The organism is Enterobacter cloacae complex sp. P27C (genome assembly GCF_014895705.1).
Taxonomy (GTDB): Bacteria; Pseudomonadota; Gammaproteobacteria; order Enterobacterales; family Enterobacteriaceae; genus Enterobacter; species Enterobacter bugandensis.
The window spans coordinates 228543-285183 of sequence record NZ_JADBQB010000005.1; the positions used below are offsets into that span (position 1 = coordinate 228543).

Consider the following 56641-nt stretch of genomic DNA (forward strand, 5'->3'; position numbering starts at 1 on the left):
ATGCGTCACTATAAACGCTCCCAGACTGTGGAAGGCGTGACCGATACCCGCGCCATTGAGGAAGTGGGCCTGACCGAAGCGCAGGTTGAGGAGATGTACCGCTATCTCGCCATCGCTAACTACGAAGACCGCTTCGTGATCCCGACCAGCCACCGCGAAATGGCGCGCGACGCCTTCCCGGAGAAAAACGGCTGCGGCTTCACCTTTGGCGACGGCTGCCACGGCTCCGACACCAAATTCAACCTCTTCAACAGCAGCCGCATCGACGCGATTAACATCACCGAGGTGCGCGAACACGGGGAGGGAGAATAATGCAGATCCTTAAAATCATCGCGCTGCTGATTGAGTATCCCGATGAGCTGCTGTGGGAAAACCGCGATGAGGCGCTTTCCCTGGTTGAGCAGGACGCGCCCATGCTGCTGCCGTTTGCGCAGCAGCACCTGAGCGCCCCGCTGCTGGATAAGCAGGCCGAATGGTGCGAAGTGTTTGAACGCGGGCGCGCAACGTCCCTGCTGCTGTTCGAGCACGTTCACGCCGAGTCCCGCGATCGCGGTCAGGCGATGGTCGACCTGATGAGCCAGTATGAGAAAGCCGGGCTGGAGCTGGACTGTCGCGAGCTGCCCGACTATCTGCCGCTCTACCTGGAATACCTCAGCCTCGTCACCGACGACGAGGCGCGTGAAGGATTGCAAAATGTCGCGCCGATCCTGGCGCTGATTGGTGGTCGCCTCAAGCAACGCGGCGTGGCGCATTACCAGCTGTTTGACGCCCTGCTGACGATGGCCGGTACGCGGCTTTCCAGCGACAGCGTGGCGAAGCAGGTGTCCGGTGAAAAACGGGATGATACCCGTCAGGCGCTGGACGCCGTGTGGGAAGAGGAACAGGTGAAGTTTATCGAAGACAACGCCACATCGTGCGACAGTTCGCCGATGCAGCAATATCAACGACGCTTTAGCCAGGACGTCGCGCCGCAGTACGTGGACGTCAGCGCCGGAGGCCCAAAATGACGCACTACCTGAACGTGTTTTTCTATGATATTTACCCGTATATCTGTGCTACCGTTTTTTTCCTCGGCAGCTGGCTGCGCTACGACTACGGGCAATACACCTGGCGGGCCTCATCGAGCCAGATGCTCAGCAAGCGCGGGATGAACTGGGCCTCTAACCTGTTTCATATCGGGATTCTGGGGATCTTCTTCGGCCACCTGTTCGGCATGTTAACCCCGCACTGGATGTACGCCTGGTTTTTACCCGTCGCGGTTAAACAGCAGCTGGCCATGATTGCGGGAGGCATTTGCGGCGTACTGACGCTGATTGGTGGGTCAATGCTGCTGATCCGCCGCCTCTTCAACCAGCGGGTACGCGCCACGTCCACCACGCCGGATATTATCATCATGAGTATCCTGCTGCTTCAGTGCATCCTGGGGCTGTCGACCATTCCTTTCTCCGCGCAATATCCTGACGGAAGCGAGATGATGAAGCTGGTCGGCTGGGCGCAGGGGATCGTAACGTTTAAGGGGGGCTCGTCGGAGATGTTGAGCGGCGTCGCGCCGATCTTCCGCGTGCATCTGGTGCTGGGGATGACGATCTTCCTCATCTTCCCGTTCACCCGTCTGGTACACGTGTGGAGCGCGCCGTTTGAATATTTTACCCGTCGGTATCAGGTGGTGAGATCGCGCCGTTGATTTTGTCAGGTGCGGCTACGCCTTACCCGACCTACGGGCCCGGTATGGCGAAGCCGCCACCGGGCTATTTCCCCGCCTGCGGATGCGTCTCAAACCCTGCCATCACTGCCGTCAGCTCGGCCAGTGTAAAGCCGTGCTTCGGATCATCAACGCCAAGGCCAAACCGCTCCTGCATCAGCTTATACAGCGCCTCCGCATCCGGCAAATGGATCTGCTCCTCCACGTGACCGTTCTGCCAGTGGGTAAAGTTGAAGTTAGTCAGCGTCAGCTTGCCGCCGTCCGGCAGGTGGCGACACATCAGCAGATGATGACGAAAATGGGACTGCGGCCAGTGCGCCGACCAGAAGTTCCCCATCACGTAATCGCTGAAATACTGCGTCGTCAGGTCAAAATGGTACATCGACTGCCAGTGCTCGTGGTGACGGAACTGCAGCACCCAGTCGTTGCCTTCGCTCAGCAGTCGGTACATACCGTGCGGCGTCCCCTGCTCCTCGTTGGCGAGCAGGCGAATCGGCGCCGTCAGCGTCTGTCCACCAAACCCCACGTCGGCAATCCAGCGCTCGCCGTTCAGCTCAACCAGCAGCAGGCGGTGCGTGCGCGGCGGCATCTGCGACGGATTTGCCAGTACGACCCGCCCCAGCACGCTGCGCACGTTAAACCCGACTTCACGCAACACGCGTTCGAAAAGGCCGTTTTGCTCAAAGCAATATCCTCCGCGTCGCGCCGTCACCAGCTTGTCGACCAGACATTGATCGTCAAGATGGATTTCGCGCGGCAGGACGACATCAATATTTTCGAACGGGATCGCACAATTGTGGTGTAAATGCAGCGCGCGCAGGGTGTCTATATCAACCCTTGTCGGTTGCGCCCACCCAATGCGGGCAAAATAGTCAGTCAGAAAGGGGGACATACATCATTTTCCTTTGATTGTGATGTTCTGTTTATAAACTAATTTTACGCACTCACTTTGATTTACGTGCTTTTTCGTCATACTCATCGTTACAGATGAGGAGATCCTATGAGCCACTTTCGCCCTGTTGAATTACGTCATGCCAGCCGCCTGTTGAACCACGGCCCTACCGTGCTTATTACCAGTCGGGATGAAAACCTCGACAGACGCAACGTGATGGCCGCCGCGTGGTCCATGCCCGTTGAGTTTGAACCGCCGCGCATCGCGATTGTGGTGGATAAAAGTACCTGGTCACGCGAGCTTATCGAGCGCAGCGGAAAGTTTGGCATCGTCATCCCCGGCGTGGCGGCAGCTAACTGGACATATGCTGTCGGCAGCGTCAGCGGGCGCGACGAGGACAAATTCAACTGCTACGGGATCCCGGTCGTGAACGGCCCTGAGCTCGGGCTGCCGGTGATTGAAGAAAAATGTCTGGCGTGGATGGAGTGCCGATTACTTCCCGTCACCTCTGCGGCAGAGAAATACGACACGCTGTTTGGAGAAGTGGTTTCAGCGGCAGCCGATGAGCGCGCGTTTGTCGCCGGGCGCTGGCAGTTTGACGGGGATAAGTTGAATACGCTGCATCATCTAGGGGCTGGGACGTTTGTGGCGAGCGGGAAGATGGTGAAGGCGCTGGATTGAGATAACCTTCCTCTATGGGCTGAGGCATGCCCAGTAATTTTAAGCAGAAGCAATAAAGTTGCTTTCATGATGGCTGTAGGCTTTCAGCGACGCCCTGGTCCGGCTGTAAATCGCCGAAGCGTTTCCGTAAGGCCGGGGCGAGGCGCAGGGATGCGCCGAGAGGGCGTGGCCTGCAGGGATGCAGGCTCATGCCCGACCCGATAGCCTGAAGGAATAAGCTGAGGGCACCGCGAAGCGGCGATTTACCGCCGGGAGCCCGGGTTGCCAGGGCGGCGGCGATTGAGCCGCCCTGGCACGTTCACAGGTATTGTCGTTACAGAGTAGCAAGGAACATAAAGTGAACGGAATGACCACGAGTGTAGTATGTTCCCCCTCACCCCAGCCCTCTCCCTCAAGGGAGAGGGGTTGTCCGTGCAGGCATTATTTGTAGGAAACCGACCGTATCACTTCGCACGCCGCGCAATAATCTCATCCGCAACATTCCGCGGTGCCTCCGCAAAATGGTGGAATTCCATCGTGTACGTCGCGCGTCCCTGGGACATCGAACGCAGCGTCGTGGCGTAGCCAAACATCTCGGCCAGCGGCACATCGGCGCGGATAATCTGGCTTCCGTACTGCTCCGCCATTCCCTGCACCATGCCGCGTCGGGAAGAGAGATCGCCCATGATGTTCCCGGCGTACTCTTCCGGGGTTTCCACTTCCACGTGCATGATCGGCTCAAGGATCACCGGATCCGCCCTGCGAGCGCCCTCCTTGAAGCCGAGGATCGCCGCCATGCGGAACGCCATCTCCGAGGAGTCGACGTCGTGATACGAGCCAAACGTCAGCGTCGCCTTAACATCTACGACCGGATAGCCCGCCAGCACGCCGCTGTTCATCGCTTCCCGCAGCCCTTTCTCTACGGACGGGATATACTCGCGCGGTACCACGCCGCCCTTGGTGGCATCTTCAAATACAAAACCACTTCCGGGCTCCAGCGGCTCCAGGCTCAGGACCACATGACCGTACTGCCCTTTCCCGCCGGACTGTCGGACAAATTTCCCTTCAATATCCTTCACCGCCTTGCGCAGGGTTTCCCGGTAGGTTACCTGCGGACGACCAATGTTCGCCTCGACGCCAAACTCACGCTTCATGCGGTCGACGATGATCTCGAGGTGTAGCTCACCCATCCCGGAGATAATGGTCTGACCGGACTCCTCGTCAGTGTGCAGGCGGAAAGACGGGTCTTCCGCCGCCAGACGCTGCAGCGCAATGCCCATTTTCTCCTGATCGCCTTTGGTTTTCGGCTCAATCGCCAGCGAGATCACCGGATCCGGGAACTCCATGCGCTCAAGCGTAATGACGGCGTTCGGATCGGTGAGCGTGTCACCGGTGGTCACGTCCTTCAGCCCCACGCAGGCCGCGATATCGCCCGCGCGCAGTTCATCCACCTCATGGCGATCGTTGGCATGCATCAGCACGATGCGCCCGATGCGCTCTTTCTTCTCTTTCACCGGGTTATAGACCGCGTCGCCTTTGCGCAGCACGCCAGAGTAGACCCGGATAAAGGTCAGCTGCCCGACGTACGGGTCGCTCATCAGCTTGAACGCCAGCGCCGAGAACGGCTCATCATCACTCGGATGACGCTCCGCGTGCTGTCCTTTTTCATCAACGCCGTCAATGGCCGGCACGTCCAGCGGGGACGGCATCAGCTCAATCACCGCATCCAGCATGCGCTGCACACCTTTGTTTTTAAAGGCGCTGCCGCACAGCATCGGCTGGATTTCGCCCGAGATGGTGCGAATGCGCAGCCCCTGGATAATTTCCGCCTCCGTCAGGTCGCCCGTTTCCAGGTATTTGTCCATCAGTGCATCGCTGGCTTCCGCCGCCGCGGAGACCATTTTTTCCCGCCACTCCTGGGCGGTACTGACTAAATCGTCCGGCACGGGGGCATAGGTAAACACCATACCCTGCGTCGCATCGTCCCACAGAATGGTGCGCATCTTGATGAGATCCACCACGCCGATGAAATGATCTTCGGCCCCCACCGGGATGACAATCGGCACCGGATTGGCCTTCAGGCGCTCCTGCATCATACGCACGACGCGGAAGAAATCGGCACCCGGACGGTCCATTTTGTTGACGAAGGCCAGACGCGGTACGTGATATTTATTGGCCTGACGCCAGACGGTTTCCGACTGCGGCTGCACGCCACCCACGGAGTCATACACCATCACCGCGCCGTCGAGCACGCGCATGGAACGCTCCACCTCAATGGTGAAGTCCACGTGCCCCGGGGTGTCGATGATGTTGATCCGGTGCGGCTCAAAGCCTCTGTCCATGCCTGGCCAGAAGCAGCTGACCGCCGCGGACGTAATGGTGATCCCGCGCTCTTGCTCCTGCGCCATCCAGTCGGTGGTTGCCGCGCCATCGTGTACTTCACCCAGCTTGTGGCTCATCCCGGTATAAAACAGGATGCGCTCAGTGGTGGTGGTTTTACCGGCATCGATATGCGCGGAGATACCGATGTTGCGATAACGTTCGAGAGGAATGGGTCGGGGCATGATATTTCCTTAGTCACTATGACGTGTTTGTGACGACCGGGATGGTCGTGCATTGGTTCGTTTGCTATAATAGTCCTATTGTACGAGTATTATCGAACTATTTTTTAAGGGTTGACCTATTGTTGATATAGCTCAATCTGACATCACGCGCAGGAAAACGATGATCCCTAACCACCCTGAAACTGAACAAATACTGCTGGAAAATGTGCTGTTTGCCCTCGGCAACCCGCTCCGGCTATCGATTATTCGCCGACTCGCCGACGGCAGCGAACTCAGCTGTAACGCGCTGCGCCCGGAGGACGTGGTGAAATCCACGATGACCCACCACTGGCGCGTGTTGCGCGACAGTGGGGTCATCTGGCAGCGTCCGCAGGGACGAGAAAATATGATTTCACTGCGTCGGGAGGATCTGGATGCCCGTTTTCCCGGGCTGATGGAAATACTGCTAAAGGCCAAAAGCGCTGCCGGAAACTAGCTCCAGCAGCCTTTTGCGTGGCGTTTTAGTGCTGCATGCCCGACTGCTGCGAGAATTCATCGTCGGTTAAGCCAGCCCGAGGGGGCGCGGAGATTTTTTTACGGGCATATCTGTCCGGCACGCCCTCAGGACGCGTCTTGAAGCGACGGTGCAGCCACATATACTGCTCCGGCGCCATCAGCACCGCGCGCTCGATCGCCCGGTTCATCTGGGTTGCAACAGACTCTTTATCCGCACCCTGCAATGACGCGCTGATATCTTCAAGAATAATCAGCTCGTACCCTGTACCGTCCTCTCTGCGGCGCGGCACAAACGGAATAACGGCAGGCTTAGCGCTTTTGACCAGCATATAGCTGCCCGCCGTCGTGGCGGCATCCGGGACGGCGAAGAATGGCGCAAACACGCTGTTGGCTTTGCCATAGTCATGATCCGGCGCGTACCAGAGAATTTCATTCTGCTTCAGGGCACGGATCATGCCTTTTAAATCATGACGATCCAGCATGGTTTTATTCGAACGCAGACGACCGCGCGTTTGTAGCCAGTCCAGGAGCGCATTATTGTTGGGACGATAAACCCCAATACCGGGGTTAAGCATGCCAAATATCCGCGCGCCCAGCTCAAGCGTCAGAAAATGCATGCCAACCAGCACCACGCCCTTTCCCTGCGCCCTGGCCTGCTCCATATGTTCGTAACCGCGCACGGTAAAGCATTTACGCACCCGCCATTCAGGCCAGAACCACGCCATGCCGGTTTCGATAACCCCCATTCCCACGGATTCAAAATTTCGCTGCAGCAAAGATTCACGCGCTTCTGCTTCCATCTGCGGGAAGCACAGTTCCAGATTACGGCGGGCAATCTCGACACGGCGCGGTAGAAGGCGCATGGCTAACCGGCCCAGAGCGTGTCCGAGTCTGAACAACAGCGGGTAAGGCAGCAGCATGATAAGCCACAGGGCGGCGATGCCTGTCCAGCTTAGCCAGTATCGCGGGTGGAAAAAAGCAGGTGAAAACCGGGGTAATTTTGTCATGAGAAAATTATCCTTTAATTTGACTGTCCTTAATTGATTCTGTTGTCGATCTTTCCTAAGGATTGATGAAATGTCGGTCGTGAACGTTAAGTGTAACGGATCAGATAAAACTTATTTTTATCGTTTTTTGCGAAAAGAAGGCGTAAGCGGCAGGAGAAACCGGGTAGGACGATGACCTCACCCGGCGAAAGATTACAATGAATACCCGGGCTTTTTAATCAACTCGTCCAGCTTCGGTCCGATTTCGGTATCCCAGACCTGCGCCTTCCAGTCTTCCGGGTTTACCTGGTTCAACGCCACCGATACTGAACCGTCTTTGCTGTTGAAATGGCGAATTATCACCTCGGCGATATCTGCCGCCAGCGCGGTTTTTTGCTCGTCGTTAAGATCGCGGGGAAAACATTTGATATCTACGTGTGGCATATGCAGGCTTCCTGTTATGTGTGAGCATTCCACGTTATCAGATAATGTTGTTTGCCTTTAACACCTTGTGCAGTTCCGGCAGCTGACACACGGTATCCGCAATCGCCGTAAGCTTCGGCGTATTTGTCGCAAACCACTCATGGCGAGGCCCCCAGGTGCGAGCCACCGCAATATACACATCCAGCAGCGTCAGCCGTTCACCCAGCGCAAACGGCGCGGCCTTAAGCTGATTTTCAAACCATAGATAGAGGGATTTCCGGTACTCAATGCAGTTTTTCTGCAGCTGTTCCGGCGCATCAGGCACCCAGCGTTCGGGATAATCGGCATAGGTAAAGGTGGGATAGACGTTCGCCACGAACCAGATAAGCAGACGCTGAAACTGCTGACGCTCAGCCTGCCCCACGGGTGGGGCGAGATCGGGACATCTGTCGAGAACCATCAGGGCAATCGCCGCCGTTTCGGTCATGATGGCGCCATTTTCCAGCTCCAGCGTGGGCACCTGGCACAGCGGGTTGAGTTTTTGCAGCAGTTCACGCTGCGAGCCGGGCTGGTCAAACCCGTCAACGTTCACAAATTGATAAGGGATATCAGCCAGGGTCAGCATCACTTCACTGATTGCCGAGCCCCAGCCGGGTACGCCATAGAGTTTCATCATGTTGCCCCCTCAGGAGTGAAAATCCTAAGTGTAGAGCACCATTAGTAGGTTATCCCAGGCGGGTTGACCTCCGATTGCGCCACCGCTTCGCCCTGTTCGCCCCAGCGCGCCAGCACTTTCTGGTACTCTCCGCGCTCAATCGCCCCGTTCAGCGCGGCCTGCAGCGCGTACACCAGCCCATTGCCTTTTTTGGTCGTGGTGGCGACATAAGCTTTTTTCGGACCTAAACCGACCACGCGGGTTTTGCCGGTGAGCGCCGCTTTATAAGCTGAAACCGACTGAGGGCCAAAGAACACGTCCGCCCTGCCGGACTGGATATAGAGATTGCCCGAGGCATCGTCGTGGAGATAGACCGGCAGCGCAGGCGCTCGCCCCGCCTTTTTATTCTCTTCGTTCCAGCCCAGCAGGATGCGCTCCTGATTGGTGCCCGAGCCGACAATCACCTTTTTTCCGGCCAGATCTTCCGCGCTTTTGATTGATTGAATCTCGCTGGTGGACTTCACCGAAAACGCCAACGAATCGACGCGGTAGGTCGCAAAATCAAACTTCTCTTTACGCTGTTCGGTCACCGCAATGTTCACCAGCGCCACGTCGTAGCGCCCGGAAGCGATGCCCAGCGGCCAGTCTTCCCACGCCGTTGGCACCAGCTTTAGCTTCAGCCCCAGGCTGCCCGCCAGCAGGCGTGCGATATCCGGGTCGCTGCCAATCCGCGTGCGGTTATCGCTGGCCAGCAGCGCCAGCGGCGGGGAGTTCAGCATCGAGACGGCGACCGTCAGCGTACCCGGCTCAACGAATTTATAACCGGCGGGGATCTTCGCCACGGCCTGCCGATCCACCGTCACCGGCAGCGGCTGCTCGTTGGCTTTCAGATCGATGCTGGCGTGGCTTGCCGTTGTGAAGACCAGCCCCGCCAGAAGTCCGTATTTCATCTGCGCTCCTTACAGCACTTTTGACAGGAACTGGCGCGTTCGCGCATGCGACGGACGGTTCAATACCGCGTCGCTGCTGCCCTGCTCCACGATTTTCCCGTCGACCATAAACACCACCTGATCCGCCACCTCGCGGGCAAAGCCGATCTCGTGGGTGACCACCACCAGCGTAGTGCCGGACCGGGCCAGTTTTTTGATCACGTCCAGCACCTCTCCCACCAGCTCCGGATCCAGCGCCGAGGTAGGTTCATCAAACAGCATCACGCGGGGGCGTAACGCCAGCGCGCGGGCAATCGCAATGCGCTGCTGCTGCCCGCCGGAGAGATGGCGAGACCAGGCATCGGCTTTATCCCGCAGCCCGACCACATCCAGCAGGCTGTATGCCCTTTCCACCGCCTCTTTTTTGCTGAGCTTCTTATGCGCGATGGGCGCCTCAATCAGGTTTTCCAGCACCGTGAGGTGAGGAAAGAGATTGAAGTTCTGAAACACATAGCCCACGTTGACGCGCTGCTTGAGGATCTCTTTCTCCTTCAGCTCATAGAGCTTGTCGCCCTGACGACGGTAGCCAATGTAGTCCCCGTCGATTTGAATAAAGCCTTCGTCGACGCGCTCCAGATGGTTAATGGTGCGCAGCAGCGTCGATTTGCCCGAGCCTGAGGGCCCGAGAATGACCGTCACGGAACCGGGCGGGATCTCAAGCGAAACGTTGTCGAGCGCCTTATGGCGACCAAAATACTTGCTGACGCCGGTAATCGAGATATGTCCTTCAGGAGAGGCTTGCATGGATAGGCTCCTGTGCTGGCGTGGTGGTGACGGAACGGGTGCGACGGGCGGCGCGGTTCTGATTAACCGCAGAGCGGCGTTCGCTGCGGGCGAGTGCGCGTTCAACACCGTACTGAATAGCGGACAAGACGGTGGTAATCACCAGGTACCACGCGGCACCGACCATCAGCAACGGGATCACCTCCTGCGTGCGGTTGTAGATCATCTGGATGGTATAGAACAGCTCCGGCATTGCCAGGACATAGACCATCGCCGTCCCCTTGGCGAGGCTGATAATTTCATTGAACCCGGACGGCAGAATGGTGCGCAACGCCTGAGGCAGGATTATCCGCACCGTACGTCGCCAGGCCGGCAGGCCGAGCGCGGCGGCGGCCTCATACTGCCCATGATCGACGCCGAGGAATCCACCGCGAATGATCTCGGCGGTATAGGCGCTCTGCACCAGCGTTAGTCCCACCACGGCGGTGGAGAACTGCCCGAGCACGTTAATGGTCTCAAAGCTGCCCCAGCTAATGCTGGTGAACGGCACGCCGAGGGAGAGCGTGTCGTAGAGATAGGAAAAGTTGTAGAGAATGATCAGCACCACGATCAGCGGCAGCGAGCGAAACAGCCAGATATAGCCCCACGCCAGGCTGCTCAGCAGCCATGACGAGGAGAGTCTCGCCAGCGCCAGCATGCCGCCCAATACCACGCTCAGCGCGGTACCGATCAGGGTAAGCAGCAGAGTCTGCCCTACGCCTTCGAGAATAACCGGGTCAAAGAACCAGCGGGCAAACACCGCCCACTCCCAGCGCGGGTTAAAGGCGACGGACTGAATCACGATCGCCAGCACAAACAGCGCCACCGCGGCGCCGACGGTCCGCAGCGGATAACGCGCCGGGACCACCTTAATGGTTTCAACGTTGCTCATCGTCGTTCCTCATGCGGTTTTACTGAACGCTTCGCGTACCAGCGTTTTAGTGAAGCGCAGCCGACCATCAAACGGCGGCTGGCTGTACTCTTCCGGATCCCGGTTCAGATCAAACTGTGGCTGGTAGCCCTGGCTGAGATAGAGCCTGACCGCTTCCGGCTGGCGAAAACCGGTTGTCAGGTAGATCTGGCTGTAACCTGCCAGCACCGCCCTGCGCTCCAGCTCCTGCACTACGCGTCCGGCAAGCCCCTGCTGACGCAGGGTTTTGTCCGTCCAGATGCGCTTGATTTCCGCGGTGCGTTCGTCGAAGGGTTTGTACGCACCGGTGGCGATGATTTTTCCGTCACGCTCCAGAACGATAAACAGCCCCCGCGGCGCTAAATACCACTCGGTGAGTTCCACTTCCGCGTCTTTAGAGAAGTAGTCACCGTAGCGGGCGGCATATTCACCGAACAGCCCCTCGATAATGGGCTGAAGTTCGGCATCTTCCGGTGAAACGTCACGAAATTGTTCACGCATAGCGCCTCCTTAATCACCCAGGCCATCAGGATTCACTTCTGACTGCGGAATACGCTCAACGCCTTCCCCCCAGCGGTTCAGCACTTTGTCGTAATCGCCGTTTTTGATGACGCCGTTCAGCGCGGTCTGCACCGGCTCAACCAGCCCGCTGCCTTTCTTCAGCGTCACCGCAATGTGCGCCGCCTTCGGCCAGCCGCCGTCGACGCTGCCGACCAGTTTAGTTTTCCCGTTCAGCGCCGCCTTCCATGCGCCAATTACGTTCGGGCCAAAGTAGGCATCCGCGCGCCCGGACTGGAGCGCCAGCGTTTGCGCCGCATCGTCTTTGGTATAGATCGGGGTAAACGGTTTCAGCCCCTTCTTCAGGTTTTCAGCATTCCATGCCAGCAGGATGGCCTCCTGATTGGTCCCGGAACTAACGATAATCCGCAGCCCGGCGATGTCCTCAGCCTTCTGAAGCGATTCGATCGGGCTGGTCGATTTCACGTAGAAACCGAGGGAGTCCTTACGGTAGGTGGCGAAATCAAACTTCTCTTTGCGCGCTTTGGTAACGGTAATGTTGCTGATGGCGGCATCATATTTCCCGGACGCCACGCCCAGCGGCCAGTCTTCCCACGACGTTGGCACCACGTTCAATTCAAGCCCGAGGCTGTCGGCCACCAGACGGGCGACGTCAACTTCACTCCCGAGCAGCGTTTTGTTGTCGTCGGAAAATACCGTCAGCGGCGGTTGATTCAGGCCCGCCACCGCCACGGTAAATTTCCCCGGCACGGCGAAGCGATAATCTTTCGGCAGCTGCGCCACTGCATCGCTGTTTTTGGCGGTATTGATCGGCGTTTTATTGGCCTCAATGCTCACGCCGGTGCCGTTAATGTTCACATTCTCTGCCCAGACGGCAGGGGTAAAGGCCAGCGCGAGCGCCAGAATAAGCGATGTTTTCTGCATAGCGGAGTTCTCTTTTATTGTTGTGTGAACTGGTTTTTCGGTTGGTCTAAGCCAAGGCTTTCGCGCAGCGTAGTTCCCGGGTAGTCGGTGCGGAACAGGCCGCGGGCCTGTAAAACGGGCACCACCTGGTCAATAAAGCGCGGAAAGGTATCCGGCGTACCGCCCTGGATGATGAAGCCGTCTGCGGCATAGCCTTCAAACCAGGCCTGCAGACCGTCGGCGACCTCCTCCGGCGTGCCGGAAAAGCGCGGGCGCGGCGATGCGGCCTCAAGCGCCACCTGGCGCAGGGTTAAGTTGCGCTCGCGGGCATTTCGCTTAATTTCATCGGTGGTGCTGCGGAAGCTGTTTTTGCCTAAGTCACCGATATCCGGGAACGGCTCGTCGAGCGGATACTGGCTGAAATCGTGATGTTCAAAATAACGCCCGAGGTAATTGAGGGCATCGGTAACCGACACCAGCGCCGCCGTGGTTTGATACTGGTTTTCCACGTCATCGGCGTCTTTACCCACAATCACGCTGACGCCCTGGAAGATATGTAAATCTGACGCGCGGCGGCCGTTTGTTTCCAGCTGCTGCTTCACGTCGCGGTAAAACGCTTTTGCCTCGTCGAGCGTTTCGTGATGCGTGAAGATGGCGTCGGCATGTTTTGCCGCCAGCTTTTTCCCGTCGTCCGACGCGCCCGCCTGAAAAACAATCGGACGCCCTTGCGGGGTGCGACCAATATTCAGCGGACCGGCGACCTGGAAGAAGTCACCGTGGTGATCGAGGGTATGCAGCCTGGCCGGGTCAAAAAACTGACCACTCTCTTTGTTGCGAATAAACGCGTCGCCTTCCCAGGAGTCCCACAGCCCTTTCACCACGTCGAGATACTCATCCGCAATGCGATAGCGCAGCGCATGCTCGGGGTGTTTTTCGCGCGAGAAGTTCTTTGCCGACCCTTCCAGCGGCGAAGTCACCACGTTCCAGCCCGCACGTCCGTTGCTCAGATGATCGAGGCTGGCGAACTGGCGCGCCGTGGTAAAGGGTTCGCTGTAGGAGGTGGATAACGTTCCCACCAGCCCCAGCCGCGTAGTGATGCTTGCCAGCGCGGATAATACCGTTAACGGCTCAAAGCGGTTTAAAAAATGCGGAATGGATTTCTCATTTATATAAAGACCGTCGGCAACGAATAAAAAATCGAGTTTGCCCTCCTCCGCTTTTAACGCCGTCTCTTTTACAAATTCAAAATTAATGCTGGCATCCGCGACCGCCGCCGGATGACGCCAGGCGGACATATTGCCCGATGCACCATGCAAAATGGTCCCAAGCCGCAGTTGACGATGTGCAGACATATTTACCTCTCCAGAATTAAACGTGTTGCAGGGCTTTTTCCGCCAGCTGTGCAAAATAGCGGGCTGCGGGCTCAATCAGGGCTTCGTCAGGATTAAACGCCGGGTGGTGTAAACCATACGGGCTGTTGCTGCCGATGCTGACAAACGCGCCGGGAACAGACTGCAGGTAGACCGCAAAATCTTCCCCGCCCATATGCAGTTCCGCGTGCCGGGTTTCATAACCGGCCTCACGCGCGACCGAGGTGGCGAAGTCGGCCCAGCGCTCGTCGTTCACCAGCGCGGTGGGCCCGGCATACCAGGTGATGTCGATCTGCGCGCTGAAGGCGCTGGCAAACCCGGCGGCAATTTCGCCCACGCGGGCCTTCACGTTCTGCTGCACCTCCGTGCGGTGGGTGCGAAGCGTGCCCTCCAGCTCGACGCTTTCGGGCAGCACGTTCCAGGTGTTACCCCCTGCGATGCGCGTCACGCTCAGCACCACCGAATCCAGCGTGTTGACGTTGCGGCTGGCGACGCTTTGCAGCGCCGTCACCAGTTGGCTCGCCAGCACAATGGCGTCGTTGCCTTCGTGCGGGCGGGCCGCATGTGCGCCCTTGCCGGTGATGCGGATCACGAAGCGATCGACGTTGGCATAAAACGGTCCGCCGCGGGTGGCGAACTCACCGACCGGCAGGCCCGGCTCGTTGTGCATACCGAAAATGGCGCTGACGTCACGCAGGGCACCGGCACGCACCATGCTCTTCGCACCGCCAAAGTTCTCTTCGGCAGGTTGAAACAGGATACGCACCCTGCCGTTAAGTGAGGCTTCCCGCTCTTTGAGCTTTAACGCGGCGCCGAGGATCACGCTGGTGTGGATATCGTGTCCGCAGGCGTGCATCACGCCTGCATGCTGCGAGCTAAACGGCACGCCGCTGCGCTCTTCAATTGGCAGGGCATCAATGTCTGCCCGCAGCGCAATCAGCTTGCTACCGGTTCCAATTTCCGCCACCAGACCGGTCGGCAGATCGTAAGGCTGTGGGGGAATACCGGCATTCGTCAGCCACTGGCGCAGGCGCGCGGTGGTCTCCACTTCCTGGCCGGACAGCTCCGGGTTCCGGTGCAGCTCACGACGCCAGGCAATCAGTTGTTCGCCGAAGCTCATACGGTGACCTCCCTGTTAAGACGCGCCTCGGCCAGCAGACGCAGAGACGCGACGCGCGTTGCCCCCTCCGCGACCGGCGTGTCGATGATAAATTCGTCAATGCCCCACTGTTCGTGCAGCGCGTTAAGCTGTTCCAGCACCGACTCAGCTGTTCCCGCCAGCAGCGACTGGGCCTGACGGGCAATGCGTACCGGCTCGCTCCCCGCCTGACGGGCAAAGGCGTAGGCCTGCTCCTCACTGGCGACGGTTACGCGCTGGCCGTTTGCCAGCTCAACGCCCCACACTTCGACCTTCTGCGCCAGCCCGTCCGCTTCGGCCTGGGTCGGCGCGACAACCGCCTGCACCGCCACAATCACCTCCCGCGCGCTGTTCTTCCGCCAGATCGATACCACCTCGCGCAGCAGCTCCGGATCGCCGTTCAGGTGTGCGGCAAAGACGAAGTGCCAGTCGAGCGATGCGGCGAGCAGCGCGCTTTCGGGGCTGGCCCCCAGCAGGAAACCTTGTGCAGGGACCGGCGGCAACGGCGTGGCACGAACGGCCTCTTCCGCCGACTGGTTTTCAGGACGGATCCAGCGATCGAGCTGGTCCAGCTGTTCGGCAAAGCTGCCCTTTTCCTGCTGATTCAGGCCCTGCTGAAGCGCGCGGGTTGAGAGCGGCAAACCACCGGGGGCTTTCCCGACGCCCAGATCCACGCGACCCGGCGCCAGCGCGGCCAGAACGTTAAAGTTTTCAGCGACTTTATAGGGGCTATAGTGTTGAAGCATGACGCCGCCAGAGCCCACACGGATGCGCTTTGTTTGCCCGAGGATCCAGGCAATCAGCAGTTCCGGCGAGGGGCTGGCGAGTTGCGGGGTATTGTGGTGTTCGGCAATCCAGAAGCGGTGATAGCCCAGATTTTCTGCCTGTTGCGCCAGCGCTAACGTCCGCGCCAGCGCATCGGCAGCCGTTTCATTTTCAGCGATGGGGCTTTTATCCAGAATGCTGATTCGCCATGACATGTTGCGTTCTCGTTTGACTTAACATGTCGACATTATTAAAGGCGTATTTCACCACTGAGAAACAATTAATTTACATTTGGTTTGCCGGAAATCAGATATATAAAACCCTACTAAGAATAAGATTTTAAGGCGGCAATCAGCGTTTCCGCCTGCCCGCGGCGGGTAATATGGACGAAGCGGATATGCCCATATTGCGGGTTTTGCAGATCGGCTTCATAACGCGTGCGGTTGTTACGCCACGTTTTCATCGTCCAGATGAGAATCGACTCTTTACTGAAGAACGCGCGCCGGAAACTCTCTTTGTTCCCGGTTCCGGGCCAAAGCTCGTGTTTATGCCAGGCCCGTTTGATTGCCCTGTTGACGGCCTGCCAGAGGGTGCGGACAAACCCATAATCCACCCACACGACAACGTCTACATTACGCCATTTAACGGGCCGCGTGCGGTTATAGTTGCCGTCGAGTACCCAGTCTGGCGACGCCTGTAGCACCTGCTCAAGCTTTTCCTGAAACTCATCGTCCGGCGTTCCCTGCCATTCGGGTCGCCAGTAGAGTCTGTCCATCTCGATATAGGGAATAGCCAGTTCGGTCGCAATCTGCTTCGCCAGCGTGCTTTTTCCACTTCCGCTGGTTCCGATGACGTTAATTTTCACCTCAGCCTCCCTGTATTTACGAAAATGAGACCGAATCATAACGTTTTCATTCTGTTAACGAAATGCTTCCTGGTATTACCGCGGCGGTGTTACTCTCCTGTCTGGCAGTCTATTTATTCCCTGAGAAACGTCTGCAGCTGGCCAGTCTGGTGCTGCTGTTTGATCAACCGCGCCTGCAGCAGGCGATTGCCGTTTTTGGCGGTTAGCCGTTCGGGTACTGTTCGTCGGTCACTTTTTCCAGCCACGTTACCGGGCTGCCGTTTACCGCTTCGGCGATGGCGATATGCGTCATCGCCGTTTGCGCACTTGCGCCGTGCCAGTGCTTCACGCCGGGTGGGATCCAGGCGATATCGCCCTGATTCAGGATTTCCGCCTCTTCGCCCCACGCCTGTAACCAGCCGCGCCCCTGCGTCACAAGCAGCGTTTGTCCCAGGGGATGCGTATGCCAGGCCGTGCGCGCCCCCGGCTCAAAGGTCACGGTTGCCCCGCCGACGCTGGCAGGTTCGCTCGCCTGAAAGGGCGCGTCAATGCGAACAGCGCCGGTAAACCAGGCCTCCGGGCCTGTTGCTGAAGGTAATGAACCGCTGCGGATAATTTTCATCTTTTGCTCCTTGTTGACTGTTGCGTTAACAGTAGCGCAAAGCATTCTGGAGCATTAGGGTACATAATGAGATAGAACACATGACTCAAATTCATAAATAGAACCGCAATGCTAAAAGATAATTTCAACGACCTGCTCTCCTTTATGGTAGTGGCCCGCGAGCGCAGCTTTACGCGCGCAGCGGCGCAGCTGGGCGTCTCGCAATCGGCACTGAGTCATGCGATGCGCAAGCTTGAAGCGCGATTAGACGTTCGCCTGTTAACCCGCACAACCCGCAGCGTGGTTCCGACACCCGCGGGTGAGCAGCTCTTTTCGCGCCTCAGCCCGCATCTGCAGGAGATCGAACAGGAACTCACGGCGCTTTGCAGCACCCGCGACAAACCCGCAGGCGCTATCCGCATCGTCGCCGGCGAGCACGCGATGAACGCCGTGCTCTGGCCGGCACTGAAGGCTTTTATGCTGCAGTATCCTGAAATCAACGTCGAAGTGACGGTCGACAACGGCCTGACAGATATCGTCGATGGCCGCTTCGACGCGGGGGTACGCCTGGGTGAACAGGTGGCAAAAGATATGATTGCGGTGCGGATAGCGCCGGACATGCGCATGGCGGTCGTCGGCTCCCCGGATTACCTGGCTCGTTTTGGCGTGCCGCTCGTGCCGGAGCAGCTGGGTGAACACCGCTGTATCAATCTCCGCCTGCCCACCCGAGGGGCAGTGTATGACTGGGAGTTTGAGCGCGACGGGCGCGAGCTTCGGGTGCGGGTTGAAGGACAGCTTACACTGAGTAATCTGTCGCAGCGCATCGACGCGGCGGAGAGTGGCCTCGGATTAGCCTACGTGCCCGAGTCCTCGGTCCTGGACGCCCTTCAGTACGGACGGCTCGTCAGGGTCCTTGAGTCCTGGTGCCCCACGTTTGAAGGATATCACCTCTATTATCCAAGCCGTCGACAGCACACAACCGCGTTCAGGTTGCTTCTCGATGCCCTGCGGCAGTAAAAATTTATACCATCTGGTAATAATTAAGGGAATCTGATGATTAAATAAACAACGTCGCGATTGTTTTGACTAAAAACTCATCACGATTCAGCGTGTTGTGATCCCCCTCTGCTCTGACCACACGATTTCCTTCGACGTGCATCACTTTCGGCACGGTTATATTTTGCGTCGCTTATCAATTGCAGGTAGGATGCCTCGCCATGTTTCGCCTTATCCATACGCAGAATGACTGGGAAGGCGGCATGTGTTTGCGCAGAAGCAATCGTTTGTATTGCGCTCTGCCAGGCAGGACTATCACGATAATGGTTCAGACAGGCAAACAGGTAACTCAATGAAAACAAGCAATAAAAGCGCAGCCGATCATCACGCTGCGAAACGTCGCTGGTTGAACTCCCACGAAGAGGGCTACCACAAAGCGATGGGCAACCGTCAGGTTCAAATGATCGCCATCGGCGGCGCTATCGGAACGGGTCTGTTTTTAGGTGCTGGCGCGCGTCTGCAGATGGCGGGCCCGGCTCTCGCCCTGGTCTATCTGGTGTGCGGGATCTTCTCTTTCTTCATTCTTCGCGCGCTGGGTGAACTGGTACTGCATCGCCCTTCCAGCGGAAGCTTCGTCTCTTACGCCCGAGAATTCCTCGGTGAAAAAGCCGCCTACGTGGCAGGCTGGATGTACTTCGTCAACTGGGCGATGACCGGTATCGTCGATATCACCGCCGTTGCGCTGTATATGCACTACTGGGGCGCGTTCGGTGATGTGCCGCAGTGGGTCTTTGCCCTTGGCGCGCTGGCGATCGTCGGCACCATGAACATGATCGGCGTGAAGTGGTTCGCCGAGATGGAGTTCTGGTTTGCGCTGGTCAAAGTGCTCGCCATTGTGATTTTCCTGGTGGTCGGTACCGTCTTCCTCGGCAGCGGCAAGCCGCTGGACGGCAATGCTACCGGCTTCCACCTGATAACCGATAACGGCGGTTTCTTCCCGCACGGTCTGCTGCCTGCGCTGGTTCTGGTGCAGGGCGTGGTGTTTGCCTTTGCCTCTATTGAGCTGGTCGGTACCGCTGCGGGCGAATGTAAAGACCCACAAACGATGGTGCCAAAAGCCATTAACAGCGTGATCTGGCGTATCGGTCTGTTCTACGTCGGCTCCGTGGTGCTGCTGGTTCTGCTGCTGCCGTGGAACGCCTATCAGGCCGGCCAGAGCCCGTTCGTCACCTTCTTCTCGAAGCTCGGCGTGCCTTACGTGGGCAGCATCATGAACATCGTGGTGCTGACGGCGGCGCTCTCCAGCCTGAACTCCGGACTTTACTCTACCGGGCGTATCCTGCGCTCCATGTCGATGGGCGGTTCAGCGCCGAAGTTCATGTCGAAGATGAGCAAGCAGCACGTGCCTTACGCAGGCATTCTTGCCACGCTGGTGGTGTATGTCTTCGGCGTTTTCCTGAACTATCTGGTGCCGTCTCAGGTCTTTGAGATCGTTCTGAACGTGGCCGCACTCGGCATTATCGCTTCCTGGGCCTTTATCGTGGTCTGCCAGATGCGTCTGCGTAAAGCCATTAAAGAAGGCAAAGCCGCAGATATCAGCTTTAAGCTGCCGGGCGCGCCGGTGACCTCCTGGCTCACCCTGCTCTTCCTGTTCAGCGTGCTGGTGCTGATGGCGTTCGACTACCCGAACGGCACCTATACCATCGCCACCATCCCGCTGCTGGCCGTGCTGCTGATCGCTGGCTGGTTCGGCGTGCGTAAGCGCGTTCACGAAATTCACAGCACCGCGCCGGTTCATCCTGACGATGAAAAACACGACGCGCCGCTGGTGGAAGAGACCTCGCGTTAAGCATCAAACAGGTATTAAAAAGGGAAGGCATATGCCTTCCCTTTTTTTATATTACAGCGCGATACGAATCACATCGTCAGGCTGGGTCGCTTCCTGTTGGCGGGTAGATTTCTGCTTCACCGTCACGTAAAGCGTTTTGCCATCCGCAGAGAGCGCCAGGCTGTTCGGGTAGACCGGCGTATCGAACGTTTTCGTCACTTTGTAGGTCTTCGCGTCAATCACGCTCACCTTGCCGGCCTCACGGTGCGTCACGTAGGCTTCATTGCGAGCCGGATTAAACAGAACGGCCAGGGATTCAGGCGCGGCGATTTTCTCGATCACGCTGCCGTCTTTCAGGCTCACCGCCAGCACTTCCGGCTGTTTTGAATCGGTCAGGAACGCGCGCTGACCGGCGGTGTCCAGGCTCAGGTTCAGATAGAAGTGCTCTTTTCCGTCGTCCTGCACTTTTTTGCGGCTCAGGATTTTGTTGGTGGCGGTATCAATGGTGACCAGCTCACCGTCTGCATTGGTGGTGTACAGGCGTTTCGCCTTTGCATCCAGCGCCAGACCGGTACTGTATGTGCCGGTGTTGGCAATGGTCTCTTTCAGCTTCAGCTTTGCGCCATCCACGACCCAAATCACGCTCTCTTTGCCGACTCCGGTGATGTAAATCGTGTTGCTCGCGTCATCCGCCACCAGCTGGCGCGGCTGCAGCGGCTTGACGGTTTCACTGCGCTGGCGGCTATCAAGCACCAGTCGCCCTTTCACGTCGCCCGTTTTCGCATCAATGGCCGTCACTGCGCCGTTGATCGTATTACCCAGCCACAGGGTTTGCGTCGCGCCGTCGAGGGTGGCGCCAAACGGTTTGAGATCGCTATGAATGGCCTGCGTCACCTCAAGCGTAGCAGGATCGAGGCGATAGATAACGCCACCCTTGTCGAGTTTACGGCTTTGCGACGTCGCAACCCACAGGGCGTTCTCCTGCTGGCTGACCGCCATTTCATAGGCACCTTTACCCACCGCTTTACGCAGCATCTCTTCGGCGGCATGCGCCTGGAAGGTTCCGGCAAACAGTAAAGCGGCAGACAGCAGAGACGTACTCAGGCGTGGCGAGCTCAGATGGCGTAAAGACATAACAATTCCTTTTTTGAAAATTGGGGGTACTGCTGACATCGCTTCCGGCTGGCAACGTCATGGCATTGCCGTTTTGATAATGAGAATAGTAATCATTAATAAGTTAAAAGTGGAGTTTTTCTTTTCCCTATTGCCTTTCATTAACGCAATGTGCGGTTATAGTTTTCAAAACATTTACAAAACCTTTAACATGTATGGACATGTTCCATTTGGTTCGTTTATACATCACAACCGGTTTTACTCATGAAAATCATATCTGCCCGTAAGGCATCTCTCCCGCTGCTGCTGGTTCCCGTTGTTTTTGCGCCTCTAAGCGCGATGAGCGCAGAGGAACAGACCATGATCGTCAGCGCCACGCCGCAAACCGTATCAGAGCTTGATACTCCGGCGGCGGTCAGCGTCGTGAATGGCGAGGATATGCGCCACGCCGCGCCGCGCATTAATCTCTCCGAATCGCTTGGCAGCGTTCCGGGACTACAGATTCAGAACCGTCAGAACTATGCTCAGGATCTCCAGCTTTCGATGCGCGGGTTTGGTGCCCGCTCAACGTTTGGCGTGCGCGGCATTCGCATGTACGTCGACGGTATTCCAGCCACCATGCCGGACGGACAGGGCCAGACCTCCAACATCGATCTCTCCAGCATTGACAGCGTTGAGGTGCTGCGCGGTCCCTTCTCCGCCCTGTATGGCAACGCCTCTGGCGGCGTGATTAACATCAATACGCAAACCGGGCAGCAGCCGCCGACCATCGAGGCAAGCAGCTATTACGGCAGTTACGGGACATGGCGCTACGGCATGAAAGCCACCGGCGCAATGGGCGATGGCACCCATGCCGGGGACGTGGATTACACCGTATCCACCACCCGCTTCACCACTAAAGGCTACCGCGACCACAGCGGCGCGCGGAAGAATCTCGCTAATGCCAAACTGGGCGTACGCATTGACGATGCCAGCAAGTTAACGCTGATTTTTAACAGCGTGGACATGAAAGCAAACGATCCGGGCGGGCTGAGCTATCAGGAGTGGCAGGATAACCCGCGTCAGTCCCCGCGCGGCGATCAGTACAACACGCGCAAGACCATCAAGCAGACTCAGGCGGGGCTGCGCTACGACCGCCAGCTTAGCGCTCAGGACGATCTCAGCGTGATGATGTACGCCGGCGAGCGTGAAATGACCCAGTACCAGTCGATTCCCTACCAGCCGCAGCTGAGGCCTTCTCACTCCGGCGGCGTGATCGATATGCAGCGTCATTATCAGGGGGTTGATACCCGCTGGACACACCGCGGCGAGCTGCTGGTGCCGGTCACCTTCACCACCGGTCTGAACTATGAAAATATGAGTGAAGATCGTCGCGGGTACGAGAACTTCGTGATGAACAACGGCGTGCCGGATTACGGCGTGAAGGGTGATAAACGCCGGAACGAACGTAACCTGATGTGGAACGTCGACCCTTACCTGCAGACCAGCTGGCAGCTGACGCAGAAACTGTCCGTGGATGCGGGCGTGCGTTATAGCTCGGTCTGGTTTGATTCTAACGACCATTACGTTACGCCGGGCAACGGCGACGACAGCGGTGACGCGAGCTATCACAAGTGGCTCCCGGCGGGCTCCGTGAAGTATGCGGTGACGGACGCGTGGAACCTCTACGCTGCCGCAGGGCGTGGGTTCGAAACGCCAACCATCAACGAGCTTTCGTATCGCGCCGATAACCAGGGCGGCCTGAATATCGGCCTGCAGCCTTCCACGAACAACACGTATGAGGTGGGCAGCAAAACCCGCATTGGCAATGGCCTGCTGACGGCAGCGCTGTTCCGCACCGATACGGATGACGAGATCGTGGTGGATGCCAGCTCTGGTGGCCGCACAAGCTATAAAAATGCCGGAAAGACCCGCCGTCAGGGAGTCGAAGTGTCTCTCGATCAGCAGTTTGCTGAGAACTGGAAGCTGAAAATGGCGTGGACCTACCTTGATGCCACCTACCGGACCAACGTCTGCGGCGACGCGGACTGTAACGGTAACCGTATGCCGGGCATTGCCCGCAATATGGGCTATGCGTCGTTTGGCTGGCAGCCTGAAGAAGGCTGGTACGCGGGCTCGGACGTGCGCTACATGAGCGATATCATGGCCGACGACGAGAACACGGCGAAAGCGCCATCGTACACGGTGGTCGGGCTGAATACCGGGTATAAATTCAACTACGGCAACTGGGGGATGGACGTCTTTGGCCGCGTAGATAACCTGTTCGACAAAGAGTACGTTGGCTCGGTTATTGTCAACGAATCCAACGGGCGTTATTACGAGCCAGCGCCTGGCCGTAACTACGGTGTGGGTCTGTCGGTGTCTTATCGATTCGAGTAACAAATAAGTAAAGTTTATTTTATACCGAAAATAACGATCCTGATGGCAAAATGCCATCAGGAGTTATTCACCAGATAAATAAATAGACGCGGTATATAGTCGCTCTGTTAAATTATCTCTCAGTTAAAATATTGTCGCTGTAAAAGCGTATTCGCTTCATCAATCGATTTTTCAATCGCCTTCTGGCTGGCGTCGACATCCCGGCGTTCCAGGGCTGAAAGCAGTTCGTCATAGTGATACGTCGCTTCCTTAATGTCATTAAGCTCCTGGTGCAGATAGTTAATGCAAGGCCCGATGCGCACCCAAAGCTGTTCAATTAATGCATTCAGCGTGGGCATTTCCGCGTACTGATAAAGCGTAAAGCGGAAGATGCGATTTGCCTGCAATGCCTGCTGAACGTTCCCGTTGCGCATGGCCTCATGAAACGCTTCCGACAATTTGCGCAACGTCTCGATCTTTTGGTCAGACATATTCTGACAGGCTGCGGCAACCGCCATGGGTTCAAGCTGCTTGCGAATAGCGTTGATTTCGTTATAACGGTCCAGCGTCACCTCCGGCACCAGAAATGCCTGTGCTGGCGTGGCATGTAATGCCCCTGCTGACACCAGACGCAGCAGCGCCTCGCGCACTGGGGTAATGCTGGTTCCTAATTTGTCGGCGATCTCTTTCGTAATCAGTCGTGCACCCGGTTTAAGGGAGCCTGTAATTAACGCTCCTTTCAAACTGAGTTCAACTTGCATGGTAAGACTGATCCTTTGGGCTTTTTCTAAGTGATCCAAATCAAGCATGTTCAATTCCTGTAGCTAAAACTTAATGCTATTTTTAAACGCCAGTTTTAATAAAACGACGCTGGTCCGATATATCCTGTATCGTCATGCCTGGTGGTGGGAAGTACGTAAAACAGCAAAAAATGCAAAATGTGTTTTTTTTATCGGTTTCGGGCTCATCCGGGATGATGGCGCGAAAAGCCATGTCCGTTAATTAAAGACAATATATCGTATCTTCACAAATAAATATGGCGGGAAACCCCGCCATAGTGCCTTTTATTTATTGTCAGCCGCGACGCGAATCACGACTTTACCGAAGTTTTTTCCTTCCAGCAGGCCAATCAGCGCTTCAGGCGCGTTTTCCAGCCCGTCCGTCACCTGTTCACGATAGTGAATTTTGCCCTCCTGCACCCAGCGCCCCATCTCTTCCTGAAACTCATGAATGCGGTGGCCGTAGTCCTGGGCAATGATAAAGCCCTGCATCCGGATGCGTTTCTTCAGAATCGTCCCCATCAGAAGCGGCAAACGGTCCGGTCCGTCAGGCAGCCCCGTTGCATTGTAGCCGCTCACCAGGCCACACACCGGCACGCGCGCGGAGGTATTCAGCAGCGGCAGCACGGCGTCAAACACTTTCCCTCCGACGTTTTCATAGTAGACATCAATGCCTTTCGGACAGGCGCGTTTCAGCTGCTCAGCGAAATCCGCCGCGTGGTGATCGAGACACACGTCAAATCCAAGAACCTCAACGGCGTGGCGGCATTTTTCTGCCCCACCGGCTACCCCGACCACGCGGCAGCCTTTAATTTTACCGATCTGCCCGACGGTCGCCCCAACCGGGCCCGTCGCGGCGGCGACCACCAGCGTTTCACCCGCTTTCGGTTGTCCGATATCCAGCAACCCCATGTAGGCGGTAAAGCCCGGCATCCCAAGAATGCCCAGCGCCCAGGAGGGATGGGTGGGATTATCGCCCAGCTTGACCAGGCCGCTGCCGTCCGAAAGCGCGTACTCCTGCCAGCCGCTGTAGCTCAGCACCCATTCACCCGCTTTAAAGTCGGGGTGGTTTGACTGCTCAACGCGGCTAACCGTTCCCCCTACCATCACCGCACCAATCTCAACCGGCGGAGAATAGGATGGCGCATCGCTCATGCGGCCCCGCATGTAAGGGTCCAGCGACAGCCAGACGGTGCGAAGCAGCAGCTGCCCCGCCTGAGGAGCAGGAACGGGCTGCTCTTCCAGACGAAAATTCTCCGCCACCGGCGCGCCCTGTGGGCGAGAGGCCAGCACCCAGCGGCGGTTTTGCGAAACAGATTGATTCATCGGATTCTCCTTCTGGTACAAATGTCATTACAGCCTGGCTCACGATCGGCATTATCGCCTTAACATTACGAGGCAGACTGGTTAAGCCGGACCACAAGATAGATGCAGGTTTCATTCGTTTCGTTGATAAAACGGCAGTCGTTTGGCGGCCCCAGCTCCAGACAGTCTCCGGCCTTCATCTCGTGGCGAGTATCGCCCTCCTGGAATACCAGCTCGCCGGACTGCAGCCAGATCAGCTGCCGCGCGAGCGCGTAGGAGGACGCCGGCATCGGGACGTCGCTCCCCGCGGGCAGTTCAATCTGAACGAGGTCGATAGGCAGATCGGTACGGGGAGAAACGTGGCGACGAAGGTAGTGGGTTTGCGGATCGCGCCAGACGGGCTGGTTCGCCAGGCGCAGAAGTTTTCCCTCCTGCATCTCGGCTCTGGCAATCAGGGTCGACATGCTGATCCCAAACGCGCCTGACAGACGGGCAAGCAAGGTTGCCGTCGGGCTGCTGTCGCCGCGCTCTATCTTGTGGATCATGGCGCGAGATACGCCTGCCCGCTCGGCCAGCTCGCTAAGAGACCAGCCGCGTGATTCACGTTCGAGGCGAATTCTGGCGCTAATACGCTGATTCATTGTGTCTGTTATTGTGTTCATAACGTCATACTAAAGCGTATGAACGCCGTTTCAATGGGGCACATAATCATTCTCACGTAGCGCTCTGACGATACAGTTGTGTAATATCATATCTATAGCGTAATACTATAGTAAACAACATACAGAGGTTTAATCATGATCGTTCGTCACGCCTGTAAAGAAGACTGCGCTGCGATAGGAGAGATCTATAACCATGCGGTGCTGCATACTGCCGCGATCTGGAACGATAAAACCGTTGATACCGATAACCGAATCGCCTGGTTCGAGGCCCGCACGCTCGCGGGTTACCCGGTTCTGGTGGCTGAGGATAATGGTGCGGTTACCGGGTACGCCTCTTTCGGCGACTGGCGCGCCTTCGACGGCTTTCGTCACACGGTTGAGCATTCGGTATATATCCATCCGGAGCATCAGGGTAAAGGCATTGGCCGCACGTTAATGAAAGCGCTGATCAATGAGGCCCGCGCCATCGGCAAACACGTGATGGTGGCCGGCATTGAAGCGCAAAATAAGGCCTCGATTCACCTCCACGAAACGCTCGGTTTTGTGACTACGGGGCAGATGCCGCAGGTGGGAACCAAGTTTGGCCGCTGGCTGGACTTAACCTTTATGCAGCTGCAGCTGGACGAGCGCAGCGACCCGGACGCAATCCCATGAATCAGTCGCTGACGCTGGCGTTCCTGGTGGCGGCGGGGATCGGTCTGGTGGTGCAAAACACCTTAATGGTGCGTATCACCCAGTCCTCCTCCACCATTCTTATCGCAATGCTGCTGAACTCCCTGGTCGGCATTGTGCTGTTTGTCAGCATTCTGCTGCTGAAGCAGGGCTTCGCCGGGTTCAGTGAGCTGGCCGCAACGGTGCGCTGGTGGACGCTGATCCCGGGGCTCCTGGGGTCGTTTTTTGTGTTTGCAAGCATCAGCGGCTACCAGAACGTGGGCGCGGCAACGACCATCGCGGTGCTGGTCGCAAGCCAGCTGATTGGCGGGCTGGTCCTTGACATGCTGAGAAGCCATGGCATTCCCCTGCGCGCGCTGATCGGCCCGGTATGCGGCGCGGTGATGCTGGTCGTCGGGGCCTGGCTGGTAGCGCGACGCCAGTTTTGATTACAGTATGGTGCCGCCCTTGATCAGCTGTTCCTGGCGCGCATCCATCTCCTCTTTGTGCTGCTTACCGTGGTGCGAAATCGCGGTACGCAGACGCTGCTGTTGGGCGTAACGGTCTTCACGGCTGAGATCGGCATCATCGCTCAATGCAATCAGCAGTTCGTTCATGTGGGCGATGACGCTCTCTTCGATGGCGGCATCCACGCGGGCGGTAACTTCGTTTAAATGTGACATTGTCACTCCTTGTTTTTGCCGGGTGGTGGCTTACGCCTCACCCGGCAATAAATGCTTAGTTCAGCTTCGCTTTAGAGAAATCGCTGCCCATCAGGCTCACGCTGTATCCGGTCACGTTGCTGCGGGTTGCAAAGAACGTTTTGCCGTTTGCCAGCGCGATCCACGGTGCCTGCTGGTAGAAAATCTCCTGCGCCTGGCCGTACAGTTTCGCACGCTCGGCCGGATCGCTGGTCAGCTTCGCTTTTTGCACCAGGGCATCATAACCCTTATCGCACCAGCGCGCGGCGTTTGACCCGGTTTTAATGCTGTTGCAGCCCAGCAGCACATCGGCAAAGTTGTCCGGGTCGCCGTTATCGGACATCCAGCCGAACAGCGCGGAGTCGTGCTCGCCTTTACGCATGCCGGAGAGGTATTCGCCCCACTCATAGGAGACAATTTTGGCCTTCACGCCGACTTTCGCCCAGTCGCTCTGGATCATCTCCGCGATACGACGCGAGTTAGGGTTATACGGACGCTGAACCGGCATTGACCACAGCGTGACTTCCGCGCCCTTCTCCAGCCCGGCCTGCTTCAGCAGCGCTTTTGCTTTATCAGGATCGTAGCTGTAGTCCTGCAGATCTTTATTAAAGCCCAGCATATTTGGCGGGATCGGCGATTTTGCCACCGTACCGGAGCCCATAAAGACCGCATTAACGATAGCCTTCTTGTCGGTCGCGTAGTTTAGCGCCTGACGCACCAGCACGTTATCGAACGGCTTTTTCTCGGTATTAAACGCCAGATAGCCAACATTCAGCGCATCGACAGAGTGCAGCGTCAGGTCTTTGTTCTTTTTAATCACGTCAAACTGAACCGGAGACGGCGCAGGAATAATCTGACACTCGTTGGTCTGCAATTTCGCCAGGCGGGTTTCCACGTTTGGCGTGATGGAGAAGATAAGATGTTTGGTCGGCACCTCGCCATCCCAGTAGTTCGGATTAGCGACGTAGCGGATCAGCGAGTCCACCTTGTACTGCTGGAGCACATAGGGCCCGGTACCGATCGGCCAGGTATCGACGTTCTCAGGCGTGCCTTTTTTCAGCATCACATCGGCGTATTCGGCGGAGAGGATCGACGCGAAATCCATTCCCCAGTCGGCCAGGAACGCGGCGTTGGGTTCACTCAGGGTGAACTGGACGTGATAATCGTCGACCTTTTTAACGTCCTGAATCAGCTTATCGAGCCCGACATCGTTGAAGTATTCGTAGTTGCCCTGGGACACATTATGGTACGGGTGTTTAGGGTCTTTCTGACGCATCACCGAGAAAATAACGTCATCGGCGTTAAAGTCGCGCGTCGGCTTGAAGTATTTGTTGCTGTTGAACTTCACCCCTTTGCGCAGGGTAAAGGTATAGGTCTTGCCGTCCGGTGAAATCGTCCAGGATTCCGCCAGTGACGGTACCGGGGTATTTTTCACCGGGTCGAAATTGATCAGGCGGTTGTACAGAACCTGAGAGCTGGCCACGAACGACGGGCCGGAGCTGGCGATTTGCGGGTTGAACGACTCTGGCGATGCCTCGGAGCAGTAAATAAGGGTGTCGTTGTTTGCCGCCCATGCGGCACCGGCTGGTAAAAGAGCGCTCAGCGCAAGGGCGAGCAGCGTTTTCCCTGTAGACATAGTTATAACCCTGACAGATTTATTATATAGGTCAGTAATAACAGCACAGCCCTTATCACCTGGCAAATAACGAAACACTATCAGGTTATTCTAAAGGCGCGTTTTTTGCCGGTTTTACCTCCAGTGCAAAAATAGGTGATTTGCCTTAAGTTACGTTATTCGTCAAGCACAACCGTCACGATCTATGCCGCAAGAAATCGGCGCTTTTAGCGTCTCTTCCTCCGTTTGTTTGCTTCCTCGTTTCGTTAAAGTAACGGTGTGAAGAAGTATATGGGATCAAATCGTGGCAAAAACTCTTTTACGCAGCGGTAATCTGGATGATTTTCAGGCCGTTGGCGGCGGCGGACAGGCCGTTTTTGAATCAGCGTTACAAATCCGGGAAGCGCTTCGATTGCGCAAACAGCAGGCCATAGTGGACTGTCTGGCTATTCCTCAGGTCAACGACAGCGGCGACCGCGTGGACTGGTATTCCCCCGTTGAGGGAAGCGTCACCAGCTGGAAGGCGGCCAGTGAAGACGACCGCTACCGCGCCCTGCGCTATCTGGAAAACACGCTTGCCAGCGTTGAGTCGTTAAGCAAGAAATGCCTCCAGTCGCCCAAAACCGCGCAGCAGCTTTTCGGCTCGCTGCTGTCGAAAGCGTTTCAGTTTCCCGGCGAGAATTTTGTTTTCCTGGTCGCAGGAAAGCCGATTATTTGCTTCTGGGGTTTTGTAAACCTGAACGAAAATGCGCGCGACGATGTCCTCGACTGCCTGCGTGAAGCGTTGATCCCCGAGCCTGCCCCCGTTGTGATTGAAGAGCCCGAGCCAGAGCCCACTCCCGAACCGGCCATCACCTTTGAAAAAGCAGACGAGCCGCTGATTGCGCCCGTCGCCGCCGTGCGTATTACGCCGGAAGAACTGTATGAGCCGGAGCCCGCGCCGGTTGTTGCGCAACCCGCTCAGGAACCTGCGCCTGTTGCCGTCACGAAAAAACGTCGCGTTCCCCTGTGGACCCTGCCGGTTGCCGCCGTGATTGTGGCAGCCGTTGCCGCGCCGCTGCTGTGGCCAAAACAGGCCCCTTCGGCAGAGCCCGCTCCGGCACCGGCTCCTGAGCCCGTGGCTATTGCACCGCAGCCGATCAAAGCGGTAGAGCCGCTGGCTATGAATCTCCCCCTGCATCAGGCTGAGGTCGTCGCCAGTAAAGAAAAAGAACCCGCTCCTGCGCCTGAAGCCGCACCGGTGGTAATTGTTCCGATCCCGAAAGATGCCATGGTGATGGAAGCCGGTCAGGTGAAAGCCGGGTCGACGCGCTTCCTGAACGGTACCTGGCGCGCGGTTCTCGACGTGAAAGATCCGGTCACCGGCAAGCCGCCCTCAATGCGCTATCAAATCCAGAACAATAAAGGTTTCGCCCGCGTCGTGCACGGCGACAACATTGTCTGCCGCGCGGAGATTTTCTCCGGGCTGCACAGCAATGGCGAGCTGATGATTAAAAGTCGCGGCAATGCCCGCTGCACCGACGGTTCCCGCTACCCGATGCCGGAAGTCGCCTGTAAAGCCGGGGCCAGCGATATCGCAGAATGTCGCGCTCGCTATGACGCCAACACCGTCGTCCCACTGACGTTCAAGAAAGCAGGTGCCTGATCCTATGCTGGTAAATCTTTGCGACTATAAACAAAGCGTCACGCTTATTGCCAACAGCGGCGTGCAGTTCCTGGATTTCGGCCTGACGCCGCAGGACACCGCCAGCAACGGGCGCTTCGTACGTAAAACCGCGAACGGCCCCCTTTTGCGACTCGATTTCGACCTGGTGAACGGGCGCTATACCCTGCCGGGGACGAACGGCGGTCAGCCTGAAGTGGTTAAACCGGAAACCACCATTCCGCTGCATCAGTCCCTTGCCGTGCTGGACGGCGTCTGGCTTCCCGTGCCCTTCCTGCGCTTCAACCCGCCGCGGACCTTTGTGGAAGGACCGGATAACTGGGCGCGCGTTCAGGTGCGCAAGCTCGAGAAGCCCGATACGGCAGGCAACTCGCACCGCGTCACCCTCGCGCTCGACAGCCAGATCGCGGAGCATGCCACTTCAGCCCTGTCGCCGGTTGAAAACGATATTCTGAATGGAACCCGCTTTGCGCTGGCGTGGCGCGATAGTGAGGTAGAAAGCTTCCTCGACCAGACCTGGATTGACGGCTGGCTGCGCGAGGCATTTACCCAGTATGCCGACGGCGTTGAAAACCGCTCTGAACGCGACCTGCATCAGGCGATGCGCAGTTTTGAATATCAGGCCCACTGGCTCAATGTACTGACCATGCTCGGTGAACAGCTCACCATTCCGGAAGTGAAATTTGTCACCCACACGCTCAGCACGCCTGCCATTCCGGTCGATCTGATCCTCGACGTGGGCAACACCCACACCTGCGGCGTCATTATTGAAGACCACGGTGATGCAAACGACGGGCTTCGGCAGACCGCCGAGCTGCAGGTTCGTTCGTTAAGCGAGCCCCAGTTCCTGAACGAACCTCTCTTTACCAGCCGTCTTGAATTCTCCGAAGCGCGTTTTGGCAAACAGCACTTCTCGGTGGAAAGCGGTCGCGAAGATGCGTTTGTCTGGCCGTCGATTGTTCGCGTAGGCGATGAAGCCCGCAAGCTGGCGATGCAGCGCCTGGGAACCGAAGGTAACAGCGGCATTTCCAGCCCGCGCCGCTACCTGTGGGATGAAACGCCTGTCGTGCAGGACTGGCGCTTTAGTCAGATGAACGGCAAAACCCAGCGTGAACCGCTCGCCACGGCGTTTCCGCTGATGAACCTGATGAACGATGACGGTGAGCCGCTGTTTACGCTGCCGCAGGACGAGCGGCTGCCGGTCTTTTCGCCGCAGTACAGCCGCAGCACGCTGATGACGCACATGCTGTGCGAGCTGCTGGCGCAGGCGCTGGGCCAGATCAACAGCGTCGCCACCCGCCTGCGCCTGGGCTTCCCGGCCTCGCCGCGCCAGCTGCGCACCCTGATCCTGACCCTGCCCTCGGCCATGCCGAAGCAGGAGCGCGAGATTTTCCGTCGCCGCATGTTTGAAGCCATTGCCATCGTCTGGAAAGCGATGGGCTGGCACCCGCAGGATGAAGATTTTGCCACCCGCAAGCAGCAGGAAAAAAGCGTGGTGCCGGTCCCTGAGATCCAGATGGAGTGGGATGAAGCCAGCTGCGGTCAGCTGGTGTGGCTGTATAACGAAGCGATTTCCCGTTTTGGCGGCCAGACGGAAGCCTTTTTCGCCTCACTCGCCCGCACGGATCGTGAACCTGAGCCAGGCGTGCAGCCGGGCCGCGCATTACGCGTCGCGTCTATCGACATCGGCGGTGGCACCACGGATATGGCAATAACCCACTACCAGCTTGATGACGGCTCCGGTAATAACGTCAAAATCACCCCGCAACTGCTGTTCCGCGAAGGGTTCAAGGTGGCGGGCGACGATACCCTGCTGGACGTGATTCAGCGCTATGTCCTGCCCGCCCTGCAAACGCAGCTGCAGAAATCCGGCATTGCGGACGCCTCACTGCTGATGGCGTCGCTGTTCGGCGACTCCGGGCGTATTGATACCCAGGCGGTACTGCGCCAGCAAACGGCGTTTCAGCTCTTTATGCCGATTGGCCACGCCATTCTTTCCGCGTGGGAAGCCAGCGACATTGACGATCCGCTGGCGGGCCTGCATGCCACCTTTGGCGAGCTCCTTGCGCAGAAACCAACCCGCAACGTGATGAACTATCTTCAGCAGGCAATCGATCATGCCCTGCCGGCGGGCTCAGAGGCGTTCGACCTGTTCGCCGTGCCGCTGCACGTGAACTTCCGCGAAATGCAGGATGCAATGCTGGCCGGTCAGTTTACGCTGACCTCGCCGCTTCACGCGGTGTGTGAAGCGATTTCCCATTACAGCTGCGATATTCTGCTCATCACCGGGCGCCCGGGCTGCCTGCCGGGCGTTCAGGCGCTGATTCGGCATCTGCAGCCGGTGCCGGTCAACCGCATCGTCTGGTTGGATAAATATCAGGTTCACGAGTGGTATCCCTTCAGCCAGCAGGGGCGCATAGGCAATCCGAAATCGACCGCCGCGGTGGGGGCCATGCTCTGCAGCCTGGCGCTCGATCTGCGTCTGCCGCGCTTTAACTTTAAGGCCGCGGACATTGGCGCCTATTCCACCGTGCGCTATCTGGGCGTGCTGGATAACACCGTCAATACCCTGCGCGAGGAAAACGTCTGGTATCAGGATATCGATCTCGATAAACCCGGCGCGAAGCTTGACGCCCGTCTGCACTTCCCGCTGCGCGGTAACGTTACCCTCGGCTTCCGCCAGCTGGCGAACGCGCGCTGGCCCGCCACGCCGCTTTATACGCTCAGCATCAACTCGGCTGAACTGGCAAAAGCGATTGCCGGCGACGGCGTGCTGAACGTGCGGCTTAAGCTCTGCGGCGGCAGCAAATTAGAGGGCCCTGAGTCCTTCGAGCTCAGCGATGCCTGGCTTCAGGACGGCACGCCGGTTGCGCCTGACGCGTTAACCTTCAAACTGAATACCCTGGCCGATCGCCGACACAGCGGTAGCCACTACTGGATCGACAGCGGGAGCGTATACCTGAAATGACAGCGACCACGACCACCACTCAGGCCTTAATCGGGTGGATTAATGAGACGCGCCTGACCGCCCCTGTGCTGGATAACGATGCTGATGCCCTGCTTGCTCGCATCAACGCGGCGCAGGCGCGGGAGCAGGCCATTGAACACGCCCTGACCCGCCGGAGCAGCATTGGGCTTTACGGCCATTCTCAGAGCGCCAAAGCGCACCTGCTGCTGTCGCTGTGCGGCAGCGGTAACGGGCGCCTGAACGTGATGCCGGGCCAGCGCACCTTTGACTATTTTTCGCATATTAACCCAGGGCATGCCCTGACCAACATGGCCGTGCGCTTCACACGAGACACCCCGGAGGTAGCGGATGAGGCGTTTCCGCTGCGTCTGAGCCTGGTCACAGAGGCCGAACTGGTACAGCTGTTTATTGCCCGCACGACGCTGCACCCGCAGATGCGCGCGGTGGATAAGGCGGTCATTGAGACGCGTCTGGAGAAATGGCGCGGCCTTCGCCAGCCGCAGAGCGTGCCCGGCATCACGGCGCAGGATGTGGGTGCGATTTCGCGTTTCTGGCAAAGCACGGTACCCGCCGCGAGACAGCAAATTGATGACGCCCTGTGGCATGAGTTTGCCCAGCTGGTGCCATCGCTCGATCTCAGCACCCGCGCCAGCGTCTGGTCGCTACTGTGGGGCGAGCAACAGGAGTTAACCCAGCAGTGGCTGAAGCTTGCCCACGTGCTGCATCAGACCAGCCATGCGAGCGAGCTGGCTGCGCCGCTGAGCCTGCTGGTGGACAGCTTTGGTCTGCCTGGTGAAGGGTTCCTGACGCACGGTACCTTAACCCAGCAGGAAACTCAGGAGACGCTGCTTCATCCGCTGAACAACGGTGAAATGCTCAACGCCATCAGCATCCCGGTCGACGTGCTTGCCTTCCTTACCCGCGAGCTGGTCTTGCCGGTTGAGAATGGCGCGCTGGATAACGTTGATATCATTGATATTCCGGTCTTTGAATACGGCAGTGCCGATCCTTTAGTACAGGCTAAATGCCAGTGGCTGTTTGAACATTACCGCCAGCAGCTCCAGCCGGATGTGCTGGTTATCTGCAACGCGACAGCGCGGCACGAGCAGACGGCCCAAAAAGCAAAAGTGTTAATTAACTGGATTAAAGAGACCCAGCCTGCCGAGGAGTCTGCCCTGCCGGGGCTGGTGTGGGCGATCACCCCGCATGACGCTCGTTTCACTACCCGACAGAATCTCGATGAAGCCGTACAGCATCTGCTGGGCAAGCCAGGCCTGCGCTGGGGAACTCTGCAGGCGCTGGACAGCCACAGCATGCAGCGCGTCATTGAGTGGTTGTCTCAGGCGACGCTCCCGGCACAGCGGCAGAAGCGTCTCGGCACGCTGAAAAACCTGCTGCGGCAGGAGATCGCGTCGCTGATGCAAAGCTATCTGGCGCCGCTGGTTGAGGAACCGGGTACGCGACGTGCTCAGGCCGAAAACATGGTGCGCACGCTGCAAAGCAGTGCCGCCCGTCACGGCGAACTGCTTGAAGGCCTGCTGCCGCCGCTGAGAGCCTTTGAAACGCTGCTCGCCGTTCAGCAGCCGCGCGAGGAGCAGGTGAACGGGCTGTTCACGGACACCATCGATCTGTTCGCCGATAACGCCCAGGAAAGCGCAGGACGATTCCAGACAAAAGACAAAGCGCGCCTGGCGCACAGAGTATGGATAAATCATCTGCGCCAGTGGAGCCGCAATGAAGCTACCGCCGCCCGTCTTGGTCTGGAGCCCGCGGTGCTGCAGCAAATCGCGGATGTGCTGGTGGTAACCAGCTACCGGCTTAATCTGCCGCAACAGCTTCAGCGCATTGTCGACGCGGATAAAAGCAGCGCGGCGCAGCTGCATGCGGTGATAGGGAATTTCGTTGGCTGGCTGGGTTACGACCAGACCCCGTCAGCAGAACGCCCCGCAAGCCGCATTCGCAAAGGTCAGGCAATCTTTGTTACGCCCGTCGTCAGCAGTGCCGCACCGCGCCTGACGCGTCTGGGGGAGCAGCCTGTTCATGCGGCCACCGCGTACGTTTACGACTGGCTGGTTGCCCTCTATAGCCGGGCAATCGAAAACATTGATTATCAGCATCCGCATGATGTTCAGCCTGACGCACGTCAGGCACTGCGGGCTTTAATCCTGTAGCGGCCTTTCTTGCCGGGTAGCGCTGCGCTTACCCGGCATATATTCAGCAACGATAATCACGCCGCCATACACTCCGCTAAGGCCTGCGCCAGTGCCGACGGGTTTTCCCACGACATGGAGTGCCCCGCCGCAGGGATGATTTTGACCTCAACGCCCTTCAGCTTCAGATTATCCACATCGTCATCCGGCAGTGAGAGCTCACCAAAAATCAACGTCACCGGGCAAGGCAGCGACAGAAATTGCGCTTCCCAGTCCGGCTCAACACCGGCGACCAGGCTTGATGCGCCGCGCCAGACGGCATAGGGTGCATTGCTTTGCAGGCACCCGGCCCAGGCGGTGGTCTCTTTACGGAGCATGGCATTATAGCCCTGCGCCACAAACTGGTATTCGGTTTGCGCCGCAATAGAGCGGCTAAACATCCCCCCACCGGCGTGAAAATTGGGCTCCGACACTATCAGTCCCTTCACGCGCGGTGCCAGCAGCCCCGCCGTTTCTATAGCAATGCTGCCGCCCATGCTGTGACCGTATAACCAGAAAGCATCCAGCTGAAGATGGTCAATCAACTCCGCCACGACGCGCGCCTGTTCAGTCGTTTTATAGCTGTAATGTTCAGGCTTATCGCTGTAACCGCTGCCGGGTAAATCGATGAGAATAGCTCTGCGCCCGCCAAACTGAGGGTCTCGGACGACGCGAGGATATTCATAGGAAGAGGCGCAGCCCAATCCGTGGATAAAGACTAAGGGATCGCCAGAGCCGGGCAAATCATGCCAGCGCACGGTGCAACCCGCATGCTGCGAGTAAAAACTGTTCATAAGCACTCCTTTACGATGCACTGTGTATTTATACAGCCATCGTAACTGGAATGCTATGTTCATCTTTCGAAATTGGAAGGATGCTTCAGAAAAGAGAAATCAGCAGCGCAACGGGGAAACTCATCGGCCAGGTCGACCCGACCAGAAACGCGCTAAGCAGGCGGATGCGCTTGCGGTCTTTAGAAAGGAACCAGGTAATTAATGCACAGATGGAAGCCATCACTGCGTAAAAAACCAACATCTTTTGATACAACGTCATTCTGTATACCAGAGCCGAAAAAATAACCGCACGCAATATGCGTCATATGTTGATACAGATCAAGTTTTTTCATTACATAATAACCACTTAAATATTATGGCTAATAACAACTGAGTATTTTGTATTACAAACAGGGGGAGCCACCCATTATCTTTATTGATAACATGCAAGTAAAATGCACTTTTTGATAAATTCTCTCTTCCGCAAAGGCGTCTAATAAAGGCAGACATACATGGGAGGCAATATGCTACGCATTCCGCAAAGCTGTATTCATACCCGCTCTACCCCTTTCTGGAATAAAGAAACCGCCCCCGCCGGGATCTTTCAGCGTCATCTCGATACGGGTACCCGTCCGGGCGTTTATCCCCGCCTGTCCGTTATGCAGGGTGCCGTCCGCTACCTGGGTTATGCTGATGAACATGTCCCTGAGCCTGACAGCACACTGATTATCAGGGCCGGCCACTTCGGTGTTTTTCCCCCTGAGAAATGGCATCACATCGAGGTGATGAGCGACGACACGCTGTTCAATATTGAATTTTTCGTCGAACCAGAGGTGTTGAAGTCGCTTTAAGCGGCTTTTATTTACGAGGTAACCCTTATGCTACGTATCCCTGAGAATTTTGTTCATACCCGCTCCACGCCATTCTGGAACAAAGACACCGCGCCAAAAGCCCTTTTCACCCACCATAATACGAAAGCCAGCGTATATGGCCGTTTGTCGGTGATGCAGGGTGCGGTGCGCTATTTCGGTTTCCCGAACGCTGACGCGACCGAACCGGATCTGGAGCTGGTGATTGAAGCCGGATCGTTTGGCATCTCACCGCCGGAGAAATGGCACCGCATCGAGCTATTGACCGACGATACCTATTTCAATATCGACTTTTTTGCCGATCCTGACGTTACGCTTCAGGGGGCTGGCATCGGCAAAGTGGTCAATACACATAAGGAGTAACCGCGTGGGTAAAGCAACGTACACAGTGACCGTGACCAACAACAGCAACGGCGTCTCGGTGGATTATGAAACAGAGGCCCCCATGGAGTTGCTCATCCCCGACGTCGCCGCAGACGTGGTAAAAGATCTGGTGAATACCGTCCGCGCTTACGACACGGAAAATGAGCACGAGGTGTGTGGCTGGTAAAGCAAACGCCCGGCGATGCAGACCGCCGGGCATGATTTTCTAGTGTTTAATCATCACATGCCGGACAACCGTATAATCCTCAAGCCCGTATACCGACATATCCTTTCCATAGCCAGACAATTTCATGCCGCCGTGCGGCATTTCGCTCACCAGCATAAAGTGGGTATTCACCCAGGTGCAGCCGTACTGCAGGCGTGCGCTCAGGCGATGGGCGCGTCCCACGTCTTTCGTCCAGACCGACGACGCCAGGCCGTATTGCGAATCGTTCGCCCAGGCCAGGACCTGCGCTTCATCGTCGAATTCGGTGACGCTCACCACCGGTCCAAACACTTCGCGCTGAACGATGGCATCGTCCTGTTTCGCCCCGGCCAGCAACGTTGGCTGGAAGTAGTAGCCCGCCCCCTCTTTTTTGCTCCCGCCCGTCACCACGCGGATATGGCCAAGGGCTTTCGCCTCGTCAACCGCCTGACAGACGCGTGAAAGATGGGCAGCCGAGCTGAGCGGACCGAGTTCAGTAGACTCATCCTCCGGGGCACCCATTTTGAGGCTGGCGACCGCGGCACCGAGCTTTTCCACAAGTTGGGCATAGATCCCCTTCTGGGCATAGATACGGCAGGCCGCCGTACAGTCCTGCCCGGCATTGTAGAAACCAAACGTCCGCACGCCTTCTACAACCGCATCCAGGTCGGCGTCATCGAACACGATAACCGGCGCTTTACCGCCCAGCTCCATGTGGGTGCGCTTAATGGAGGACGCCGTGTGCCCGATGATATGCTCCCCGGTGGCAATCGAACCGGTCAGCGACACCATGCGCACTTTTTCATGTCCGGTGAGTGGGTCGCCCACCGTTTTCCCGCGGCCAAACAGCACGTTGAGAACGCCGGCCGGGAAGATATCTTTCGCCAGCTCCGCCAGCTTTAACGCCGTTAGCGGCGTGATTTCAGACGGCTTGATGACCACACAGTTACCGGCCGCCAGCGCAGGCGCCAGCTTCCATGCCGCCATCATCAGCGGGTAGTTCCACGGCGCGATAGAGGCAACCACGCCCACCGGGTCGCGGCGGATCATCGACGTGTGGCCGTCAAGATACTCACCCGCGGCCAGCCCGTTCAGGCAGCGGGCCGCCCCGGCGAAGAAACGGAAAACGTCGACCACTGCCGGAATTTCATCGCCCAGCGCACAGTGCAGCGGCTTTCCGCAGTTGAGGGATTCGAGCCGGGCAAACTCTTCGCCATGCGCTTCAATCGCATCCGCGAGCTTCAGCAGGCACTCGGCGCGCGTTTTCGGCGTCGTTTGTCCCCACGCCTCAAAAGCACGGTCGGCGGCCTGAACCGCTGCGTCGACCTGTGCCGCTGACGCTTCAGCAATCTCCAGCAGCACCTCTCCGGTGGCCGGGTTATAGACCGGCTGTTTTTCTCCCTCTCCGGCAACCAGTTCACCCTTTATCAGCAGATGTGTTTGCATAGCATTGTCCTGTTCAAATCAATGTTATTTCCCGCCGCCGGCGATGTTCTCGCCGTCGCGGGTTAGCCACCAGGCTCCCAGAATGGGGATGGTTGTTACCAGCATCACCAGCAGTGCAACGACGTTGGTGACCGGCACGTCGCGCGGACGGCCTAGCTGATTGAGCAACCACAGCGGTAACGTGCGTTCGTGTCCCGCCGTAAAGGTTGTGACGATAATTTCGTCAAACGACAGGGCAAACGCCAGCATTCCCCCGGCCAGCAGCGCGGAGCCCAGGTTGGGCAGCACCACATAGCGGAAGGTTTGCCATCCGTCGGCCCCGAGATCCATCGAAGCTTCCACCAGACTCCAGGAAGTGCGTCTGAAACGGGCAATCACGTTATTGAAGACCACCACCACACAAAACGTGGCGTGCCCAACCACGATGGTGAAAAACCCCGGCTCAAGGTTGATTGTTTTGAACGCTGTCAGCAGCGCTAGGCCGGTGATGATCCCCGGCAACGCAATCGGCAGCAGCAGCAATAGCGAGATCGCGTTCTTGCCAAAAAACTCGCTTCGCCAGAGCGCCGCTGCAGCAAGCGTGCCAAGTACCAGGGCTATCGCGGTGGATAGCGCGGCAACCTGAAGTGACAACGTCACCGATTCGATGATATCGCCGCGCCCCGCCGCCGCAGTAAACCACTTCAGCGTCAGCCCCTGAGGCGGAAAGCTGTAGGCAGCATCTTCGGTATTAAAGGCATAGACTGCGATAATCAGCAGCGGGAAGTGCAGGAAGATGACGCCTCCCCACGCTGCCACTTTCAGGAACAGCGGTGCGCGTTCAGAGTGCATCGAATGCTCCCAGACGCTTCACGAACGCCAGATAGAGTGAAATCAGCACGATGGGAACCAGCGTGAACGCCGCGGCCATGGGCATATTGCCGATCGCCCCCTGCTGGGAGTAGACCATGTTACCGATGAAAAACCCCGGCGGCCCGACCAGCTGCGGTACGATGAAATCCCCCAGCGTCAGGGAAAAGGTGAAGATTGAGCCCGCGGCAATACCCGGAATAGCCAGCGGCAGAACGACATAGCGGAAGGTCTGGCGCGGGCGCGCGCCGAGATCGGCTGAGGCCTGCAGCAGCGAAGCCGGCAGACGTTCCAGCGCCGCCTGAACGGGCAGGATCATAAACGGCAGCCAGATATAGACGAAGACCAGAAACCGCCCCAGCCCGGAGGTGGATAAGGTGTTGCCGCCTACCGCGGGTAGCGTAAGGATCGAGGTCAGGAGCGGCTCCAGCCCCAGGTGGTTGAGGAACCATTGTGCCACGCCGTCCTTCGCCAGCAGCAGCGTCCAGGCGTAGGCTTTGACGATGTAGCTCGCCCACATTGGCAGCATCACGGCGATATAGAAAAACGCTTTCCACTTGCCGCGGGTGTATCGCGCCATGTACCAGGCCATCGGGAACGCCAGAATTGCGCTGGCAATCGTCACCGCAATCGCCATCGTTAACGTGCGCAGGATGATGTCGTAGTTTGCCGGGTTGAAGAGCGCCAGAATGTTCGCCAGGGTCAGATCCGGCGTGACCGCCATGGTGAAATCGTCAAAGGTGTAAAAACCCTGCCACAAAAGGGTCAGCAGCGATCCTAAATAGACAATGCCAAACCACATCAGCGGTGCAAGCAGAAGCAGGAACAGTCCAAGCGACGGTTTACGCCAGAACAGTGACGTAATGCGGCTTATGCGGCCGCGCGGGGCGGGAGGGTGCGCGACACTCATAGCCATTTCACCTCTCCTCCTGCAGGCGAATCATCGCCTCGCGCGACCACGACGCCGTGACGGCCTGCCCCGGCGCAATGCCGCTTAGCGGCGAGAAATCGCTGAGATTGGCCTGGCTCACCAGCAGTTTGGCACCGTCGGCGAGCCTGAGCTCAAGACGCGTGGCAGCCCCCTGATACTGAACGGCCTGGACGACGCCCTGCACCTGAACCTCACCCCCCTCATTCAGGCGGATATGTTCCGGACGCAGGGAATAGCTGCCCTCCATGCCGCAGACTTTATGCGCAAGGCCTGCATCGAAGACGTTCGAGGTGCCGACAAAACCGGCGACAAACGGCGTGCGCGGGCGCATGTAGAGATCGCGCGGGGTATCGACCTGCTCGATGCGCCCATTATTGAACACCGCCACCCGGTCCGACATGGAGAGGGCTTCACCCTGATCGTGGGTGACGAAAATAAAGGTGATGCCGAGTTCCTGCTGAAGTTTCTTCAGCTCGAACTGCATCTGCTCCCGCAGCTTGAGATCGAGCGCGCCTAACGGCTCGTCGAGCAGCAGGACGCGCGGTTCATTCACCAGCGCCCGCGCGATGGCCACACGCTGGCGCTGGCCTCCGGAAAGCTCCGAAGGCTTGCGGGCGACGGCAAAGCTTAAGCCCACTTTTTCCAGCGCGTCGCGAGCCTGCGCGTGGCGTTTTTTCTTGTCGACGCCTTTCACCATCAGCCCGTAGGCGACGTTATCGAGGATCGACATATGCGGGAACAGCGCGTAATCCTGGAATACGGTGTTCACGTCCCGCTCCCACGGCGGCAGCGCGCTCGCCTCTTTGCCAAAGATAGATATCGTGCCGCCAGACAGCTGCTCAAAGCCGGCAATCAGACGCAGGCAGGTGGTTTTGCCGGAGCCCGAAGGCCCCAGCATGGAGAAGAATTCTCCGTCACGAACGGCAATGGTGACCCCATCCACCGCCCGCACGTCGCCGTACAGACGGGAAACGTCATTAAACTCTACCGCGTACGTCATGTTCTGCTCCCGGATGATTAACGGCCACCCATGATGGCGATGTAATCCTGCGTCCAGCGGCTGTAAGGCACATATTTTCCGCCTTCTGCGATGGGGGTTTTCCAGAACATGATTTTGTCAAAATAGTTATAGCCGTTGGTTTCACAGCCCTTGTCACCCAGCAGCGTGCTGGCCTTACACCCTTCAGGCACGACGGGCAGCGAGCCAAACCATGCCGCCAGATCGCCCTGCACTTTCGGCGTGAGCGACCAGTTCATCCACTTGTAGGCGCACATCGGGTGTTTTGCCTGCGCATGCAGCATGGTGGTATCCGCCCAGCCGGTCACCCCCTCTTTCGGGAAGACGGTGGCAACGGGCTGGTTCTCGCCCTTCAGAGCATTCGCCTGATACGGCCAGGCGCTGGAGGCCACGACGCCTTCATTTTTGAAGTCGCTCATCTGGACGGTGGTGTCATGCCAGTAGCGGTGGATCAGGGCATGCTGGTCGCGAAGTACTTTGAGCACGGCGGCATACTGTTCTTCAGTGAGCTGATACGGGTCGCTAATACCCAGCTGCGGCTGAGTGGCTTTGACGAACAACGCCGCATCGGCGATATAAATCGGGCCGTCGTATGCCTGCACGCGTCCCTGATTGGTTTTGCCGTCCGGCAGATCCTGCTTCGTAAAGACCACGCTCCAGCTGTCTGGCGGCGTCGGGAAGGTTTTGGTGTTGTACATCAACAGATTGGGCCCCCACTGATACGGCGTGCCGTAGACCTTGCCGCCCACGTTAAACCACTCGCCCTTCACGATGCGCGGGTCAAGGGTTTTCCAGTTGGGGATCAGTTCCGGGTTAATCGGCTGAACGCGTTTTCCCATAATCAGGCGGAGCGAGGCATCACCTGACGCGGTGACAAGGTCGTAACCTCCCTTCGCCATCAGGCTGACCATTTCATCGGACGTGGCCGCCGTTTTAACGTTGACCGCGCAGCCGGTCTCTTTTTCAAACTGGGTAACCCAGTCATAATTTTTATCCGTCTGTCCGCGTTCGATGTACCCCGGCCAGGCGATAATATCCAGTCGGCCTTCCCCGTCGCCAATGGCCTTTGGTGGTTCTGCGGCTTGCGCGGTCATGATAGTCATGCCGAGCGCGCACAGGCTGCTGCGGGCAAATTTTTTGCTCATAAGAGTTACTCCTGTCGCAATGAAATTTAGCGGCAGCCGTGCCGTAAAAATATCTCCCTTATTAAACGTAGACCGCGCAAATGCGCCGCACCGTTCGGCTTAAGGAAATTTCATCAAGGTGTGACCGAGGACGCATTCCCCGTTAACTGGATTATAGACAAGGAGTTAGCCGCGAAAGCCGGTATGCAGATTTCATATGATATGGCACCGCAAAATATTTGCCGTGCCGTCGTCAGGATAAGAAATGATTATTTAAATAAAGGGGAAAAGTTATTCCATCATTGTGCTAATTAATTTACCTAACTGAATGACCGCCTGCTCTTCCCGCTCGCCCCACGCCCAGGACGTATTAAACCGGAAGAACGGCGTCCACGCGTCAGAGGTGGAAAACATCTTTCCGGGCGCAATGCTGATATGGTGCGTTAAGGCCTTTTCGCTCAGCAGCCCCGCGTCCAGCTGCGCAGGTAGCTCCAGCCATAAAAAATAGCCGCTGTCGTTGTGGTGGATTTTGACACCGGCGGGCATATGGCGCAGAAGCGACTGCCACGCCTGCTGTTTTCGCTCTGCGAGGGTTCGTCGCAGGCGGCGCAGATGGGCGTCGTAGCGTTTTGTCGCCAGATAGTCCACCAGCGCCAGCTGCATGGGGGAACTGGTTGAAAGCGTGCTCATCAGCTGCAGCTGCTGAATGCGGCGCGCGTGTTTTCCTGCCGCCACCCAGCCGATGCGAAACCCCGCCACCAGGCATTTTGAAAAGGAAGAGCAGTGAAGCGTCATATCTACCCGGTCCCAGGCTTTGGCCGGAAGCGGTTTTTCGCGACCAAAATAGAGCTCGCTGTAGACATCGTCCTCGATCAAAGTGACGTTGTGTTCCGTCAGGAGCGCGACCAGACGCGCTTTTTTTTCCGCACTCAGCGTAAAGCCAAGCGGGTTTTGGCCGTTGGTCATGAGCCAGCAGGCTTTTACGGGGTAGTCGTTCAGCGCCTGCTCCAGCGCATTCAGATCGATACCCTCCCGGACGTCTGTGGCGACCGACAGCGCTTTTAGCTTCAGACGCTCCAGCGCCTGCAGTGCGCCGTAAAAACACGGGTTTTCAACAATCACCCAGTCTCCTGGCTCCGTCACCGCCTGCAAACTCAGGTTGAGGGCCTCAAGGGCGCCTGCGGTAATGACGATCTCGTCCGGCGAGATGTTCATCCCCTGCTGCGCATAACGGCGCGCAATGGCGTGACGGAGTTCAGCGTTACCGGGCGGCAGGTTCTCAATCACACTCATTGCGGTAGCGGTTTTACTGACGTTTGCCAGCGAGCGGTTGAGCTGCTGAAGCGGGAAAAGCCGGGGGTCGGGAAACGCGGAGGCGAAAGGAACAACGGACGGATCTCGGCTGGCCTGTAAGACCTCGAAGATATAGGTGTTGATATCTACCGCTTCATCACGCATTACCTGGGCAGGCGGCGCAGGCTGTTGTGCGGTCGGGCGCGAGGCAACGTAATAGCCCGACTGCGGCCTGGCGACAATGCGCCCCTGACTTTCCAGCATCTGATACGCGTGGCCAACGGTCATAAAGCTCATGCCGCTGCTTGCCACCTGCTCTCGCAGGGAAGGCAGCTTATCGCCTGGCAGCCAAACGCCAAGCTCAATCTGCGAGATAATTTGTTGCGCCAGACGCTGGTATTTTTTCATCAGATTCTCCTTATTGCCGACAGTGTATATCAGCAGGAGAAAAAGAGAAGATTTTGCTAACTGTTATAGTTTAAGTAAAAATTACTTACGGTACTCGGTAACGTGGCTTTGCGCCTGACGCGCAGCGGCCAGGTGATCGAGCGTGATCATTGACGATTTGCAAAAGATGCATTTCGCACCGAGCGGGTTTTTCTCAGATACATCAAAGACTGAGGTACGGTACTGCGAGCCATGACAGCATGGGCAGCGGAAATGGATATAAGAAGTCATAGGATTCTCCTGTGAACGTAAAAACGTAAATTACTCATGAGCCGATCAGGCAATAATGGTTTTAAACAAAACTAATCGGAATGTAGATAAAGACCCAAGAGAGGCTGCGGAGAGGCACAACGTGATGAGAACTGCTTTATGAAACTACGTCAGATATTTTTTTGGACTCAAAACCAGAAGACCATTAACGCACGGCGATGACGACAAAGCAAGCGGTTTAATGCCTAAAATTCATAAAAATAGTGTTTTTATTCAGAAACGCTTAATGCGGCACAAAATATTAGCGGGACCAATCTCAAGAAAAACATTTATAAATCAATGAAATATAAATATTTTGCATGGCATTTTTTGTCTAATCACCATAACACATTGGGAGTATTAACATCCATTCGGTATACGAACTGTGAAAGAAAAAGGAGTTTAAGATGGCCATTCCAGCATACCTGTGGCTAAAAGACGACGGTGGAGCAGATATCAAAGGCGCTGTCGATGTACAAGATCGTGAGGGCAGTATCGAGGTGTTGGGATTTAGTCATGGCCTGCATCTACCAACAGATAACATGACGGGGAAAATTACTGGTACTCGTATTCATTCAGCTCTCGTTTTTGAGAAGGAATTCGACAGATCAAGTCCCTATCTCTACAAAGCCGTAGCAAAAGGTCAGACGCTGAAAGGGGCTGAATTTAAATGGTATAAGATCAACGATTCCGGGCAGGAAGTTGAATACTTCAATATGCAGCTAGAAAATGTCAAAGTCGTCTCTATATGTCCACTCATGCATGACATTAAAAACCCGGCAACGGAGAAGCATAACCATCTGGAAAGTATCTCCCTGCGTTACGAAAAAATAACCTGGAAACACTGTGACGGTAATATTATTTTTTCTGACGAGTGGAAAGACAGATGATTCGGTGCACTTTTCATTTGAACGGCTATCAGCTTTCCACTTTGAGTTGCCCCGGCTTAGGCTTTTTCCCCGCGTATTCTGGAAATTCCGGGCATAACAGAAATAATCCTAATGCCGTTGCGACTCCTGAGGTGGGCCCCTTACCCCCAGGACTCTATTATATCGTGACACGTCCACGAGGCGGTTTTGGTACTCACTTGCATGACGCAATTAAAGGGTTAGAAAGCGGATCAAACCGTGACTTTTGGTTTGCTCTTTACCGCCACGATACTCACATTGACGACAGAACTTTTATCAATAATGTTGAGCGTGGTTCTTTCCGGTTACACCCGGCGGGACAATCTGGGATTAGCAATGGATGTATTACGTTGCCAAATCACTCCCATTACAGAATTCTGATGCATGGTCTACTGGCATCCGGCACGTTTAAAGTTACTGCTGGGTTAGATGCACTTGGAACAATACAGGTATATTGATGAATGCAAAAAAGCATACCCTGACCTGGGTTGTTGAAACATTGATGCTGTTTGTTATTTACTCACTTGTATGTTACTTCATGCCTGATGTATTACTTTATCATCTCTTCACCAGACATTTTGGCTTTATGACTGAACTTGAATGGAGTGAAAGCTATACACTGTTGCTTTTCATCTTCTCATTTTTGCTCAATGCCATGTTGATTTACCTCTGGGCATTACGAAAATGAACCTCCCTTGGGCAGAAATATTGCCGCCCAGCAATATAAAGCAAAGGCAGGCAAGAAAACTGTTATAGATAAATAACCCAGGTCTGTCTCTGCAACCCAGCGCTGGCGCGGCTTAGAATGGCATCGACATAATTACATCGCGGAGTATTGCATGTTTGGTTTAGATGCTTTTCACCTTGCGCGGATACAGTTTGCCTTTACCGTATCCTTTCACATTATTTTCCCGGCCATCACCATCGGCCTGGCCAGCTATCTTGCCGTGCTCGAAGGGCTGTGGCTGAAAACAAAAAATCCGGTCTGGCGCTCGCTGTACCATTTCTGGTCGAAGATTTTTGCCGTCAACTTTGGCATGGGCGTGGTCTCCGGGCTGGTGATGGCCTACCAGTTTGGCACCAACTGGAGCGGCTTTTCGCAGTTTGCAGGCAGCATTACCGGCCCGCTACTGACCTATGAAGTGCTTACCGCCTTCTTCCTCGAAGCCGGGTTCCTCGGCGTGATGCTGTTCGGCTGGAATAAAGTGGGGCCAGGGCTGCACTTCTTCTCCACCTGCATGGTGGCGCTGGGCACCATTATCTCAACCTTCTGGATCCTCTCCTCGAACAGCTGGATGCAGACCCCGCAAGGCTACGAGATCGTCAACGGTCAGGTGGTACCGGTGGACTGGTTCGCCGTGGTATTTAACCCCTCTTTCCCCTACCGCCTGCTGCACATGTCGATTGCGGCATTCCTGAGTAGCGCCCTGTTTGTCGGTGCATCCGCGGCATGGCATCTGCTGCGCGGGAATAATACCCCTGCCATTCGGGCGATGTTTTCGATGGCGCTGTGGATGACGCTGATTGTTGCACCCATCCAGGCCCTGGTTGGCGATATGCACGGGTTGAACACCTTAAAGCATCAGCCCGCCAAGATTGCCGCTATTGAAGGCCATTGGGAAAACCCGCCGGGCGAGCCTACCCCGCTGCTGCTGTTTGGCTGGCCTGACATGGAGCAGGAGCGCACCCGCTTTGGACTGGCGATCCCGGCGCTGGGTAGCCTCATCCTGACGCACAGCCTGGATAAACAGGTCCCTGCGCTAAAAGAGTTTCCAAAAGAAGACCGTCCTAATTCCACCATCGTCTTCTGGTCGTTCCGCATTATGGTGGGTTTAGGGATGCTGATGCTGCTGCTTGGGGTAGTGGCGCTTTGGCTGCGTTATAAAAAGCGGGTTTATTCTTCGCGTCCGTTCCTGTGGTTTGCCCTGCTGATGGGGCCATCCGGGCTGATTGCCATTCTGGCCGGATGGGTCACCACCGAAGTCGGCCGCCAGCCGTGGGTGGTCTACGGACTCCAGCGAACGAAGGATGCGGTTTCAGCCCATGGTGACCTGCATATGAGCGTGAGCCTGCTGGCCTTCTTCGTCGTCTATACCTCGGTATTCGGCGTGGGCTACAGCTATATGGTGCGCCTCATCCGAAAAGGCCCGCAGCCGCATGAATCGTTCGCCACCGAGTCCGATGGACGCCCGGCGCGCCCGCTTTCTGCCGTCACAGCTGAACATAAGGAGCAGCCATAATGGGTATCGATCTTTCCATTATCTGGTTTGTCATCATCGTCTTTGCCACGCTGATGTATATCGTCATGGACGGGTTTGATCTGGGAATCGGTATTCTGTTCCCGGCAACACAAAACGCCGACGATCGCGACGTGATGGTCAACAGCGTCGCACCGGTCTGGGACGGCAATGAGACCTGGTTGGTGCTGGGTGGTGCCGCCCTGTTCGGTGCATTCCCACTGGCCTATGCGGTGATTATTGATGCTCTGACCATTCCGCTGACGTTAATGCTGATCGGACTTATATTCCGCGGCGTGGCGTTTGAATTTCGCTTTAAAGCCACCCCGGCCCACCGTCCTTTCTGGGATAAGGCGTTTATTGGCGGTTCCGTTCTGGCGACCTTTACCCAGGGCGTGACGGTAGGTGCCGTCATTAACGGCTTTAGCGTCACTGGCAGAACGTATACCGGTGGACCGTTTGACTGGTTTACCGCGTTTAACCTGTTCTGCGGCGCGGGTCTGGTGGTGGCCTACGCGCTGTTAGGCTCAACCTGGCTGGTGATGAAAAGCGAAAATGCGCTGCAGCAGCGGATGCGTGAGGTATCGAAAACGCTGTTAATCGTGCTTCTGGCGTTTATCGCAGCGATCAGCCTCTGGACGCCGCTGGCGCACCCGGCCATCGCGGCGCGCTGGTTTACGCTGCCGAATCTGTTTTATCTGCTGCCAGTCCCTGCCCTGGTCATCATGTTTAGCTTCTACCAGTGGCGCTGCCTGAGTAATCCTGACAGCCATGCTCGGCCGTTTATTCTGACGCTTGGGCTAATATTTCTCGGCTTTAGCGGGCTTGGGATCAGCATCTGGCCGCATATCATACCGCCGTCGATCACCCTGTGGCAGGCCGCCGCGCCGACGCAAAGCCAGGGCTTTATGCTGGTGGGCGCGCTGTTGATCATTCCCGTTATTCTGGTCTACACCTTCTGGAGCTACTACGTATTTCGCGGCAAAGTTCAGCCTGGGGAGGGTTATCACTGATGCAACAACCTGTCTGGAAAAGATTGCTGTGGCTGGCCATTATCTGGGGCGGCAGCGTTCTTGCGCTGGCAGCAGTCAGCATGCTCTTTCGCATGCTGATGACGGCTGCCGGGTTTAAATCGCATTAAACTTCATTCCGGGCAGCCCTGCGCTGCCCGGCACCACCCCGCACTTTCAGATAAACCCCATTAACGCACCGCAGAGTATCGTTACACTGGTAAAAGATTCACAGAATTTATTATTTGAGAAGAAAAATGAAAAAGCTCATCGCGTTAAGTGTTATCAGCCTTGTCCTCAGCGGCTGCGTTAATCCAGGCAAAGCATCCGTTCAGCCGGATCAGCTGAAGAGCCACCGTTTTGTTCTGGAAAACGTGGACGGCAAATCCGTGAAGGGCATGACAACGCAGCCTGAGATCGCTTTTAACGCGCTTCCCGACATTAGCCTCATTGATAACATTAGCGTTTCGGGCCAGATGTGTAACCGCTTCAACGGGCAGGGAAAGCTGTCCGAAGGTGAACTGAAAGTGAAAACGCTGGCGATGACCCGCAAATTTTGTACCGAACCACAGCTTAACGAGCTGGATCAGGCCATCGGCGACATGCTGCGCAAAGGGGCGCAGGTCGACCTGACTGAAGACCAGCTGACGCTGGCGACGGCCGATAAGACGCTGATGTTTAAGCGAGCAGAATAATCAGTAGCTACCGCAGCTTCCAACGGCAAGCGACTGTTCACTGCAGCGTTTGCCGTTTGGCAAGGCGCACATCCCAATAGCCGAACCGTCAAGCTGGCGGGCAACAGACAGCGAGCCGCCAATCATGGCGCAGTTGGCCTGGCCTGAACTGGACATTGCCGCTTTCATTCCCGGCGCCACGTGGGCCGCCGTGGCCTGCTGCACAGGTTCACTGCTACATGCCGACAACAACAACGCGGCACATCCTACCCAAAATGCTGAACGCATGCTCTCTTCCCCGTAATTAGTGCGAAACCTAAGCATAATAGGCATCACATCCCGTGTCGTCGAGAGCGGAAGTGCGTATTTATGCGCCGCTGAAACAATTTCTCGCAATTTTTTCGCCCTAAGTTTGATCTAACCATTGATGGTGGGAATACCGAGGACACAAAAGCGAAAATCGTAAAACCCCCTGTTTGCTAGACTACACAGATAATATTCAGGGTTTGTCGCCTTATGACAGCCCCCTATTTTTTGCGCAATGTAAGGGTGTCGTCCTATGCAAACTATTGACGGTAATGGTGCAGTTGCCTCAGTCGCGTTTCGCACCAGTGAAGTTATCGCCATCTATCCGATCACGCCAAGTTCAACTATGGCCGAGCAGGCGGATGCCTGGGCGGGAAACGGGTTAAAAAACGTCTGGGGCGATGTCCCGAGAGTGGTTGAAATGCAGTCTGAAGCGGGTGCGATTGCTACGGTCCACGGTGCGCTGCAGACTGGCGCGCTTTCCACGTCGTTCACCTCCTCTCAGGGATTGCTGTTGATGATCCCAACGCTGTACAAACTCGCGGGACAACTGACCCCCTTCGTCCTGCACGTCGCGGCGCGTACGGTGGCCACCCACGCACTCTCAATTTTTGGCGATCACTCGGACGTGATGGCCGTGCGCCAGACCGGATGCGCGATGCTGTGTGCCAGCAGCGTTCAAGAAGCGCAGGACTTTGCCTTAATTTCGCATATCGCCACGCTCAAAAGTCGCGTGCCGTTTATTCACTTCTTTGATGGTTTCCGTACCTCTCACGAAATCAACAAAATCGTCCCGCTGGCTAACGAGACTATCCTTGAGCTTCTGCCGCAGGCGGAAATCGACGCGCATCGCGCCCGCGCCCTTAACCCGGAACATCCGGTAATTCGCGGGACATCGGCAAACCCGGATACTTATTTCCAGTCACGCGAGGCCACAAACCCGTGGTACAACGCGGTTTATGACCACGTCGAGCAGGCAATGAATGACTTTGCCGCCGCAACCGGACGCGAGTACAAGCCGTTCGAATACTACGGCCATCCGCAGGCCGAGCGCGTGATTATGCTGATGGGATCCGCTATCGGCACCTGTGAAGAAGTCGTTGACGAGCTGCTGACCCGCGGCGAAAAGGTCGGCGTGCTTAAAGTGCGTCTTTACCGCCCGTTCTCGGCTAAACATCTGCTCTCTGCCCTGCCGGAAAGCGCGCGTACCGTGGCGGTGCTCGATCGAACCAAAGAGCCGGGCGCACACGCGGAACCGCTGTATCTTGACGTGATGACCGCCCTCGCTGAAGCCTTTAATAACGGCGAACGTGAAACGTTACCGCGCGTTATTGGCGGTCGCTATGGCCTGTCTTCCAAAGAGTTTGGGCCGGACTGCGTGCTGGCCGTGTTTAACGAGCTAAGGGAAGCGAAACCCAAGCCGCGTTTCACGGTCGGCATTTATGATGACGTAACGAATCTTTCCCTGCCTTTACCGGAAAATACCCTGCCTGCGACGGCCAAACTTGAAGCGCTGTTCTACGGCCTGGGCAGCGACGGCAGCGTCTCGGCCACCAAAAACAACATCAAGATCATCGGCAATTCAACCCCGTGTTACGCGCAGGGTTACTTCGTCTACGACTCCAAAAAAGCTGGCGGTCTGACCGTTTCTCACCTGCGCGTCAGCGAGCAGCCCATCCGCTCGGCCTACCTTATTTCTCAGGCCGACTTTGTTGGCTGCCATCAGCTGCAGTTTATCGACAAGTACCAGATGGCTGAGCGCCTGAAGCCCGGCGGTATTTTCCTCCTCAATACGCCATACAATGCGGATGAGGTCTGGGCGCGCCTGCCGCAGGAAGTACAGACGGTGCTGAATCAGAAAAAAGCCCGATTCTATGTGGTTAACGCGGCGAAAATTGCCCGCGAATGTGGCCTGGCCGCGCGTATTAATACCGTCATGCAAATGGCCTTCTTCCATCTGACCAATATCCTGCCGGGCGACAGCGCGCTGGTGGAACTTCAGGGCGCCATCGCCAAAAGCTACAGCAGCAAGGGGCAGGAGCTGGTAGAGCGAAACTGGCAGGCGCTGGCGCTGGCGCGCGAGTCGCTGTTCGAGGTGCCGCTGCAGCCGGTCAATGACGCCAGCCCGAATCGCCCTCCGGTGGTCTCGGATTCCGCACCTGATTTCGTGAAGACCGTCACGGCCGCCATGCTGGCCGGGCTGGGTGACGCCCTGCCCGTCTCTGCGCTGCCGCCGGACGGAACCTGGCCGATGGGCACCACCCGCTGGGAAAAACGCAACATCGCCGAAGCGATCCCCATCTGGAAAGAAGAACTCTGTACCCAGTGTAACCACTGCGTCGCGGCCTGCCCGCACTCGGCCATTCGCGCCAAAGTGGTGTCACCGGAAGCAATGGAAGATGCCCCGGCCAGCCTGCACTCTCTGGATGTAAAATCCCGCGACATGCGCGGCCAGAAATACGTTCTGCAAGTCGCACCGGAAGACTGCACCGGGTGTAACCTGTGCGTTGAGGTTTGCCCGGCGAAGGACAGGCAGAACCCGGACATCAAAGCCATCAATATGATGTCGCGCCTTGAACACGTTGAAGAAGAAAAAGTGAATTATGACTTCTTCCTGAACCTGCCGGAAATCGATCGCAGCAAGCTGGAACGCATTGATATTCGTACCTCGCAGCTGATCACGCCGCTGTTCGAGTACTCCGGCGCATGCTCCGGCTGCGGTGAAACGCCGTACATCAAACTGCTTACCCAGCTGTATGGTGACAGGATGCTGATTGCCAACGCCACCGGCTGCTCGTCTATCTATGGCGGTAACCTGCCCTCCACGCCGTACACCACCGATGCGAATGGGCGCGGTCCGGCATGGGCTAACTCGTTATTCGAGGATAACGCCGAATTTGGCCTGGGCTTCCGACTCACCGTTGACCAGCACCGCGCGCGCGTGATGCGCCTGCTTGAACAATTTGCCGATAAGATCCCGGCTGAACTTAACGCGGCGCTACACGCAGAAGCCACGCCAGAGGTTCGTCGCGAGCAGGTAGCTGCACTTCGCAGCGCACTCAAGGGAATTGACGGCGCTGAACAGCTTCTGACCGACGCTGACGCCCTGGTCGAAAAATCGATCTGGCTGATTGGTGGTGACGGCTGGGCTTACGACATCGGCTTTGGCGGGCTGGATCATGTATTAAGCCTGACCGAAAACGTCAACATTCTGGTTCTGGATACGCAGTGTTATTCCAATACCGGTGGGCAGGCATCGAAAGCCACGCCGCTGGGCGCCGTCACGAAATTTGGTGAACACGGTAAACGCAAGGCACGTAAGGATCTCGGCGTGAGCATGATGATGTACGGCCACGTTTACGTCGCGCAAATCTCGCTGGGGGCGCAGCTTAACCAGACGGTGAAAGCCATTCAGGAGGCTGAATCGTATCCGGGGCCGTCGCTGATCATTGCCTACAGCCCGTGCGAAGAGCATGGCTACGACCTGGCCCTCAGCCACGATCAGATGCGTCAACTGACGGCCACCGGCTTCTGGCCGCTCTACCGGTTCGATCCGCGCCGTGCGGACGAGGGCAAATTACCGCTGGCGCTGGATTCACGTCCGCCGTCAGATGCCCTGGCAGAGACGCTGATGCAGGAACAGCGCTTCCGCCGTCTGAATGCGCAACAGCCTGAGGTGGCAGAACAGCTCTGGAAAGACGCCGCCGAAGATCTGCAAAAACGGTATGACTTCCTGGCACAAATGGCGGGTAAAGCCGAAAAATCAACCAGCGACTAACTCCACTGCCCGGCTTGTCCGGGCATTTTTTTGCCATAAAAAAAGCCCGATGTCTTCACATCGGGCTAATCCAGATAATTAATGAATCTCTCTTTAGTTTCCCAAATGACATTCACGATAATTATGGATAAATAATCTTAAAGGCATATAACGGCGCAGAGATTACCTGATTTAATCACCAATTAATAATTTTTATTTAATATGAATCATTTTCAATCATTCACCACAACAATGATCATTTCCGTGGATTTATTCCTTTGAGATTTTACTCAATTAGTAACAATTATATTTTATTACTCTTTCACAGGAGTGATTTAGCATGGGACAACTTTCGGTTTCAGAAAGTTCAACAGGTAATCAAATAAAAACAACTGCAAAGGAATATCACGATGCAAAGAAAAGTACTGGCTCTGATGATTCCAGCTCTGTTAATGGCTGGCGCCGCGCATGCGGCAGAAATTTATAATAAAGACGGCAACAAATTAGATCTGTACGGAAAAGTAGATGGTCTGCACTATTTCTCCGATGATGCCTCTAAAGACGGCGATCAAACCTACATGCGTCTGGGTTTCAAAGGTGAAACGCAGATTAACGACATGATGACCGGCTACGCGCAGTGGGAATATAACATTCAGGCGAATAACACCGAAGGGTCTGATAATCAGTCCTGGACGCGTCTGGCCTTCGCGGGTGTCAAAGTGGGTGACTACGGTTCCTTCGATTATGGTCGTAACTATGGCGTGCTGTACGACGTGGAAGGCTGGACCGATATGCTGCCTGAGTTCGGTGGCGACTCTTACACCTATGCGGATAACTTTATGACCGGCCGCGCCAACGGCGTGGCAACCTACCGCAACACTGATTTCTATGGTCTGGTGCAGGGTCTGAACTTCGCGCTGCAGTATCAGGGCAACAATGAAGATGCCAGCAACAATCAGGAAGGCACCAACAACGGCCGCGACATGCGTTATGAGAATGGTGACGGCTTCGGTATTTCAACCACCTATGATTTCGGCATGGGGTTCAGTGCCGGTGCCGCCTACGCCTCATCTGACCGTACAAATGACCAGGTAAGCGCAGGTACTGGCGCTGCATCTCAATATGCGGGTGGTGATAAAGCGGATGCCTGGACTGCTGGCCTCAAATATGACGCAAATAATATCTACCTGGCGGCGATGTATTCTGAAACCCGTAATATGACGCCGTACGGTTCAGGTGATAGCAAATCAGGCGGTGGTATTGCCAACAAAACTCAGAACTTCGAAGTGACCGCACAGTACCAGTTCGATTTCGGTCTGCGTCCGGCCATTTCTTACCTGCAGTCTAAAGGGAAAGACCTGGGCAACGGTCAGGGCGATCAGGACCTGGTTAAATATGCGGACGTAGGCGCGACTTACTATTTCAACAAGAACATGTCCACCTACGTTGATTATAAAATCAACCTGCTGGATGAAGATGACAGCTTCTACAAAAACAACGGTATCAGCACCGACGATGTCGTTGCATTAGGCCTGGTTTACCAGTTCTGATGGTCAGAGCCCGCATGACGCTGCGGGCTCTCCTTTTTTTGATGTTTGTCTCACAACAGCGCTTTATCGCGATATTGTTGAGGATAAGTTGAAAGAAAGCGGGTTAGACTGCGCCGATATCCCCCTCTTCATTAAGGATACCTGCGTTGTTTGGTCGTATATCCGTTACCATTCTGACACTTTTAGCATGCTTGTGGATGGCGTTAATCTTTGATTTTCGAGATATTGTCGGGCATCTCGGCACGCTGCTAAACCATCTGGATCACCATTAACAGTGATTCCCAGAAAAAAGCCACCAGCAGTGCCGGTGGCGGTCATACGCATTTCGAGCGTTATTTTTTCACGGGTTGAGGTTTTTTATCCCCTGATTCCGGGGCCTCACGCGGATCGTCTTTTTCTACACAGAGCATAATTTCTCCTGTTTTAGAAACCCACTTCCCACTATAGCCAGGCTGATAAAAAAAAGGCCAGGCGGTGATTAATCTTGATTGATCTCTTTTTTGCGAAACGAGAGATAGCCAAAAACGCCGCTTTCGCCGTCGCTCGGATGGTTTACGCCATCCATCACCGTCACTTCTGGGAAATCAAACGGCGACACATTTTTAAAACAGGCCACATTGACGCCG

General features: G+C 56.5%; 56 protein-coding genes and 1 pseudogene (2 of these 57 only partly in view). 25 read left to right on the forward strand and 32 right to left on the reverse strand.

The genetic code is table 11. The features are described 5' to 3' along the window. The 3 genes in view from narH to narI are tightly spaced (each overlapping or abutting the next) and all read left to right on the forward strand, a layout consistent with a single transcriptional unit that may run on beyond the window. Positions 1-312: the 3' end of a nitrate reductase subunit beta gene (gene narH, locus IM291_RS12190; RefSeq protein WP_008501747.1), read on the forward strand. 1233 nt of this gene lie to the left of the window's left edge; 312 of the gene's 1545 nt are visible here — the last part of the coding sequence; its start codon lies beyond the left edge, outside the window; the stop codon is at positions 310-312. Then, positions 312-1007 (forward strand): nitrate reductase molybdenum cofactor assembly chaperone, encoded by a 696-nt coding sequence (gene narW, locus IM291_RS12195; RefSeq protein ID WP_048999890.1) that lies wholly within the window; start codon positions 312-314, stop codon positions 1005-1007. Before narH ends, narW begins: the two co-directional genes overlap by 1 nt. Then, entirely contained in the window at positions 1004-1684 is a 681-nt protein-coding gene (gene narI, locus IM291_RS12200; protein WP_022648214.1) for a respiratory nitrate reductase subunit gamma, read from the forward strand. Before narW ends, narI begins: the two co-directional genes overlap by 4 nt. 64 nt (positions 1685-1748) lie before the next feature. Here the strand turns inward: narI and nhoA are convergent, their stop codons facing one another. Next, positions 1749-2594, reverse strand: coding sequence for an N-hydroxyarylamine O-acetyltransferase (nhoA, locus tag IM291_RS12205; RefSeq protein ID WP_192986992.1), 846 nt, complete (start codon positions 2592-2594; stop codon positions 1749-1751). Positions 2595-2702: 108 nt separating this feature from the next. On the opposite strand from nhoA, the gene IM291_RS12210 reads away from it, so the two are divergent. Next, positions 2703-3275: a flavin reductase family protein gene (locus IM291_RS12210; protein ID WP_192986994.1), complete on the forward strand. Its 573-nt coding sequence runs from the start codon at positions 2703-2705 to the stop codon at positions 3273-3275. 443 nt (positions 3276-3718) lie between these two features. Here the strand turns inward: IM291_RS12210 and fusA are convergent, their stop codons facing one another. Continuing rightward, positions 3719-5818: an elongation factor G gene (gene fusA / locus IM291_RS12215; protein WP_192986996.1), complete on the reverse strand. Its 2100-nt coding sequence runs from the start codon at positions 5816-5818 to the stop codon at positions 3719-3721. 160 nt (positions 5819-5978) lie between these two features. Here fusA and IM291_RS12220 point away from each other — a divergent pair, with 160 nt between their 5' ends. Continuing rightward, on the forward strand, positions 5979-6293 hold the full coding sequence (locus IM291_RS12220; RefSeq protein WP_041909805.1) for a helix-turn-helix transcriptional regulator: 315 nt from the start codon (positions 5979-5981) through the stop codon (positions 6291-6293). A gap of 25 nt (positions 6294-6318) precedes the next feature. On the opposite strand, the gene IM291_RS12225 is transcribed toward IM291_RS12220, so the two are convergent. The 11 genes and pseudogenes from IM291_RS12225 to IM291_RS12280 all read right to left on the reverse strand — a co-directional run bounded on the left by IM291_RS12225 (position 6319) and on the right by IM291_RS12280 (position 16598). Beyond that, positions 6319-7320 (reverse strand): Kdo(2)-lipid IV(A) acyltransferase, encoded by a 1002-nt coding sequence (locus tag IM291_RS12225; protein WP_192986998.1) that lies wholly within the window; start codon positions 7318-7320, stop codon positions 6319-6321. Positions 7321-7512: 192 nt separating this feature from the next. Further along, positions 7513-7743 (reverse strand): tautomerase PptA, encoded by a 231-nt coding sequence (gene pptA / locus IM291_RS12230; protein WP_192987000.1) that lies wholly within the window; start codon positions 7741-7743, stop codon positions 7513-7515. A gap of 37 nt (positions 7744-7780) precedes the next feature. After that, entirely contained in the window at positions 7781-8398 is a 618-nt protein-coding gene (locus IM291_RS12235) for a glutathione S-transferase family protein (protein WP_192987002.1), read from the reverse strand. Between the two features lie 41 nt (positions 8399-8439). Continuing rightward, positions 8440-9327, reverse strand: a complete 888-nt coding sequence (locus IM291_RS12240) for an ABC transporter substrate-binding protein (RefSeq protein ID WP_088205498.1) — start codon at positions 9325-9327, stop codon at positions 8440-8442. Between the two features lie 9 nt (positions 9328-9336). Next, positions 9337-10110 (reverse strand): amino acid ABC transporter ATP-binding protein, encoded by a 774-nt coding sequence (locus IM291_RS12245; RefSeq protein WP_023292311.1) that lies wholly within the window; start codon positions 10108-10110, stop codon positions 9337-9339. Further along, positions 10094-11020: an amino acid ABC transporter permease gene (locus tag IM291_RS12250; protein ID WP_047368635.1), complete on the reverse strand. Its 927-nt coding sequence runs from the start codon at positions 11018-11020 to the stop codon at positions 10094-10096. The genes IM291_RS12245 and IM291_RS12250 overlap by 17 nt, the downstream gene beginning before the upstream one ends. Before the next feature lie 9 nt (positions 11021-11029). Beyond that, on the reverse strand, positions 11030-11539 hold the full coding sequence (locus IM291_RS12255; RefSeq protein WP_192987004.1) for a GNAT family N-acetyltransferase: 510 nt from the start codon (positions 11537-11539) through the stop codon (positions 11030-11032). 9 nt (positions 11540-11548) lie between these two features. After that, a pseudogene (locus tag IM291_RS21935) lies at positions 11549-13812 on the reverse strand (NtaA/DmoA family FMN-dependent monooxygenase). A gap of 16 nt (positions 13813-13828) precedes the next feature. Then, on the reverse strand, positions 13829-14950 hold the full coding sequence (locus IM291_RS12270) for an amidohydrolase (RefSeq protein WP_028013282.1): 1122 nt from the start codon (positions 14948-14950) through the stop codon (positions 13829-13831). Then, positions 14947-15948 carry an MsnO8 family LLM class oxidoreductase gene (locus IM291_RS12275; RefSeq protein WP_192987007.1) on the reverse strand — a complete coding sequence of 334 codons (1002 nt, stop codon included), beginning with the start codon at positions 15946-15948 and terminating at the stop codon, positions 14947-14949. The genes IM291_RS12270 and IM291_RS12275 overlap by 4 nt, the downstream gene beginning before the upstream one ends. Before the next feature lie 110 nt (positions 15949-16058). Beyond that, entirely contained in the window at positions 16059-16598 is a 540-nt protein-coding gene (locus tag IM291_RS12280; RefSeq protein WP_028013284.1) for an AAA family ATPase, read from the reverse strand. A 62-nt stretch (positions 16599-16660) separates the two neighbouring features. Here IM291_RS12280 and IM291_RS12285 point away from each other — a divergent pair, with 62 nt between their 5' ends. Continuing rightward, complete coding sequence (locus IM291_RS12285) at positions 16661-16804, forward strand: hypothetical protein (RefSeq protein ID WP_154818592.1); 144 nt, start codon at positions 16661-16663, stop codon at positions 16802-16804. Here the strand turns inward: IM291_RS12285 and IM291_RS12290 are convergent. Beyond that, complete coding sequence (locus tag IM291_RS12290; RefSeq protein WP_192987009.1) at positions 16801-17199, reverse strand: cupin domain-containing protein; 399 nt, start codon at positions 17197-17199, stop codon at positions 16801-16803. The genes IM291_RS12285 and IM291_RS12290 overlap by 4 nt on opposite strands. 108 nt (positions 17200-17307) lie before the next feature. On the opposite strand from IM291_RS12290, the gene IM291_RS12295 reads away from it, so the two are divergent. Together IM291_RS12295 and ansP are read left to right on the forward strand one after the other, a co-directional pair. Then, on the forward strand, positions 17308-18195 hold the full coding sequence (locus tag IM291_RS12295; protein ID WP_192971133.1) for a LysR family transcriptional regulator: 888 nt from the start codon (positions 17308-17310) through the stop codon (positions 18193-18195). A 331-nt stretch (positions 18196-18526) separates the two neighbouring features. Further along, on the forward strand, positions 18527-20023 hold the full coding sequence (gene ansP / locus IM291_RS12300) for an L-asparagine permease (protein WP_028013287.1): 1497 nt from the start codon (positions 18527-18529) through the stop codon (positions 20021-20023). A 51-nt stretch (positions 20024-20074) separates the two neighbouring features. Here the strand turns inward: ansP and IM291_RS12305 are convergent, their stop codons facing one another. Next, a complete protein-coding gene (locus IM291_RS12305; protein WP_192971134.1) occupies positions 20075-21136 on the reverse strand; it encodes a YncE family protein in 1062 nt (353 codons plus the stop codon). A gap of 243 nt (positions 21137-21379) precedes the next feature. On the opposite strand from IM291_RS12305, the gene pqqU reads away from it, so the two are divergent. Then, positions 21380-23494: a TonB-dependent receptor PqqU gene (gene pqqU / locus IM291_RS12310; protein WP_041909791.1), complete on the forward strand. Its 2115-nt coding sequence runs from the start codon at positions 21380-21382 to the stop codon at positions 23492-23494. Positions 23495-23613: 119 nt separating this feature from the next. Here pqqU and IM291_RS12315 read toward each other — a convergent pair whose 3' ends face one another. From IM291_RS12315 to IM291_RS12325, 3 genes are all read right to left on the reverse strand, one after another. Beyond that, complete coding sequence (locus IM291_RS12315; protein ID WP_028013290.1) at positions 23614-24282, reverse strand: GntR family transcriptional regulator; 669 nt, start codon at positions 24280-24282, stop codon at positions 23614-23616. Positions 24283-24537: 255 nt separating this feature from the next. Next, positions 24538-25578: an NADP-dependent oxidoreductase gene (locus IM291_RS12320; protein ID WP_192987010.1), complete on the reverse strand. Its 1041-nt coding sequence runs from the start codon at positions 25576-25578 to the stop codon at positions 24538-24540. A 65-nt stretch (positions 25579-25643) separates the two neighbouring features. Further along, positions 25644-26219 (reverse strand): XRE family transcriptional regulator, encoded by a 576-nt coding sequence (locus IM291_RS12325; RefSeq protein WP_028013292.1) that lies wholly within the window; start codon positions 26217-26219, stop codon positions 25644-25646. Between the two features lie 135 nt (positions 26220-26354). On the opposite strand from IM291_RS12325, the gene IM291_RS12330 reads away from it, so the two are divergent. Further along, positions 26355-26873, forward strand: a complete 519-nt coding sequence (locus tag IM291_RS12330) for a GNAT family N-acetyltransferase (RefSeq protein ID WP_048999919.1) — start codon at positions 26355-26357, stop codon at positions 26871-26873. Continuing rightward, positions 26870-27319, forward strand: coding sequence for a DMT family transporter (locus IM291_RS12335; RefSeq protein WP_048956113.1), 450 nt, complete (start codon positions 26870-26872; stop codon positions 27317-27319). The genes IM291_RS12330 and IM291_RS12335 overlap by 4 nt, the downstream gene beginning before the upstream one ends. On the opposite strand, the gene IM291_RS12340 is transcribed toward IM291_RS12335, so the two are convergent. Both IM291_RS12340 and IM291_RS12345 read right to left on the reverse strand, forming a co-directional pair. Beyond that, complete coding sequence (locus tag IM291_RS12340; protein ID WP_048999920.1) at positions 27320-27553, reverse strand: YdcY family protein; 234 nt, start codon at positions 27551-27553, stop codon at positions 27320-27322. A gap of 55 nt (positions 27554-27608) precedes the next feature. Further along, the gene (locus tag IM291_RS12345) at positions 27609-29207 is read right to left on the reverse strand and encodes an ABC transporter substrate-binding protein (RefSeq protein WP_028013296.1); all 1599 of its coding nucleotides are present in this window, start codon (positions 29205-29207) and stop codon (positions 27609-27611) included. Between the two features lie 283 nt (positions 29208-29490). On the opposite strand from IM291_RS12345, the gene IM291_RS12350 reads away from it, so the two are divergent. The 3 genes from IM291_RS12350 to IM291_RS12360 are packed head-to-tail and all read left to right on the forward strand — an operon-like array spanning position 29491 to position 35988. Then, complete coding sequence (locus tag IM291_RS12350; RefSeq protein WP_048999922.1) at positions 29491-30831, forward strand: SrfA family protein; 1341 nt, start codon at positions 29491-29493, stop codon at positions 30829-30831. Positions 30832-30835: 4 nt separating this feature from the next. After that, positions 30836-33817, forward strand: coding sequence for a virulence factor SrfB (locus tag IM291_RS12355; RefSeq protein ID WP_192971135.1), 2982 nt, complete (start codon positions 30836-30838; stop codon positions 33815-33817). Beyond that, positions 33814-35988, forward strand: a complete 2175-nt coding sequence (locus IM291_RS12360) for a virulence factor SrfC family protein (protein WP_192987012.1) — start codon at positions 33814-33816, stop codon at positions 35986-35988. The genes IM291_RS12355 and IM291_RS12360 overlap by 4 nt, the downstream gene beginning before the upstream one ends. 56 nt (positions 35989-36044) lie before the next feature. Here the strand turns inward: IM291_RS12360 and IM291_RS12365 are convergent, their stop codons facing one another. Together IM291_RS12365 and IM291_RS12370 are read right to left on the reverse strand one after the other, a co-directional pair. Beyond that, a complete protein-coding gene (locus IM291_RS12365) occupies positions 36045-36800 on the reverse strand; it encodes an alpha/beta fold hydrolase (protein ID WP_192971137.1) in 756 nt (251 codons plus the stop codon). Between the two features lie 85 nt (positions 36801-36885). Further along, entirely contained in the window at positions 36886-37059 is a 174-nt protein-coding gene (locus IM291_RS12370; protein ID WP_014883956.1) for a GhoT/OrtT family toxin, read from the reverse strand. 244 nt (positions 37060-37303) lie between these two features. Between IM291_RS12370 and IM291_RS12375 the strand changes: the two genes are divergently transcribed. Genes IM291_RS12375 through IM291_RS12385 form a run of 3 tightly spaced genes read left to right on the forward strand, consistent with a single transcriptional unit; the run spans position 37304 to position 38198 of the window. Continuing rightward, positions 37304-37630, forward strand: coding sequence for a DUF1971 domain-containing protein (locus IM291_RS12375; RefSeq protein WP_045260685.1), 327 nt, complete (start codon positions 37304-37306; stop codon positions 37628-37630). A 27-nt stretch (positions 37631-37657) separates the two neighbouring features. Next, positions 37658-38011: a DUF1971 domain-containing protein gene (locus IM291_RS12380; RefSeq protein WP_028013302.1), complete on the forward strand. Its 354-nt coding sequence runs from the start codon at positions 37658-37660 to the stop codon at positions 38009-38011. Positions 38012-38015: 4 nt separating this feature from the next. After that, positions 38016-38198, forward strand: a complete 183-nt coding sequence (locus IM291_RS12385) for a DUF1869 domain-containing protein (RefSeq protein ID WP_003856955.1) — start codon at positions 38016-38018, stop codon at positions 38196-38198. A 39-nt stretch (positions 38199-38237) separates the two neighbouring features. Here IM291_RS12385 and patD read toward each other — a convergent pair whose 3' ends face one another. The 7 genes from patD to IM291_RS12420 all read right to left on the reverse strand — a co-directional run bounded on the left by patD (position 38238) and on the right by IM291_RS12420 (position 45555). Continuing rightward, positions 38238-39662 (reverse strand): aminobutyraldehyde dehydrogenase, encoded by a 1425-nt coding sequence (gene patD / locus IM291_RS12390; protein WP_048999931.1) that lies wholly within the window; start codon positions 39660-39662, stop codon positions 38238-38240. A 24-nt stretch (positions 39663-39686) separates the two neighbouring features. Beyond that, positions 39687-40493: an ABC transporter permease gene (locus IM291_RS12395; RefSeq protein ID WP_041909768.1), complete on the reverse strand. Its 807-nt coding sequence runs from the start codon at positions 40491-40493 to the stop codon at positions 39687-39689. Further along, positions 40483-41427 (reverse strand): ABC transporter permease, encoded by a 945-nt coding sequence (locus tag IM291_RS12400; RefSeq protein WP_041909766.1) that lies wholly within the window; start codon positions 41425-41427, stop codon positions 40483-40485. Before IM291_RS12400 ends, IM291_RS12395 begins: the two co-directional genes overlap by 11 nt. Before the next feature lies 1 nt (position 41428). Beyond that, positions 41429-42442, reverse strand: coding sequence for an ABC transporter ATP-binding protein (locus tag IM291_RS12405; protein WP_048956123.1), 1014 nt, complete (start codon positions 42440-42442; stop codon positions 41429-41431). A 17-nt stretch (positions 42443-42459) separates the two neighbouring features. Then, positions 42460-43605, reverse strand: a complete 1146-nt coding sequence (ydcS, locus tag IM291_RS12410) for a putative ABC transporter substrate-binding protein YdcS (protein WP_028013307.1) — start codon at positions 43603-43605, stop codon at positions 42460-42462. Between the two features lie 270 nt (positions 43606-43875). Then, a complete protein-coding gene (locus IM291_RS12415; protein ID WP_048959047.1) occupies positions 43876-45285 on the reverse strand; it encodes a PLP-dependent aminotransferase family protein in 1410 nt (469 codons plus the stop codon). 81 nt (positions 45286-45366) lie between these two features. Then, a complete protein-coding gene (locus tag IM291_RS12420; RefSeq protein WP_028013309.1) occupies positions 45367-45555 on the reverse strand; it encodes a hypothetical protein in 189 nt (62 codons plus the stop codon). 425 nt (positions 45556-45980) lie between these two features. Here IM291_RS12420 and IM291_RS12425 point away from each other — a divergent pair, with 425 nt between their 5' ends. From IM291_RS12425 to hslJ, 6 genes are all read left to right on the forward strand, one after another. Next, positions 45981-46463 (forward strand): Hcp family type VI secretion system effector, encoded by a 483-nt coding sequence (locus tag IM291_RS12425; RefSeq protein WP_048999933.1) that lies wholly within the window; start codon positions 45981-45983, stop codon positions 46461-46463. Next, the gene (locus IM291_RS12430) at positions 46460-46939 is read left to right on the forward strand and encodes a DUF2778 domain-containing protein (protein ID WP_192987014.1); all 480 of its coding nucleotides are present in this window, start codon (positions 46460-46462) and stop codon (positions 46937-46939) included. Before IM291_RS12425 ends, IM291_RS12430 begins: the two co-directional genes overlap by 4 nt. A gap of 381 nt (positions 46940-47320) precedes the next feature. After that, positions 47321-48721, forward strand: coding sequence for a cytochrome ubiquinol oxidase subunit I (locus IM291_RS12435; RefSeq protein ID WP_048999936.1), 1401 nt, complete (start codon positions 47321-47323; stop codon positions 48719-48721). Further along, a complete protein-coding gene (gene cydB, locus IM291_RS12440) occupies positions 48721-49731 on the forward strand; it encodes a cytochrome d ubiquinol oxidase subunit II (RefSeq protein ID WP_048999938.1) in 1011 nt (336 codons plus the stop codon). The genes IM291_RS12435 and cydB overlap by 1 nt, the downstream gene beginning before the upstream one ends. Further along, a complete protein-coding gene (locus IM291_RS12445; protein WP_008501283.1) occupies positions 49731-49859 on the forward strand; it encodes a DUF2474 domain-containing protein in 129 nt (42 codons plus the stop codon). The genes cydB and IM291_RS12445 overlap by 1 nt, the downstream gene beginning before the upstream one ends. Positions 49860-49985: 126 nt before the next feature. Then, the gene (gene hslJ, locus IM291_RS12450) at positions 49986-50423 is read left to right on the forward strand and encodes a heat shock protein HslJ (RefSeq protein WP_048999940.1); all 438 of its coding nucleotides are present in this window, start codon (positions 49986-49988) and stop codon (positions 50421-50423) included. Here the strand turns inward: hslJ and IM291_RS12455 are convergent, their stop codons facing one another. Beyond that, the gene (locus IM291_RS12455; protein ID WP_028013313.1) at positions 50424-50690 is read right to left on the reverse strand and encodes a DUF333 domain-containing protein; all 267 of its coding nucleotides are present in this window, start codon (positions 50688-50690) and stop codon (positions 50424-50426) included. A gap of 271 nt (positions 50691-50961) precedes the next feature. On the opposite strand from IM291_RS12455, the gene nifJ reads away from it, so the two are divergent. Both nifJ and ompC read left to right on the forward strand, forming a co-directional pair. After that, positions 50962-54486: a pyruvate:ferredoxin (flavodoxin) oxidoreductase gene (gene nifJ / locus IM291_RS12460; protein WP_192971139.1), complete on the forward strand. Its 3525-nt coding sequence runs from the start codon at positions 50962-50964 to the stop codon at positions 54484-54486. A 389-nt stretch (positions 54487-54875) separates the two neighbouring features. After that, on the forward strand, positions 54876-56015 hold the full coding sequence (ompC, locus tag IM291_RS12465) for a porin OmpC (RefSeq protein ID WP_028013315.1): 1140 nt from the start codon (positions 54876-54878) through the stop codon (positions 56013-56015). A 332-nt stretch (positions 56016-56347) separates the two neighbouring features. Here ompC and IM291_RS21940 read toward each other — a convergent pair whose 3' ends face one another. Next, the gene (locus IM291_RS21940; protein ID WP_223239581.1) at positions 56348-56425 is read right to left on the reverse strand and encodes a hypothetical protein; all 78 of its coding nucleotides are present in this window, start codon (positions 56423-56425) and stop codon (positions 56348-56350) included. 68 nt (positions 56426-56493) lie between these two features. Then, on the reverse strand, positions 56494-56641 hold the end of the coding sequence (locus IM291_RS12470; RefSeq protein ID WP_048999945.1) for a GFA family protein. Its footprint extends 275 nt past the window's final position; 148 of the gene's 423 nt are visible here — the last part of the coding sequence; its start codon lies off the right edge, out of view; the stop codon is at positions 56494-56496.

Coding starts and splice junctions, on each gene's coding strand:
- IM291_RS12325 (WP_028013292.1), bottom strand. CDS start 26,219: ATGAACACAATAACAGACACAATGAATCAGCGTATTAGCGCCAGAATT.
- IM291_RS12250 (WP_047368635.1), bottom strand. CDS start 11,020: ATGAGCAACGTTGAAACCATTAAGGTGGTCCCGGCGCGTTATCCGCTG.
- IM291_RS12400 (WP_041909766.1), bottom strand. CDS start 41,427: ATGGCTATGAGTGTCGCGCACCCTCCCGCCCCGCGCGGCCGCATAAGC.
- IM291_RS12305 (WP_192971134.1), bottom strand. CDS start 21,136: ATGTCTTTACGCCATCTGAGCTCGCCACGCCTGAGTACGTCTCTGCTG.
- IM291_RS12290 (WP_192987009.1), bottom strand. CDS start 17,199: ATGAAAATTATCCGCAGCGGTTCATTACCTTCAGCAACAGGCCCGGAG.
- IM291_RS12285 (WP_154818592.1), top strand. CDS start 16,661: ATGCTTCCTGGTATTACCGCGGCGGTGTTACTCTCCTGTCTGGCAGTC.
- IM291_RS12320 (WP_192987010.1), bottom strand. CDS start 25,578: ATGAATCAATCTGTTTCGCAAAACCGCCGCTGGGTGCTGGCCTCTCGC.
- IM291_RS12375 (WP_045260685.1), top strand. CDS start 37,304: ATGCTACGCATTCCGCAAAGCTGTATTCATACCCGCTCTACCCCTTTC.
- pqqU (WP_041909791.1), top strand. CDS start 21,380: ATGAAAATCATATCTGCCCGTAAGGCATCTCTCCCGCTGCTGCTGGTT.
- ompC (WP_028013315.1), top strand. CDS start 54,876: ATGCAAAGAAAAGTACTGGCTCTGATGATTCCAGCTCTGTTAATGGCT.
- IM291_RS12370 (WP_014883956.1), bottom strand. CDS start 37,059: ATGACGTTGTATCAAAAGATGTTGGTTTTTTACGCAGTGATGGCTTCC.
- pptA (WP_192987000.1), bottom strand. CDS start 7,743: ATGCCACACGTAGATATCAAATGTTTTCCCCGCGATCTTAACGACGAG.
- IM291_RS12415 (WP_048959047.1), bottom strand. CDS start 45,285: ATGAAAAAATACCAGCGTCTGGCGCAACAAATTATCTCGCAGATTGAG.
- IM291_RS12275 (WP_192987007.1), bottom strand. CDS start 15,948: ATGTCATGGCGAATCAGCATTCTGGATAAAAGCCCCATCGCTGAAAAT.
- IM291_RS12395 (WP_041909768.1), bottom strand. CDS start 40,493: ATGCACTCTGAACGCGCACCGCTGTTCCTGAAAGTGGCAGCGTGGGGA.
- IM291_RS12270 (WP_028013282.1), bottom strand. CDS start 14,950: ATGAGCTTCGGCGAACAACTGATTGCCTGGCGTCGTGAGCTGCACCGG.
- fusA (WP_192986996.1), bottom strand. CDS start 5,818: ATGCCCCGACCCATTCCTCTCGAACGTTATCGCAACATCGGTATCTCC.
- IM291_RS12430 (WP_192987014.1), top strand. CDS start 46,460: ATGATTCGGTGCACTTTTCATTTGAACGGCTATCAGCTTTCCACTTTG.
- nhoA (WP_192986992.1), bottom strand. CDS start 2,594: ATGTCCCCCTTTCTGACTGACTATTTTGCCCGCATTGGGTGGGCGCAA.
- ansP (WP_028013287.1), top strand. CDS start 18,527: ATGAAAACAAGCAATAAAAGCGCAGCCGATCATCACGCTGCGAAACGT.
- IM291_RS12245 (WP_023292311.1), bottom strand. CDS start 10,110: ATGCAAGCCTCTCCTGAAGGACATATCTCGATTACCGGCGTCAGCAAG.
- IM291_RS12455 (WP_028013313.1), bottom strand. CDS start 50,690: ATGCGTTCAGCATTTTGGGTAGGATGTGCCGCGTTGTTGTTGTCGGCA.
- IM291_RS12425 (WP_048999933.1), top strand. CDS start 45,981: ATGGCCATTCCAGCATACCTGTGGCTAAAAGACGACGGTGGAGCAGAT.
- IM291_RS12225 (WP_192986998.1), bottom strand. CDS start 7,320: ATGACAAAATTACCCCGGTTTTCACCTGCTTTTTTCCACCCGCGATAC.
- IM291_RS12220 (WP_041909805.1), top strand. CDS start 5,979: ATGATCCCTAACCACCCTGAAACTGAACAAATACTGCTGGAAAATGTG.
- IM291_RS12405 (WP_048956123.1), bottom strand. CDS start 42,442: ATGACGTACGCGGTAGAGTTTAATGACGTTTCCCGTCTGTACGGCGAC.
- IM291_RS12355 (WP_192971135.1), top strand. CDS start 30,836: ATGCTGGTAAATCTTTGCGACTATAAACAAAGCGTCACGCTTATTGCC.
- IM291_RS12335 (WP_048956113.1), top strand. CDS start 26,870: ATGAATCAGTCGCTGACGCTGGCGTTCCTGGTGGCGGCGGGGATCGGT.
- IM291_RS12420 (WP_028013309.1), bottom strand. CDS start 45,555: ATGACTTCTTATATCCATTTCCGCTGCCCATGCTGTCATGGCTCGCAG.
- cydB (WP_048999938.1), top strand. CDS start 48,721: ATGGGTATCGATCTTTCCATTATCTGGTTTGTCATCATCGTCTTTGCC.
- IM291_RS12330 (WP_048999919.1), top strand. CDS start 26,355: ATGATCGTTCGTCACGCCTGTAAAGAAGACTGCGCTGCGATAGGAGAG.
- patD (WP_048999931.1), bottom strand. CDS start 39,662: ATGCAAACACATCTGCTGATAAAGGGTGAACTGGTTGCCGGAGAGGGA.
- ydcS (WP_028013307.1), bottom strand. CDS start 43,605: ATGAGCAAAAAATTTGCCCGCAGCAGCCTGTGCGCGCTCGGCATGACT.
- narW (WP_048999890.1), top strand. CDS start 312: ATGCAGATCCTTAAAATCATCGCGCTGCTGATTGAGTATCCCGATGAG.
- nifJ (WP_192971139.1), top strand. CDS start 50,962: ATGCAAACTATTGACGGTAATGGTGCAGTTGCCTCAGTCGCGTTTCGC.
- IM291_RS12255 (WP_192987004.1), bottom strand. CDS start 11,539: ATGCGTGAACAATTTCGTGACGTTTCACCGGAAGATGCCGAACTTCAG.
- IM291_RS12445 (WP_008501283.1), top strand. CDS start 49,731: ATGCAACAACCTGTCTGGAAAAGATTGCTGTGGCTGGCCATTATCTGG.
- IM291_RS21940 (WP_223239581.1), bottom strand. CDS start 56,425: ATGCTCTGTGTAGAAAAAGACGATCCGCGTGAGGCCCCGGAATCAGGG.
- hslJ (WP_048999940.1), top strand. CDS start 49,986: ATGAAAAAGCTCATCGCGTTAAGTGTTATCAGCCTTGTCCTCAGCGGC.
- IM291_RS12365 (WP_192971137.1), bottom strand. CDS start 36,800: ATGAACAGTTTTTACTCGCAGCATGCGGGTTGCACCGTGCGCTGGCAT.
- IM291_RS12345 (WP_028013296.1), bottom strand. CDS start 29,207: ATGTCTACAGGGAAAACGCTGCTCGCCCTTGCGCTGAGCGCTCTTTTA.
- IM291_RS12235 (WP_192987002.1), bottom strand. CDS start 8,398: ATGATGAAACTCTATGGCGTACCCGGCTGGGGCTCGGCAATCAGTGAA.
- IM291_RS12340 (WP_048999920.1), bottom strand. CDS start 27,553: ATGTCACATTTAAACGAAGTTACCGCCCGCGTGGATGCCGCCATCGAA.
- IM291_RS12435 (WP_048999936.1), top strand. CDS start 47,321: ATGTTTGGTTTAGATGCTTTTCACCTTGCGCGGATACAGTTTGCCTTT.
- narI (WP_022648214.1), top strand. CDS start 1,004: ATGACGCACTACCTGAACGTGTTTTTCTATGATATTTACCCGTATATC.
- IM291_RS12295 (WP_192971133.1), top strand. CDS start 17,308: ATGCTAAAAGATAATTTCAACGACCTGCTCTCCTTTATGGTAGTGGCC.
- IM291_RS12380 (WP_028013302.1), top strand. CDS start 37,658: ATGCTACGTATCCCTGAGAATTTTGTTCATACCCGCTCCACGCCATTC.
- IM291_RS12360 (WP_192987012.1), top strand. CDS start 33,814: ATGACAGCGACCACGACCACCACTCAGGCCTTAATCGGGTGGATTAAT.
- IM291_RS12315 (WP_028013290.1), bottom strand. CDS start 24,282: ATGCTTGATTTGGATCACTTAGAAAAAGCCCAAAGGATCAGTCTTACC.
- IM291_RS12210 (WP_192986994.1), top strand. CDS start 2,703: ATGAGCCACTTTCGCCCTGTTGAATTACGTCATGCCAGCCGCCTGTTG.
- IM291_RS12240 (WP_088205498.1), bottom strand. CDS start 9,327: ATGAAATACGGACTTCTGGCGGGGCTGGTCTTCACAACGGCAAGCCAC.